The sequence below is a fragment of the Motilimonas eburnea genome (genome assembly GCF_021295345.1).
In the GTDB taxonomy this organism is placed as follows: Bacteria; Pseudomonadota; Gammaproteobacteria; order Enterobacterales; family CBDFNC01; genus Motilimonas; species Motilimonas eburnea.
Genome location: NZ_JAIMJB010000016.1, coordinates 57672 through 115342 on the forward strand (window position 1 = coordinate 57672; position 57671 = coordinate 115342).

The window sequence follows — 57671 nt, forward strand, 5'->3', positions numbered from 1 at the left end:
GAGCTAAACGCCTTGGTCGCTAATACCGGTGGCTGATTTTGGCTAACAGGGAAAGACAGTGTTTGTCCTTGCTGATTACCGGCATCATCTTGAGCAACGAGGTTGATGCTTAACTGGCCCGCCGTAACCGACTTAGGAACCTGATAAGTGATCTCATGCTGGTTACGATCAAAACTTAAATACCAATCTTTTTTGCTGTTGTTGTTTTCTAGCAAGCTAACATGGCTGATACGCGCATTGTCCGTCATCGCCAGGTCGATTTTCAGCTTTTGAGTTGGCACAACCGCAATCCCACCCGCGGGCGACAAGACATCTAGTTCAGGCGCTTGCGTGTCGGCGAGCAACATTTTTTGTTGGTATGGAGTGAGGGGTAATGCCGCTCGATTGTTTGAGCCAGCATCAATGGCGTGGCTAATTTGGGTAAAGCTGTCACCTTGGCTCGCAACGGGTGCCACGCGCATGAAGTTTTGACTTTGACCGTCTTTGGTATAGGTAAACAGCGAACCTGCTTGCAACCAACCTTGACGGCTATTCTGCTGTTTTATGAGAGTGATGAATTGGAACTCGGGATTCAACCCTTGGCGCTGACCATTGTAGTAGTAAGCTTTTACATCGCGGGCACTGGTGTTGTAAATCTCAAAGCCAGTAAAGGTACTGGGCAGACCATCAGAGCTGATGATCTTAACATCAAGTTGAGCAATTTCATGGCTGAGATATTGCGCGAGGTTTAGCTCAGTCACTTGCTCGGTGGTAATCACCTCTGGGGCTTCACCACAAACATAATTAGGATATAAAGTAAGTTGGTAAGCCACTTTTAACGGCTTATTGCTATACCAGCTTAGGGTTTTGAGCTGGCTTGGTCTGGCCATTTGGGTCAAACGCTGTGAGTCCAGCTTCATGTATGCTTGGCCATTTAACCTAAGCTCACCTTGCCAACCGTTAGCCTCAGGGAAATCAAAACTGATGTTGGGTAATAACTTCCCGTCTTGACTGTAACTTTGCCCCAAGGGATTTCGTTTTGTGTCTACAAACAGGCTTGAAGACAAATGCAGTGCCGAGATAGGCTCTTCTTCATCCACAAAGTCATCATTCACTTGTAAAGCCGCATAATAGGCTTGGCCTTTAAGGAGATCCGTGTTGACAGATTCACGTACCAAGGTTAACTGTGGCAATTGATCTTGAGTCAATTTAACAATGTGCTCACTGGTGGTTTTATTGCCGGCTTGGTCAATGGCTTCAAAATCCAATCTCACCACACTGCCTTGCTCTGGCACTGGCGACAGTGCCGCTAAGTCAAGCGCTTCATCTAGGCTAACGGAATTAACATCCAATCCTGTTCCCGACTTAATTAGGTGCTTGGCTTGTTTCTCTGTGGTTAACCAAATTTGATAACTCGCCAGTGATAAATTGTCGCTAATGAGCACATCTAACTGAGCTTTTTGCCCTTCCACTAACTGAGTATCTGGACTATTTACCGCGATACTTGGCGCCTTGTCATCTGCCAGCACATTAACTTTAATGCTTTCAAAGCGCGTCACATTAACGCCTTTATCAGCGACTTCAACCACTAAGGTAAAGGTGTTACCCGCAAGCTGATACTGCTTAGGAATGGTGAGCTGACCGCTAAATTCGGTTCTAAAGCGGCTGCTAACAACCACCGCCCCTAAAGAGCCAGGATTCGCGACTTTGACCTCTTCAACACTGTCATTACGTCTTAGGTTAGTAACAGGAAAATCGACCGATTGACCTTGTTCATCCACCAAGCTAAAGCGAACGCTGTCGACATAATTTTCATCAAAGGCTAATCCCTTAACCCTAAAGCTTTGGCCTGGATAAAGCGACACATCGGTATTTGGTTGCGCCAAATTCAATATCGGCGCCTTAGTATCATCGACCACATCTAACTCAACGACAGCTTCACCGACTTGCCCTCTCCCATCGGTGGCTCGAACCAAGATTTGAGTTTGCTCAGCTTTCGTCGGCACGCGGGTGGAACCGCTTAGGTACTCACCAGACGCCAATACGTCACCGGTAAAGGCCTTGATTAGGGTTTCTTTGCCATTTTCTTGCAGTAAAAATTCGACCTTGGCAAGACGGCGATCATCCGTTGCCAGCGCATGAATGTTGAGCAACTCACCTTCAACGACGCGACTTCCTGCTGCTGGTGAGCGCACACTGACTTGCGGAGAGAGATCTTGGATAACGTCGTAGTGCCACGCATTTTCTTCGCTGATGTTGCCCACGATATCAGTTGCCTTAACCGCAACCCGCACCTTACCACCTTGCCAATCATTTGGGATGGCAATATTGACTGTCCCCTGCCAAGTTCTCGCCTTATCGGCAATGTCAATTTCACGGACAATAGGATCACTTAATCCTTGATAGCTTAGGCTTAACACAACAGAGCGCAAACCACTATCATCGTTCGCTTTGACCTTAAAGCTGGCATCTTCGCCAGCATAAAGCGGCAATTGGCTACTTGGCGATTGAATAGCAACGGCTGGCGCATTCGCATCGGCGACAATAGGTAAGCGGACTTGAGAAGAAGCCGAAACTTGCCCCTTGTCATCCCAAACGCGAGCAGTAAAGATCAGCTCATCACCCGCATCAACGCCCGTTAACTGCTCTAATTTAATGGCAAATTGCGTGATTAAGTTAGCGCTTGGCACTAAGCCTGATGCCACATCTTGTTGCCATGTTGAGAGTGCCTCGGCCCCTTTTTGCGCCGTTAACTCTACCTTTTGAACTTGACGATCATCACGGGCCACCAAACTCACACTGACCTGCTCACTTAAAAATGCGTTAGGTTTACTTATGCCTAGCTCGACTAATTCAGGTGCTAAATCAGGATAAACTGCAATGGCTGCGCTTAAGGTCGAGCTGTTACCAGCATCATCACTCACCTTAATGGTGACTGGATATAAATCATAACCTTGACCGCTGGTATCACTAAATGCAGGCGCGTTGACAAGCTGTAACACAGAGAAAGCGTTAATGCTGCCTGGAAGTTGCTGTAACTTGATATATTCGCCAGCCAGCGGTTGTGAAGTATCTTGAGTTAAGATCAAGCCGGTTCCAGGTAAGTGACGGATCCCCGTTATTTCAACGCTTTTTGCGGCAACATCATCAAAGCCTGTGATCTTAAATGCAAAACTTGAAGACTCTAATACCGCTGCAGCGTCTTGGCCCGCCAAGACACGGTCAAATGCGGGCGCCGCTAAATTAACCACGGGCGGTGTTTTGTCTTGTCCAACCGTGATCGTCACCACTTGGCTCGTGGCTTCAAGGCCTTCACCATCGATCGCCACCGCTTTAATTTGATAATTCGTAGCTTGTTGTAATTCAGGCGTTTGATAAGAAACGGCAAACGGCGCTTTATGATCTGCGCCGACTAACTGTTCATTCACGTAAAAATTGACTTGCTTAACGCTCACATCATCACTGGCATTGGCGCGTAATTCGATATTATTTCCCGCTACCCAATGACTCCCTTCAACCGGGTGACTCAAGGCCACGCTTGGCGGCTGATTCTCAACAACATAAACCTCAATCGATTCAGATAATTGTAGCTCTTGATGGTTATCTGTTATGGCCAGTTGTAATTTAACCTTCTCACCCAACCAATTTGGCTTTGCTTCTATCGCAAACTGAACATCTTTATTGGCAAACACATATGCGCCTTGCTCATGCAACCAATTTGGCTCAAGAAGTTCTGTACTTTCAATCACTTCACCATTTGCCGTTAACACCACTTTAGAACCGGCATACAAGGTATCATCGGCGATCGAGGCAATGAATTGGACTTGCTGCCCTACGGTCCAGTTGTCACCCGTACTGGGTTGCTTGATGGTAACGCTTGGCTTTTTGTTTTCAACAATCCGAATTAGCCGTGCAGGTACTTCGGCAACGGCACCATTGTGGGCATAAATAATGGCAGAATAGCTCTGGCTAGTTTCAGCTAATGCACTGTTTTTAGTGCGTATATCGGCTTGCCATAATTCATACAAGCTCTCGCTTTGATCATGCTGATTGGGGCGGCGCTCAAACACAGGAAAATCAATCTTGGCCACTTGCATCCCATCTGCGAGCACCTCAACGCGGCTGATACCACTGCTTGATTTAAGGGCTGGCGATTTGATGTCACCAAGTAACGAGCTAATACGAAAACGGAAATAGCTCGACTCCACCACAGTTTGACTGTTCACAGGAAATTCAACTTTATAGTCAGGGACATTTTTTGCCTGACTGGCCGCAACCAACACACTGGCTTCTTGTGAAAGGGCTTCTTGACCTAAGCTGTCTGTGGCCTTAGCCGAAATAATTAAACGCTGACCATCCAATTGTTCCGTAATCGGTAAGGTAAGTTGATAGGGTTGGGTCACCTTCTCACCGATCACCTTGCCGTTTAGATGAAACTGTACCTTAGTCAGTTTGTTATCATCACTCGCTTGGGCATCTATCAGTAAGTTTTCCCCTACGGCCACTTGCTTAGGCAATGACAATAAGACTTGCGGTGGCGCATCGTTGGCGGCAAGCTTTAGCTCACCCACTAAGCTACTAAATTGCTTGTGTCTCACCGTGAGCGACAGATTTTGTGTAGCGCTGATCGCCGATTTAGCTAACAACCCCTTATCCAATTGAAATGACACTAGCCCTTCCAGTTCGGATGGGATCACCACTTCAATATCCCGATTGTCAGCCAACTCTTGACGCGATGCATCATCAAAGAGCACCGCTATATCCGGTAACGGTTGCCACTGGTTTAACGCAGGTAACTCATATATTTGACCTTGATTGACCTCTAACCCGGCAAAACTGCGTGATAAGTCAACGGTTACAGGCACTAACACATCACTTGCTTGCGGATAGCTCACTCGGATAGTCACCGGCGTACCCTTGGTCTCTTGCAGGGGAATAACCTGACCTGATTTGGAAACAAACACATAATCTGGATGAGAGCTGGTGTAAGTGACACCCGAGTTAGAGCCTACCAACGGCATATCACCACTAAACTCAAAGGTGGCGATGGGCAGTAATAAGCTATCTTGAAGTAGGTCGGAGAATAATAAACTTTGCGGTTTAACATTTAAATCAAGCAGTTGCTCTGACAAGGATTCACCAAGAAAGCGAATATCAGATGTGGAATGGCTGTTGCCAGCGCTATCGACGACCGTCGCCTGTAAATACACAATACCATTACGTGATATTTCATCAGCAGACAAATTGCTGCTCAGAACCTGAGACACAACAAAACGAGTTTGCGAATCAGATGTTGGAAAAGTTAATAAAGCCTCGTCAGTACTAACAAAGGCTTTATCTTGTGCTGCTTGTAATACCCCCGACACCTGACGCAAATCAGAAGCGCGAAACCCCGTCAGTCGTGTGCTGATGGCTTGAATATCTTGGTCGTCGCTGGCTTTAAGCTCAACATTGAGTTTTTGCCCATCACCATAAGCTTCAATGGACAAGCCGACAATTTCTATCACAGGGGCCGTGGTATCGGGCTGAAATGACTCAACATAATCGCGGGTGGAGCCATCCGCGAGTGCAACATTGATGGAAGGGGAAAAGACGTCACCGGTTTCCAGCACAAAAGGTATCGCACAAGCATGTTCGGGTAATAATTGTGCATCGGCGAAGCTATATAATTGCTCGTTAACTGTCATGCTTTGCAACTGCCGACAATCGGCAAAAGTGGCAACATAACTAGCTTGCGACGCGCTAAAGTCAAGCTTGCCATTTGCTCTAATATCGATGAATTCAGATGCACTCACAGTCAAACTCAGTGCAGACATAAGAACAGAACAAACAATCGCAAACTTCATAATAACCAATCCATGGAAAACATCATCTAAACAAGCGATACAAAAACCAGCCATCTCGCTTGACCGCCCTTGATGAAAAAAGCGTCACAAAAAAACCTGTAAATTCTACATTATTGACCTTTTTTTGCCAGTTTTATTGACTCTTTTTTTGACTTTTAATGATTTTGTACTAGTTGTGATTTAATTTATTTAAATTCAATTAATTAAAGTAAAATCATTCAAAACTATATACATCTTATTTGCTAACCCTCCCCTGAAAAAGGCTTGATAGACACACGTTTTTCACCTGTTATTCTTTCAATATCAACTCACCTCACTGCAAGCCTCAAAGACCACTTTACGGGTCAATATAGTCAACATACTGCTCTTCAATGCCCTCACCTGAGAGCTGAAAAAGTCGAGTGCAAGTGGAAGATAACTAACAAGTAAGGCAGCAAGGCATGAGCACCAACGGCACCGGTCAATTGTTTAATGACGCTGTCATCAAGGGTAGAAAAGAGTGAGCGGCATTCCCGCATGCCGCAAATGTGAGCTCGGCAATAAAATCATCAAAACATAAAACACTAAAAACCATTTTTATTGACAATAAAGTCCATAAAAAATACCATCTCGACGCAATGCGTTGAAATAGCGTTTATATTGCTTTTATCTAAGCCGCAATACATCAAATGCATTTCACATCAAAACATAAATGCTAGGCACGCAAACCCTTAGCAATGCCCAACTCATCTTTCAATCGACTCGCTATCACAAGGTGTGCACCATGGCCGACAACACAGGATTACAATTCACCCTCACTTGTGAAGGCTTGCCTCCCGATTCCTTCGCCGTTACCGAATTCTCTGGCCACGAAGCACTGGGTGCCCCATTTGAATTTACCATTCAACTGGCCAGTCGCCGTGATGACATCGCCCCAACCGAACTCGTCGATGGCAATGCCACCCTCACTTGGTGGCAAGATGGTCAACCCACGCGCTATGTGCACGGCGTGGTTAGCGCGTTTACTCAGCAAGACACAGGTTTTCACCACACCCTATATCAGCTCAGCTTAACCGCCAGTGCCAAACGTCTTGAGCTGCGCCATAATTCGCGAATTTTTCAGCAACTTAGCGTGCCTGAAATTATCAGCATCATCTTGCAGGAAATGGCCATCACGGATTACGCCTTTGCTATCAAGCACCCTTGTCAGCCCCGTGAATACTGTGTGCAATACCGTGAGACCGATTTAGCCTTTATTACCCGCTTAGCCGCAGAAGAAGGCTTGGTGTATTACTTTATTCACCAACAAGACAAGCATGAAATCGTCTTTGCTGATAATACGCAGGCGCTGATTCCCTTAACTCAGGTGTTACCTTATAACGCCATGGCCAGCGGTCATGCCCCCACCCCTTTTGTGAGTGCTTTTAGTTTGCAATCTGAAATCGCCAGCGCCAAGGTGCAGTTAAAGGATTACAGTTTCAAGCAGCCGGCCTATTCGTTTTTACAAAACCAGCAAGGCCAAGGCATTGAATTTCAGCGTGACGATTACGAACATTATGATTACCCCGGGCGTTATAAAGACGACGCCACGGGTGAAAAATTCACTCGCGTGCGCCAGCAATACCTTAACCGTGACAGCGTCACCGCTACAGCCCAAAGTAATCAACCCAGATTATTTGCCGGGGCCAAATTTGACCTTACCGAGCACCTCAACCCCAGCTTTAATGCCCCATGGCAAGTAATAACCATTAAGCATGTTGGCGAGCAGCCCCAAGCCCTTGAAGAGCACGGCGGCAGCGGTCAAACTCGATATTACAACACCCTTAAACTCTTGCCCGAGCAGCGCCAATGGCAGCTGGACATGCAAGCCAAACCCAAGGTAGACGGCCCACAAATCGCCACCGTCACCGGCCCCCAAGGCGAAGAAATATTTTGTGACGAGCATGGCCGCGTTAAAGTGCAATTTCCGTGGGACCGTTATTCCAACAATGACGAAAACGCCAGCTGTTGGCTACGCGTGGCCCAAGGCTGGGCCGGCAGCCAATACGGTGCCATGGCCATTCCCCGCATTGGCCACGAAGTGATAGTCAGCTTTTTAGAAGGCGACCCAGACCAACCCATCATCACCGGGCGCACCTATCACGCCACCAACAAACCGCCTTATGCCCTGCCCGAGCATAAAACCCGCACCGTTATTCGCACCGAAACCCACAAAGGTGACGGCTATAACGAACTGCGTTTTGAAGACGAAATGGGCCAAGAAGAAATCTACCTGCACGCGCAAAAAGACTTCAACAGCCTAGTTGAAAACGACCAAGCCGAGCAAATCAAACGCGACCGCCACAGCGAAGTGGACCGCGACAGTTTTAAACTGATTAAGGGCAATCAACACCACACGGTCGACGGCGAAAGCCGTTTGCACACCAAGTGTGAACAAAGTCTCGTGATCAATGGCAGCTTGCATATTAAAGCCGGCCAAGCTTGGCTATCGGATACCGGCAACGAGCTACACATCAAAGCCGGCTCAAAGGTTGTATTGGAAGCTGGTGCTGAAATTACGGTCAAAGCCGGCAGCAGCTATATCAAGGTCGATCCCGCCGGCGTGCACCTGTCGGGCGCCAATGTGAATCTTAATTCTGGCGGCGCGGCGAGTAAGGGAAGTGGTTATGCAGGAACCCTTGCGCGATTACCAGGGGACGTTGAACAGGCAACGGTACTAACAACTCACTTCACAGATATTACAGCATTACTCAAAAGCGCAAACGCCAATGTTGTCCCCCTTATCATTGAATGTAACAAGGCGGCACAATGATCCAACGCCTAGACTCCTTAATCAATCTACAAGTTGACCCAACTCAGGCACCGTATTTTTACGCTGTCGTGAATGGTGCATCGCCTTCAGGCTCATTGGCATGCATGTATCAGCATTATGAAGTGAAGACCTGCGCATCATTATTTGCGGGAACGCAATTTCAAGGTAATGAAGATGCTGGGCCATGGCTGTTACAGCTTGAATCAATAAGTCCTGATGTTGATTGTCCTTGTCATACTGATTGGGGCTTCTATCTTTACCACGCATTGGATTTCAAGTCATTACTCAAACTACTGCAGTCATACTTAACCGCAGAAACAGATCATCAAACAGTTCTAGTCCGTTGGTGGGATCCACGAATTCTATTTCATCTATTACAAGGTTTAGCGCCAGAAGCAAGGTTTAATCAAGTAATTGGACATGCGTTACTCAATTATCAAAACCTTTGGTACATCAAACCTTGTAATCTAAAAGAGTTTGATTACAGCGATGCCATGGAAAACACGCCTTGGATCTTACAAGACACAGATTTTGCAAGTTACAGGCAAAGTGACTATTACATAAACCAGCTTGCCCTCACAATCTCTGAAAACTGGCTGAGATTTGATGAAGCAACATGGCGCAGTTTTAATTCGACTGCTGAGCCACTCTGTAAACAACTAATCCCCATTATCAAAGCCATTACCTCACATGGTGTAAACGAGTATGAGCACATCGACACGTTTTGCCACATAGCTGTGAAACATCAAAAATCTTCAACTTGGTTATTAGAAAGAGCAACTCACGAGCCAACATCTTGGTTGGCTAAAACGCTCAAGGATGTCACATGAACAACATCGATATTTGCCAACCTTGCTTAGTCAATAAGTGGATCACCATTCGTTTAGTTTGCCCAAATAACACCCCCTATTCGGGTATTGCATATACCCTTAAGGGCAGTTCAGAAACGCGAACGGGTGTGGTCTCCAAAGACGGTATCATTCATGAAACAAACCTAATCGACCAAGCCTATGACCTTATTTTACCCGTATGGGCCATGGTAGAAAGAAAGCGCCGAAAAGCACCCAAAGATCAGTTTCCCGTAGCAGAGTGGCTAGATCAACAATCGGCAATGGGCACCGACTGGTGCTACCAAATCAAACATTACGATGACAGTACCAAGGAAGCGCTGCTAGCTGATATAGAAGATGGTTATATTGACCCTCAAGAAAATAGTCAAATTGTATTCATTAGTAAAACGGCAGAAGAGTACTTTGGCCACCTAAACACCCAAATACTGGCCTTGTCGGTACTCGAGCATCACTGTATTGAAATGGAATCCTTATTGGCTCAGGTGCCCTCCCTAACCTTTCAAAAAGAATATCATTATGTCAACGCCTATAATTTAGCCTTGGCCACATCTTGGATTTATTCCGATTGGGGGTTAAATGAAAAAAAACACGAAGTTGGCTCTTTGAAACAAGTGCTAACATTAATGGCTAGAAATAAACCTCATAACACACTAAATACCACTAATTCTCGTTTTATCACTCAGGAGGTACCTTTCGCCAGCCGAATGTTATTTCCAAGATTAATGGTGGATAAGGATGCAGGTGCCGAAGCACTGGTGGCCTGCCAAGGCAATAAGTTACTTATTTTTGTGCGAGGCACTGAAGCTACTGAATGGGATCAAGATGAAATAACCCCAATATGGAATGAAGAAATTAGTGAAGATAAGCTGCTCTCATCAGGTGCAGGAGTGCTTTATAGATATCTCACATTTCAAAACCAGTCGGAGAAAATAACCAGAACCCTCAACATAGTTCAAAACTCAAACAGTTACAAAGATGCACTGTCAGATATCAATGCTGAGCAAATTCCTTTTGAGCCGTCTCAAGACTGGTTAGATCGGCAACTTGATAACTGGATACCTATAGTGGACAGTAACGTGCCTAGAGTACACAAAGGTTTCGCTATCTTTGCAGGTTCATTATGGAAACTAATATCACCCTATATAGAAATTCATCGTAACCGTATCAGGTGTTATCTACTAGCAGGGCATAGCTTGGGGGGGGGCTGGCGCAACACTACTGGCAGCTTATTTGATGGAGAAAAAAATAACCCAAGCCCCTTTGTTATATACCTACGGTAGCCCTCGAGTCGGCACCCACTCTTTTGTAAATAAATATAAGAATATCCAGCATCACCGACATGTTAACAACCGAGACGGCGTGCCTATGGTGCCATTTCGTTGGATGGACGCCAAATTGTCAGATGTACTTGACGCCATAGAGCGACAAAGGTTGCTAATAAATATTTCTTTGGTATCCATACCTGCGGTTAACATTTGTGCCCTAGGTTTACTTCTAATGGGCTCAGCAGCTAATGCCGCTTTCCAAACATATCAAATGACCGATTTTGATGATGATAATTATACGCATCACGGTAACCTTAGGCAGATATTATCCTTCGGTGACAATCACTTTGTGGTCACGCCAAATAGTATTGCGCTTACTCACGGTGGTTTAGTAAGTATTGCCAATTACCTATCCGCTGAACTTGCCGAAAAAGAAATGATGGAAACAGTGGTAGGTAATACGACTGACGATCTAAAAGTGGATGACGATAATTTATCAGGTGAGGGATTACCTCTCTTATCTGATTTTCTTTCCGATACGCCTGTGATTAAGTGGTATCTTCCACAAGAGTCGGATGCTGTATTAAAAACCACAGGCCAATCGCGCTTTACTACCTTAAATAAAGAAACGTTACAACTTCTAAAAATTGATCCAAAGCAAGAGCTAATCAAATCTGGTACCGACCACTCAGTTGCGACAGGCTATGCTCCTAAGCTGGGGGGGATCCTTAGAAATGCTTTGACCTCCGAAGCAAACCTTCGCCATCAAGCGATATATAACGCCATTGAGGAATTAAGGAAAGCAAAATCTGCCCTTGAAATGATCATTAATAAGATCCGGACCGAGCTAGACAATCGCCTTCAAGCGATTGATTATCATCTTAAGTACGGAAGAATCGCTGACCCTTGGCAACGTGACGAGCTCCAACGCAGTAAACACACCTTAGAACAAGATGCCGAACGAGAAATCGAATATTACAAACAACGTCTTCCGGAAATAGAACATGACTTACAAATCATGGGGAAAATGTCTGCTGTACAGATTGACAGCAAAGAACTCAATATCAAAGGTTTGACCAATGCCGATATCCTTAAACAAATTAATTAACAATACAAAAGTATCCCTTGCTAAGGTCCAGTCCTATTTAACGGAAAAACTAAAAACCAAGCAGGGCAAAATTGTTCTAGGCGTTGTATTAACCGCACTTTACCTATCTTTTAAAATATTTTCCGACGACATTGCTTTTTGGTGGACGAAAGGCATACCTGACTACTACATAAGAATTGGAAATACTTACTTGTCAGACGTATCAACTGAACTCAAAGGAGTTGACCTAGCCAGCAACACCCTCACTTTTCAAGGTGAGAAGCCCAAGGGCTGGCAGGTTAAAGCCGAAATAGAATGGTATTCATTTGGTGAAAAATGCACTACCCGTTCAAGTTGGGCCGAAAATCCGGTTTACATCCCAACCCGTTATAATTCGACTTTTTATGGTATCGATTTAGTTGACCGCTATATTATCACCCTACCACAGACCACCAATTGGCATATCAACCGCTGCGACGATAAAATATATGAACTCTATTTAACTTTTTACAACAAAGAAGCCTATTTACCTGGAACTAGATTACAGTTTTTTGCTCGTAATATACAGATCAGTAAAAAAAAGCATGGTTATATTTCAGATCAACAGTGGTTTATCACAATAAAAGACAATGACACAGGCTTACTCGGACCCTATAGCCTAGATGGATACAAAGTAGGCACCAATGGCAAAGGGCAAATTTATCATGATGAGATAACTGACCACACTATCAACTTAGATATGTATATCGATGGCGAAAACTGGGATGCTGATGACTAGATTTAGCCCTTTAACACTCGCTAAGCTTCAACCCTATTTAACGGAAAAGCAAAAAACCAGCAGTGCAAAAACTGACGTGATGGTCGATGCAATTTTCAATCTCGGCTACTACCGACCCGATATGAAATGATGAAGCATAAGCGCTCATTTCCCCCTCATCCCGAGCAAGGCTATGGCAGCTTGCCCGACCCAAGAGTTAAACCGGATTCTAATTCGGATAAACCAAACTCAGATACGGCTGAGGAGTAATCTAAGACATGGGCAGCAAGGCACTTATTCCATTGACCATCCTACTGCTAGGAGCATTGCTGGCCTTGCCTGCTTCGGCTTTTGAATTTGACTGTAAATTAGAAAAAACCAGCTTGCCCCTTGTCAGCGCCGAGGCCGACGCACTGTTTTTACAAGCGCGAAAACTGGAAAAACAACGTTATCACGATAAAGAGCAAGTGACTGCCTTGTATGAGCAAGCCGCCAAGTTAGACCATTGGAAGGCGCTGCATAATTTAGCCCGTCGCTACCGCCTTGGCCTAGGCACTTATCGCAGCGCCGCTAAAACCCTAGAAACGACTCAGCGTTTAATTGAACTGGGCGCACCTATCGGCTATTACGATTTAGCCGTGATACTCGAGCGCGGCTATGGCGTTAAACACGACATGGAAGGCGCTTGGCTCTACCTGCATAAAGCCGCCAAACTCGGTGAGCCCAACGCCCTAATTCGACTGGGTAATCATTACGGTTATAACTTGCCCCTAGAGCAACAACAAAATGATAAGGCTGGTGCTTACTTTAAATGCGCAGCTAAACAACAGACAACCGAAGCATATTACTACTATGCACAGTGGCTAAAAATCGGCGAGCAAAGATACCCCGAAGCCATGCATTATTATCAATTGGCCGTTGGCAATGGTATGTTGAAAGCAGCTATTGTGTTAAACGCTGTTTTTTCTTTGGGCCAACATGAATATCCGATAAATGAAAGCGTAGTCCAAATTTATGAGCAAATAGCGGATAAAATCGATGCCGACCCTGACTTTCGCATCCCCGATATCACTACCCGCTATCCTTTACCCCCGCATCCCGTGCAAGGCTATGGCAGCTTGCCTGACCCAAGAGTTAAACCGGATTCTAATTCGGATAAACCAGACTCAGATACGGCTCAGGAGTAATCTAAGACATGAGCAGCAAGGCACTTATTCCATTTAATATCATATTGTTAGGGATAAGTCTGGCCTTGCCTGCTTCGGCTTTTGAATTTGACTGTAAATTAGAAAAAACCAGCCTTCCCCCAGTCAGCGCCGAGGCAGATGCGCTGTTTTTACAAGCACGTAAACTGGAGAAGCAGCGTTATCACGATAAAGAGCATGTCACCGCCTTGTATGAGCAAGCCGCCAAGCTAGACCATTGGAAAGCCCTACATAATCTAGCCCGTCGCTACCGCCTTGGCCTAGGCACTTATCGCAGCGCCGCTAAAACCCTTGAGACCACTCAGCGTTTAATTGAACTGGGCGCCCCTATCGGCTATTACGATTTAGCCGTGATACTCGAGCGCGGTTATGGGGTTAAATACGACATGGAAGGCGCATGGCTTTACCTGCATAAAGCCGCCAAACTCGGTGAGCCCAATGCCCTAATTCGACTGGGTAATCATTACGGTTATAACTTGCCGCGCGAGCAACAACAGAATGATAAGGCAGCAGCTTATTTTAAGTGCGCAGCTCAACAACAATCTACCGAGGCTTATTTTGAATATGCCGATTGGTTGAGTGTAGGAGAAGATCGTTACCCTGAATCAATGCATTATTATCAATTGGCCGTTGGTAATGGCATGATGAAAGCGGCTGTCGCATTAAATGCAGTGTTCTCTTTGGGGTACTACAAATATCAGATAGATGAGAGTGTTGCCAAGCTTTATGATCAAATAGCAGATAATATTATAGCCGACCCTGACTTTCGCATCCCCGATATCACGACTCGCTATCCCTTACCCCCGCATCCGGTGCAAGGCTATGGCAGCTTGCCCGACCCAAGAGTTAAACCGGATTCTAATTCGGATAAACCAGACTCAGATACGGCTCAGGAGTAATCTAAGACATGGGCAGCAAGGCACTTATTCCATTGACCATCATATTGTTAGGGCTAAGTCTGGCCTTGCCTGCCTCGGCTTTTGAATTTGAATGTAAATTAGAAAAAACCAGCTTGCCCCCTGTCAGCGCCGAGGCAGATGCACTGTTTTTACAAGCGCGTAAACTGGAAAAGCAGCGTTATCACGATAAAGAGCAAGTTACCGCCTTGTATGAACACGCTGCTAAGTTAGACCATTGGAAGGCCCTACATAATCTAGCCCGTCGCTACCGCCTTGGCCTAGGCTCTTATCGCAGCGCCGCTAAAACCCTTGAAACCACCCAGCGTTTAATTGAGCTGGGCGCGCCCATCGGTTATTACGATTTAGCCGTGATACTCGAGCGCGGCTATGGAGTTAAACATGATATCGAAGGCGCTTGGCTTTACCTGCATAAAGCCGCTAAACTCGGTGAGCCTAATTCCCTAATTCGATTAGGCAATCATTACGGTTATAACTTACCCAAAGAACAGCAGCAAGATGATAAGGCTGGCGCCTATTTTAAATGCGCCGCTCAACAACACACAACCGAAGCGTATTACTATTATGCACAGTGGCTAAAAATCGGCGAGCAAAGATACCCCGAATCCATGCATTATTATCAATTAGCCGTTGGCAATGGCATGGCTAAGGCAGCCATCGTTCTCGCCACCGTTTTTTCTGTCGGACAATATAAGTACCTAATCGATCAAGAACAAACGTTGATTTATGAAGATTTATCAACCAAGATCCGAGCCAATCCTGAACTTCGCATCCCCGATATCACGACTCGCTATCCCTTACCCCCGCATCCGGTGCAAGGCTATGGCAGCTTGCCCGACCCAAGAGTTAAACCGGATTCTAATTCGGAAAAACCAGACTCAGATACGGCTAAGGAGTAATCTAAGACATGGGCAGCAAGGCACTTATTCCATTGACCATCCTACTGCTAGGAGCATTGCTGGCCTTGCCGGCTTCGGCTTTTGAATTTGAATGTAAATTGGAAAAAACCAGCTTGCCCCCTGTTAGCGCCGAGGCAGATGCGCTGTTTTTACAAGCGCGTAAACTGGAGAAGCAGCGTTATCACGATAAAGAGCAAGTGACTGCCTTGTATGAGCAAGCCGCCAAGCTAGACCATTGGAAGGCCCTACATAATCTTGCCCGGCGCTACCGCCTTGGCCTAGGCACTTATCGCAGCGCCGCTAAAACCCTTGAAACCACCCAGCGTTTAATTGAGCTGGGCGCACCTATCGGTTATTACGATTTAGCCGTGATACTCGAGCGCGGCTATGGCGTTAAACACGACATGGAAGGCGCTTGGCTTTACCTGCATAAAGCCGCCAAACTCGGTGAGCCCCACGCGCTAATTCGACTAGGTAATCATTACGGCTATAACTTACCACGCGAGCAACAACAAAATGATAAGGCAGCGGCTTATTTTAATGCGCCGCTCAACAGATTACAGCGGGGTAAGCTCCTCATCGAGTAGCCTATCAAGTAATAATTCCCCCTTTTGATTAACGCGAAACTCGCCATACTTGGCGGCTTCGTAGCGCTCGCCGTGGCCTTCTTGGAAGAAATACCCATTGGTGGCCAATTTGACTTGATGACTGCGAATGCGCACTTGCAGCAAGGTTTCATCGCTGGCAGCATCAGGTCTTTGGTAGATTGACTCTAGTGCAACAAAACTACCGATACGTTGCTCGTTGAGCTTCACCCGCACATAAGCGTTCAGGTTTTCGCCTTCTGCCGCAGCGCGAATATCCGCTAAAATACGGTAGTTCAAGATCATGTAATCGCCTTGCATTAAGGAGCGGGGATCAACAGGGGCGAGTTCCAGCCGCACTATCTTACCCTTTGCCAGCCAAGCTTCGCGTTTGGCAATGTCCCAATTGATAAATGCAAGTAGCGCCAGTGTTAGCCCCAGCACTATCCCTATGCTGATTTTAACTTGTGGGTTCGACTTCATAGGGCCTCCTTAGCATGGGGCTCGCTGGGTGTTGGCAAATAACGACTTAAGGCCCAACGCGCCAAGAGTAACAAGGCTCCTAACGCGGTTAGTAACAGGGATTTTTCTAACAAACTCACGGTTAATGAATAGTAATAGGCGCTGATAAACAGCGGGATGCTAAATATAGCCAGGGCGGTCATTAACTTATCTCGCAACTGTAAGCCTAGCAGGATAAACAACATGGCCGAGCTTAATCCGCTTAAGGGCACGGCTAATAATCCGATGACAACGACGGCGGCAATTGCGCTAAGGGCAACAGGGCTATTAAGCACCATCCCTTGTTGCTGCAATAGGGTTCGCACTATCACTAAACTGGCTAATAAACTTAATGACCAAGGCAGTAGCCAAGCCCAAATAGAAAGGGAGCCAAGGGTTTCGCTAAACAAATCCCAATCTTGCCCACCCAAGCTTAACACCCCTTGTGCTAACAAGGTCCAGCTTACAAAGGCATATGCCAAGGTGACACACCGCGCATAATGCACGCCTTGGCGCACGCGATTAAGGCAAAACAGGATTGCCAATAACAACATAATAAGGGGCATGATAGTGAGCCAATGCCACAGGTATAGCAGCCCAGAAATACAAAAGGCGATGCCTAATCCATTTAAAAACACATTTAAGCGGTTATTGATCAACAAGGTATGTAAGCACAGAACGAGGCCAAAACAGATAAACCAAGCCAACTCATTGCGATAATCAAAGATTTCAGCCAATCCCCAGCCAACCGCCAGTAATCCACTGACACCGAACACAAACGCAAGCTGCTGCACAAACACTTGTTGCTGTTGTTGACGATCCAATGCGACGCCCAAGGCCACAAACACAGCCCCAATCACGACAATGCCTTGATTAATCCGTTCATCAAATAGCAAAGCCAAAAAACTGGCCATAAAACCTAACAAGAACCATGCCGCCACCCAACCGGCAAAGCCTTGCAATATACTTAAATACCAAGGGGGTTGTAACGGCGGTTGCGGGGGCTCCGCTTCAATTGATACACATTGCTCTCGCTGTAATCGTTGCCAAAGCTCGGATTGTTCCCTACTCATCGTTAGCCTCCTGTTCGCCAAGGTCAGCGTTAAAGCGTCCGCGTACTGAGGTTAACCAAACCGAGATCCCCGCCGTGGCAGCCACGATGTAGAAGGTTAAAAAGAAAAAACCGCCTAGCTCATCACCATGATCGAACAACCTTACCCCCAACCAAACGGTGCTCACGCCAATGGCACTAAAACACACCAAGGCCAGTGGTAATAATTGTTTAAACACAAAGCGAGATAAACCAAACACCAGGGCGGCATAGATTAAATAAAAGCTCAGGGAGGGAGACTGGGATGAAGGTATATCTAACGCTTGCCAGCAGCCATACCAAGTCAGCGCCACCAGCGCCAGTAAGATACTCAGAGATTGGCAAATCGGCGCGGTCAGGCGCTGGATTTGGCGCTGCTGAGCAAAATAAAAACCAAGGTAAAGCGCCCCATTAACAAAACTGACGGCAACCAAAACAAACACATAGTTGCCAAATAACCACCAACTCTGTGGCCAAGTATTAAGATAGAGCACTAAGCTTACATTCACCAAGGCCACCAGCTTAAGCCAAAGCAAATCAAACCCCGCCAGCCAAGCCAGCGGTAATAAGCACAGCGACCACATCGCAAATAGCTGCCAAGGATCGGCGCCGGTTTGATAGGTTTGCCCCACCAGTGCCAGTAAAGCCCCAATCATAAAGCTTAAGCCCAGCAAAGCGGCATTGGCCTTGGTTGCCCCCAAACCACGGGGATTATTTTCTCGCTCTTGCCAGCGCAGCCAACCATAAGCCAAAGCACACAGCAATAAGGCGCCTTGCACTAAGGCAAACTTGCCCAATTTGCTTAAATCTTGCCAGTTAAAGGCGAAAAAGATGATCACCCCAGCGCTGACAAATAACACACCAAACCAAAGCAACAACAGGTCAATCACCTCACGCCACGCCACCTCGGGCTCGGCTTGCTCGGCCTGTGCCAGCGCCTTAGGCAACTGCTCGGCCTTAATGTCACCTTGTTGATACCAAGCCCAAACTTGGTCACTCAGATTACTCATCTAACATCCCCTATCCGGCTAGTTATGCCAGTTAACTCACTGATCATATTAGCGCTTATTGATGAGGGATGTAATAGAGATAATATTGGTTTGTCAGATGAACAGAGAGCCTACTTGATACTCAACAAGTATTGTGCATAAAGGACGTCAGCAAAATCCGCTTCGTCAATTTCACGAATGACTAAATCCCGCACCGCATTTGCCAACAATTCATTGTCTTGTGTTAACTCGAAATCATTAAGAGATAAGTATTCTAATGCTACCGCTAGGCCTGTGCGCTTGTTGGCATCGGGGCATGCATGTGACATGGCAATACTAGCTGTGTATTTAGCGGCAATTTCAAAAACATCATCCAAACCTTGATAGACGATTGCGTTATCAATCCGACTTAATGCACCTTGAAGTTTAGGGATATCCACAGCCCCTTTCATTCCCGGTTCAGTCGCAAGGATGATAGCGTTGATTTCGATAACGCGTTCAAACGGGAAGCAAATGATATTCATTACATATCAGCCAACTTTTGGAATGTTTTAGGGTGGGTTCTTAACGCCAACTTGGTTTCTGATTTGACGATCTGCCGCCCAAAGTCACCCGACAGATCCAGCTGCTTTGTCGCCTTAATCTTTGGCCGAACAACCGCGTCAACGCCATAAGCTTCAATTTTTTTATTCATCACATGTCACCTTAACTATTTTCACATTAGTATAGTGCACAGAAAGTGACGCCTGATGCAATAGGCACGCTTTTTAACAACGCGGAATCACAGCCAACTGCTCTCATTTTGCGTCAATATCAGTTAACTACACAATCCGCAGGCGAGCTGTTATCCCTTGGCCAGCGCAGGTCTGGTTTTGTCAGATCCAGCGTAATAAAGTCTAAGCCCTCGCTTATGTTAGCCGGTGGTAAGTCGGTTTATGGTACATGCTTATAAGAGAACCTGATACTGATTGCATTGAAAAATTAGCCTAGCATTGAGACCAAATATCGACTTTCAACACAATCAGAACATCGGCATCAGGTTGCCTAACACTTATAAAACATTTATTAAATTACCTATCAGTGACTTATGTTGTAATAAAACGTTCTATTAAGAACGGGGCTAGCCAAAACTGAAATTTAATTATTCAATGAGTAAGCCTCACATTTGATCTCAATTTACTCACCGTTCAGCAACATGGTTTTATGGTATTTATAATATAGTTTATTTGACTACTCCCTTTCAATAATGGCTGTGCCATTACTATTAACAAAGACAATATATGAATCACCGGCTGTAGCTTTGCTGCACAATGTGATTGGATGTTTATCAAACTTAAGGTCGTCGCAGTTTTCAGTGGAAATATAACTACTTAAAACTCCTTTTTTTACATTGGTTAGAAGGGTCTTCCCATTGTAAACAGCGACATCCTTGTCTGAAAAAACACGGACTGAATACTTACCTAGCAAATTAAGGCGTTCTTTTAAAATCAACTCTATTTTTCTTTTTCCATTATCTACCCAAGATACCAACCAATATCGTTGATTTTTCGCCACCTCTGCTTTCACTGATGTGTTTTTAGTTTTTGTATTGGCATCGGTTATTGAAAAAGTATGCTTAACATCTCCAGTCCAAGATAACTCTTTCGCTTGGTGTGAACTAAAGCGTAAAACACTACCTAATTGGTTATTCAACTTGTACCTTTCATTTTTATTATTCGACGTTGTATGATATAAAATGACATTCTCATCGGTCGAGTTAACGAAAGTAACGCTTGCCCTACTAATCTCCTTTTTTATATCTTCACCACCACAAAGCTCACTACCACCTATACAATGGCTATCACAACCAGCAATAATAAATAAGCACACAACAACCATTAAAACATTAAAGCAAAAACTACAAACCCTATTCACATTTACACCCACCATTTAAAAAATATTTTTCAACAGGTTAATCAAAGCCCACCAGAACACTCCTGAAACACAGCAGGTACACACAAAAGATATAATGAAACGTCTTTCCATATTCCCTCTCCTTTTAGCATCTAGTTTGAACAAATCAATGATAAATTTGAATTGCACATATCTGTAATTGATAGCGTTCACTACCGTGATTTAGAATGAAAAGGTCTAATTTTAATTAGGAACAACACGAGCCATATGGATAATAATTGGAGATTTGATGTTTCAAGTAATTAGGGCCATCACCTTTACCGGTGTGATTGGAATCGGTTTGGTGAACCCGGTAATTGCTCAAGTATGCTACCCACTTATTGCTAAAACAGCACCTTCTTCAAGGTATGCTTTTGAAAACAATAATCCTGATGAGTTAATCATTATTGATAAACAAACCCAACTTCAATGGTATCGATGCCCTATTGGAATGTCTGGTAAGAATTGCGAACACGGAATGGCCCGACACATGTTGTGGGAGGAAGCGCTATCGTATACCAAGATGATTAATATCAAAGGCTACGCGGGTTATCATGATTGGAGGGTGCCTACTATTAAAGAATTGAGCAGTCTTATTGAATATGCTTGTTACAAGCCAGCAATCAACATCAGTTCTTTTCCAAATACTTCACAAGATATTTTTTGGTCATCCTCTGCAGAGCAAAACTCAGGTAGCCATGCTTGGGGCCTCAATTTCTCCAACGGTTTTACCGAATTTACACCTCGTTATCACTATGGTCGAGTAAGACTGGTCAGATAGGCTAGGCTATAAGCAAATCCCACCTGATGCGAGCAGTTGAACAAAAATAGTAACATTTAAGTAAAAAAATTGGCATTTTCCGTAAAATATAGCGCTCCCGCATACCCTTATATTCATTCATATGTATTATTGGTACTGGTAATAATTATTCGGAATTATATTTATGGATAATAACCCTCTTAGGCAATTCATTCTGGACTTAAGTGCATCTAAATCGTTTGAGGATTGTTGGTCCATCTACTGTAATACATTAAAGAAATACGGAATTATCCATGTGGGATATGGAGTACTTCCTGCTTACGAAGCAGATATAAGCCAAACAATTGTTCACACTAACTTCCCTGAAGAAATGGTTAATTATTACATAAAAAATAACGGCTTAGCCCATGACTACTTAATTCGCTCCAATATTATGCTGAATGATACTTTCATTTGGATATCTAATGAAAAAGAGCGAAAAAGATGGCTAGAAAAACACGCAAAGCAATGGGGTGACAGGAGCAATAAAACCCCATTTGATTTGGAAGAATCGAAAAAATTCCAATCATTTTGGCAAGATTTTAATGTAGACAACGGCCTAAGTTTTAGCTTTTCAAGGGATGTGACCTTATCCGGTATAAGCTTAAGTGCGACAAATATGAGTCGAGCTCATTTTAATGATCACGTATTACCTCATCGTCTAGAGCTTAAAATGCTGTCCGAGGTTTTTCATCAATACTCCTCTTCTTTTTCGAGAAATGTGGTGCTCAATAATGCAAATAGCTCTGGTGTTATCCCTTTAACGCAAATGGAGTTAGATACCCTAAGATGGCTGGCCTCTGGTGTCTCATTGCAGGTTATCGCAGATGAGAAAGTTTTCCGTTCGATTGAAAGTGTGAATGGCTATGTCAGGTCAGCTAAAACCAAGCTTAAAGCACAAAGTCGCGACCAGCTTATTGCCAAGGCTCTGTTTCTTGGCATCATTTGATACTCTCTGTTCTGGTCCAATCCCATAGTACCAGGGTGAGAACGCGAACATTTTTCAAGCAATTTTACTCGGTAATCCTCCCAATCTAAAACTGCGTCTTTTTGTAGAATTTAAGCTGCAATCTTCACTGGTGGCAGCAGGCCGCAAACAAGCCCCTAAAGGGCTTGTTTGCAATGGTTATTAGGGAAAAAGCTGACGATATTTTCGTTTCATAAGGCAATGCTGAACTGAGGTCCGACCCAGTGGTCGGGGAAACCATCTCCATTCACATCATTGTTTTGTTCCGCAGAGCTGGCTTTTAATGGGTTGAGCATGTAGTCCTTTTCAAACTTATCATAAATGCCGTCACCATCGGTATCTCGGTTTCCTGCGCTCAGGCAAGCCCGTTGCCCTAGTTCAAGGAAAGGCACAGTGCAGCTTGCCAACTCGTCAATATTGCTGATCCCGTCATCATCAGTATCCAGAGCTGGGACTTCGCTAACATGCCCTCCAGCTATCAGACTGGATACGGGTTCACTGTTGCCCCCACGAATATCCTCTCCCCAGGTAACAACAGAGCCATCTTGGCGCAGCGCGGCAAAGGAATGATTATTGCTGCTAATATGGATAACTGGAATGTCACCATTGAGTTTTTTACTGACGTCGATGCGATTTGAAGTTGCCTGCCCACCACTAAATGGCCCGCCCCAAGTGACCACTGAACCATCTTTGCGCAACGCAGCAAACGCTTCCCAAGTACTGTAAATATATACGACAGGAATGCTGCCATCGAGCTGACTAGACACTGATGGACGCTCAACCCAGTGCGGATTATTCCAATCAGGAGTTGTATTGTAAGAATACGCCTCTAAATTTCCACCTCCCACTTCGCTCCCCCATGTAATAACGGAACCATCTTCGCGCAAAGCAGCAAAGGCGTGGTAGTTGCCAAAAATAGTTACAACCCTGTTTCGCCCATCTAGTTGGTCACTCACATCAACTTCATTTGATGTCATCACTCCTCCCTTCTCGGCCTCTCCCCAGGTAACCACAGAGCCATCTTCACGAAGAGCAGCAAAAGCATTATCATTACCGAATATGGTATCCACTTTGATATCCCCGTTTAGTTCTTCGCTTACATCGACACCATTTGAGCGCATTTCTCCGCCAGTATAATCGTCCCCCCAGCTAACCACGGAGCCATCTTCTCGAACAGCTGCAAAACTAGTCAAATGACTATAAATTTTTGTCACCTTGATATCTCCGTTCAACTGGTTACTTATATCATTGCCATTTGTATTTCGCATGGCGCCGCCAAATACAGGGTCTCCCCATGTCTGCACAGAGCCATCTTTAAACAGCGCAGCATAAGATTTGTGTGTGGTGTAGATATTTACTATTGGATTATCCAACTGGTTTTGAATTTGGGATGAGTCACCGCCATATTGCGCGTCACCCCAGGTAACAACTGAACCGTCCTGGCGTAGGGCAGCAAAGGAGTAATCGTTACTGTAGATATGCAGTACATCTAAGGCAACGCCATCTAACTCTCCGCTGACATCGGCCCCGTTTGACGTCATTGTCCCCCCGGTTGCTGAATCTCCCCAAGTGACAACAGAGCCATCTCGGCGTAAAGCCGCAAAGCTACTAATGCTGCCAAAAATATCTATCACAGGGTTTGAGTCGTCAGTGACTTTGGCGCTGACGTCCTCTCCATCTGAAACTAAGGCGCCCCCCCATGCTTGATACCCCCAAGCCACCACAGAGCCGTCTTTACGAAGCGCTGCAAACGCAAGATTAGTACTGATAAGCTTTTTAACTGGATTGAACCCATTCAGTTGTTCGCTGACATCAACTCCGTTTGAAATCATTGTGCCGCCGTATTTAGGTTCTCCCCAGGTGACCACAGAACCATCCTGACGAAGCGCAGCATACGAGGCTTTATTAGACATCAAGCTGCTTACTGCGTTTTGTTTTTGTCCGTGTGCCTTTTCCACTGACAGAAGAAAGCTCACTTTTTGCATATTACTTTTTCCGGAGTCGGCCTGAATGACAGAAATGACCGAAGTTCCCACTGCCATAAGTGTTACTAAACCATTACTGTCCACAGTGGCAACACTTGTATCACTGGAGACGTATGATAATTCAGCTTTGTTTGCCTCCCCCACTTCCACAGGGAAGGGGTCGTCACCCAAAACTTTATTGACATCAGGAAGCGCCTGAAGCTCACTGGTCATTGCCAAAGCCTGTTGAGGTAAAACCCAATGATCGGGATAACCGTCTTGGTTCACATCTTGACTCCGATCTTTGCTGCTGGCTTTTAGCGGATTAAACATATCACTTTTCTGCTCTAACCCGTCAAATACGCCATCACCATCACTATCTCTGTGTCCGGCGCTAAGGCAAGGTAATTGGCCTATCTGGGTGTAAGGCACGCTACACCCACGTCGCTCATCGATATTACTGATGCCATCTCTATCCGTATCTAAGCTTGTACTCTTGTCTAAATACCCACCCGCAATTTGACTGGCTACAGCAGCACTATCACCGCCCTTGTCTGGGTTGCCCCAAGTTACCACTGAGCCGTCTTGGCGCAACGCTGCAAAAGAATATTGGTTTGAATAAATACTTGTTATTGGGTTACTGCCATCCAGTTTGCTGCTTACCTCAATATCTTTGACCCCACCGTGTTCCGCGTCGCCCCAAGTGACGACTGAGCCATCCTGACGCAAGGCTGCAAATGCCCCGCCATTTTGGGTAATGTAGACGACAGGAATATCCCCGTTTAGCTCAGATATGGCATTTTCATCATAGCCCGATGCGCCTTCTTCTCTAGGAAAGGTCGCAACAGAGCCATCCTCATAAAGCCACGCATAACCGTCACCATTAAAGGTCGACTGTACCATGGGGCTATTTCGCTCGACTTTTTCACTGATGCTTTGCTCCTTTAGCCGCGGCGCTCCTTGCATGGTTTCATCTCCCCAAATAACAACAGAGCCATCTTGGCGCTGGGCCGCAAAGAAGAAGCCATCAAATTGGACAATTTTGCTAATGGGGTTGTCACCTTTTAACCGATCAACATTAGCCAACCCGCTTGAAATAAGTGTGCCGGGCTGAGAAAGTCCCCAGGCCACAGCCACGCCATCTTCGCGCAACGCCGCATAGCCTAGTAAGTTACTCACAACATGGCGAATATTATATAGCTGCTCCCCTGTCTGTTTGGGGTATGGATACAACGTTCCTCCCAAATACTGATGTCCCCATGAGATCACCCGGCCATTCTTAAGTAGCGCAGCAAAACTATTTGCATTGCTATATATATCCAGTATCTCGCTGGACTCAGGCTTGGGCACGTCTTCGACAATTGCCCCCCAAGTGATCACTGAACCATCCAAACGAACAGCTGCAAACGAGCCGCTATAACCATTTGTGTAAATATGCTTAACCGGGTTCTCCCCATTTAATTTGGCAACAACTTCGGTTGGAATTCGTCCACCATGTGCTGGATTCCCCCAGGCAATGACAGACCCATCCCGTCGAAGTGCAGCGAAAGCGCCGTAACTCCCGACAATATCAACGACACCGATATCACCGTTGAGCTCTTGCGTAAGGTCTGGGGACTCATACCAGGTTCGCTCTTCGCCATCAGGAGTCAAGTCGTAACGAACGGGTGCTAAAGTCCCTCCAAACTCGTTTTTTCCCCAAGTAACCACAGAACCATCTTCACGCACAGCGGCAAAGGCGGATTTGTTACTTTGAATACTGATGACAGGGTTTTTGCCATTTAGCTGGGCACTGACATCACTGCCATTGGAGAGCATTTTTCCGCCATGCTCCTCGCTGCCCCAAGCTACAACGGAGCCATCCTGACGCAGTGCAGCATAGGCTTCATGAGCACTGCTAATACTGGTAACTGCGTGCTCACCTTCTTTATCAACAGTAAGGACGAAACTCTCACTTTGAGCCTTATAATTATTGGACGCTGCTTCGGTCACAGTTATGGTAGTCATACCAAGGCCGACCAATGAAACCAATCCATTAGCATCAACACTGGCTATATCCAGGTTGCTAGATGTGTAGGTAATAGTCCCCCCATTTCCTCCAGCAGCGACTGAAAAGCTCTGCTCATCAATATTTTTGACCACATCTTTACCTATATTCAGCGCTTTTCCTGTTCCTTTTTCCACAGTAAGCATAAAGCTGGCGCTTTGTGCCTTATAGTTATCCGACGTCGCTTCTTGAACTGTGATTTTTGCGCTACCGACCCCCACTATGCTTATCATTCCAGTGGCAGCCACTGTGGCAACGTTGGGGTCACTGGATGTATAAGTTATGTCCCCTCCGTTTCCGCCGGAAACGGCTTGTGTAAAGGGTTCATCGCCAAATACCTTGTTAGCCTTCAAACCTGCATCTAAGGCTTCACCCACTGCTTTTTCTACTGTCAGGGTAAAGCTGGCGCTTTGGGCTTTGTAATTATCGGACGCTGCTTCTTGTACCGTGATTTTGGCGCTACCTGCACCCACTATGGTTACCTTACCTTGAGCGTCTACTTTAGCCACTTTTGGATCGCTGGATTGATAGCGAATGACGCCTTTGTTACCGCCGCTTACCGCAACACTAAATGGCTTATCGCCATAACGCTTACTGATAGTGGATTTACTCTTTATCTTAAGCGTTCCACCGGCCGCTTTAGCGATATTCAATGCCACCTTTGCCGTTTGCCCCACGTAGTTTAACGAGTCGGCCTCGGAGACAGTGATTACAGCCTTGCCAGCCCCCACTATGGTTACCTTACCTTGAGCGTCTACTGTTGCCACTTTTGGGTCACTGGATTGATAGCGAATGGCACCTTTGTTACCGCCGCTTACCGCAACATTAAATGGCTTATCGCCATAACGCTTACTAATAGGGGATTTACTCTTTATCTTAAGCGTTCCACCGGCCGCTTTAGCGATATTCAATGCCACCTTTGCCGTTTTCCCCACGTAGTTTAACGAGTCGGCCTCGGTGACAGTGATAACAGCCTTGCCAGCACCCACTATGGTTACCTTGCCTTGAGCGTCTACTGTTGCCACTTTTGGATCACTGGATTGATAGCGAATAGCGCCCTTGTTACCACCGCTTACCGCAACACTAAATGGTGCATCGCCATAACGCTTATTGATAGCGGTTTTACCACTTATCTTAAGCGTTTCACCGGGGGCTTTAGCGATATTCAATGCCACCTTCGCCGTTTGCCCCACGTAATTGGCCGAGTCGGCCTCGGAGACAGTGATTACAGCCTTGCCAGCCCCCACTATGGTTACCTTGCCTTGAGCGTCTACTGTTGCCACTTTTGGGTCACTGGATTGATAGCGAATGGCGCCCTTGTTACCGCCGCTTACCGCAACACTAAATGGTGCATCGCCATAACGCTTATTGATAGCGGTTTTACCACTTATCTTAAGCGTTCCACCGGCCGCTTTAGCGATATTCAATGCCACCTTCGCCGTTTGCCCCACGTAATTGGCCGAGTCAGCCTCGGTCACTGTGATAACGGCCTTGCCTGCACCCACTATGGTTACTTTACCTTGGCTATCCACTGTTGCAATTTTTGGGTCACTGGATTGATAGCGTATGGCTCCTTTGTTACCGCCGCTGACCGCAACATTAAATGGCGCATCGCCATAACGCTTATTTATTAAGGCTTTACCACTTATCTTAAGCGTTTCACCGGGCGCTTTATCGATATTCAATGATACCTTCGCCGTTTGCCCCGCGTAATTGGCCGAGCCAGCCTCGGTGACAGTGATAACGGCCTTGCCTGCACCCACTATGGTGACCTTGCCTTGGCTGTCTACTGTTGCAACTTTTGGGTTACTTGAGAAATAAGTCATCTCACCATCATTTCTATCTGAAATGGTTAGCTTAAAGCTCTCATCACCAAATTTTTTTTGAATAACCTCATCACCATCGATGATAACGACCGTTGTTTTGACGGGCTCAACTACATCTTCTCCCCCCTGATTAGAGGCTAGATCTCCATCACTACATGCTAGCAATGAAATGACGGCAATACTTGAAATGAGCCCCTGAAATAACTTCATTCGTTAAGTTCCTATTTAACCATGTTAAAACATATAAGGTTATATAGGACTAAAAATGGAAATTTCGCGCAATTACACAAATCTGTAATTATGCCTAGGAAACACCTATAGCATTGATTAATTAGGCTAAACCACCACCGATGCGTAGGTTAACTTGCATAGTACGTTAATGGGTAATGCGGTTTGCATTTCTACAAACCGAAAGTCTCAGTTAAATGATGAAACCGCGATTCAAACTCGCTTATCACAACCCACAATCCGCAGGCGAGCTGTTATCCCTTGGCCAGCGCAGGTCTGGTTTTGTCAGATCCAGCGCAATAAAGTCTAAGCCCTCGCTCATGTTAGCCGGTGGCAAGTCGGTTTCAAGCACAACCATGCCCGCGGTGACATTGCCTTTCGTGGCATTCGCACTGGCTTGGGTGGCGGCCAAATCGGAGTAACGCAGGCCAAACATATCAAAGTAAGGCTGCCAGTTTTTGGCCGTAAGGTGACTGAGCGCCACCAGCATAAAATCGTTGCCGGGAATGCCCGAGACATTGCGCCCGCCATAGGTTGCTTCACCCGAGAAAGCAAAGTTGGCAAAACCTAAGCTGGCTTTTTGCGCGTCCCACAGCGCTTGGCTGCGTGCAGCATCGGCAAAGATGCGACTGTATTGATAGAGCAAGGTAAATAGATGAAAACCATTGTCTAATACCGTGCCATTACGCAGGGTGGCTTTATGGTTTTGCAGCGCCAATTGAATATAAAACGCCATACGATAACCGTTGTGGGTGGCATAGGCATTGCTGGCCCAAGGCCCTTCAAAACGATCGCCGCTGTCAAGAGCATGACAACGACTGCTCAATACCACTCGCTCATTTTGGCTATTTTTCAGCGCCAAGGCGTCGGACATAAACACATAAAACAAGTCTTTATGATTCATGTGGCCATCGGTGATCGTGCTGGTTTGCAGATCACGCTGGTAATGGGCGCGCCATTTCACAAAGTAAGGGAAGATATTATTGGAGTTCTCTCCCGCCCGCGAACCATATTGCGACCAATCATTGCGCCCCGCTGCGGCGGCGTATTGCACGTTGAGTTTATTGGTTTGCAGGTTATGGCCAAGCTCGTGATTATCGCCCCAGCCGGTGGGGGAGATATTCCATGCCGCGTCCCAAGGATTGCCGCTACAGCCCGCGCCGCAATGGGCATTTTGGTCATAGTTGGCATGTTGGATTAATTGGCGGGTATGCAAGGCGCTATCAACACAAGCCTCTTCACCAAACAGGCCAGAGCAGCCGGCCAGTACATCGGCGGGCAAAGACTGCGCTAGAGTTTTACCTTGCACCTTAAAGCCTGCCAAGGTGTAAACTGCGCCGATATGATCGTCACGCACCGAGGTGAGTAAGGCAGTCACATCGGGCGTGCTGTCATTGATGCCGCCGATAAATTTATCGCGGCGTAAATGCTGCTCGGCTCCCTCACTGCGCAAATCCACATGGGGCAGCTCGGTGGTTTCAAGTAGTTGATTGAATCGAGCAATTTGCGCCTCATCACTGGCATCTAAAATAGCCGGATGAAAGCCAATTCCTTGGGCCTTCACATTGACCCGATATGGCGCATCGCCATCTTGGATATACAAGTAAATCGGCCCGCCATAGGGGCTGCTAAAGGTTGTGCTGTTGCCGGCAGCTAATGATAAACGCGACTGCGCTAGCTCTAACGGCGAGTAATAATTGGCGCCGCTAAACACCCGATTGGTGTTAGGTCTGTGATAGTTCAGCTTGATCTTAACCTTAGCCAGACTGTTATCTAATCGAGTTAAGGTAATGGTTTGGCCCGGCAGTGCGTACCAGCCTGTGGTAGTCCACTGACCTGAATAAGGCACCTCAATCCACTGGGTTTGCTCGGCGGTGGCGGGATAAGCGTAATGGCTCATACTGCCCTTTTGTACTTGGCTTTTATCCACCACATATTGGCCTAAATCGGGCTGAGCTAAATTGTTAGCGCGGGCATAACTTACCGCCCAATCGGCCAGCATGGCCTTGGCAAAGGCTTGCGGCTCGCTCAAGGTAATCGGGTAATCAATTTGCTGGCGGTATTTGTCGGCCAGTAATAGCCCGGTTTTAAGCAAACGATATTGATTGCTAGAGGCGCCTTTAAACACATCGATGCCCCACGTATCCACGGCGATGGCGCCGGCGCGAAACCAATCCGCCGCCGCTTTAAAGGCGCTCACAAAAGCGCTATCAGAGCAGTTGATGTAGTTAGTGTTACAGCCCAGCACGGCATCTGTGGCGACCGTGCCTTGCTGATATTGACTGAGTAAACGAGCGACACTGGTGAGATCGGCATCTTCTTTCACTAAATCCTCTGGTAAGGCATCGACCACCTGATGCTTAGACCAATAGTTACCACGGGTTTGCAGCGCCATATAGCGATAAAGATCGGCGCTCATGGCACTCGCCTCACGGCGATAGTTAATCACCAGCAGCGGGATCTTGTTGGTTTTAGCAAAGCTGATGGCAGACTCGATCGCCTCATTGCCACGCCCTTCGCGGTCAATATCACTTAAGATGATCAGATCAACGCCTTGCTGGTTAATACAATCCAATAAGGCTTCATAATCACAACTGTTGCTAACATTGATTTGATAGCGCTCGCTCATGTTTAGATCGAGCCAACTGCGGATCCCTTCATTATGAGGAAAGTACCAACTGTCGGCGCGCGAGGACACATGGCTAGTCACTAGCTTAATAGGGTCTTTGCTAACATCGCGCTGGGTTAACCAGCTGAGTAAATTGCGCAGCAACTGGTCGGTTTGGCCATTGGTATTGACCGAAAACAGATTCGCCGCCATGGCGCTGTATCTATGTTGGTTTTGCTCACCAATCGCAATTAACCCAGCTTGTGAGGGCGCGCCGCTGCCCGTTTGATTGGCTCGTAATACGAGAGTGCTTTGGCTAGGGTCAACCACACTAAAGGTGATGCTGTCGTGGCTGGGATACCAAGTCAGCGGCGCATCAATACCACTAAAAAATTGAGTTAAACGGGCCTGTTGGGTTTGTTGTAATTGACTGATTTGCTGCTGAGCAAAGCTGAGTAGCTCGGCTTCAGATGCCAAACTATGATCGCCGCGCGCCAAGGCAAGCTCGGCATTGGCGATAAATTCCACTTGAATAGTACAAGCTTGCGCCGCCGTTACCTGATATTGATTGCCGCTAAGCTCGCCGTCACAGCCTGTTACCTGATGCAATTGATAGCTCGGCTCGGCTTGTATACTAAAGGCTGCCGTGCTGCCTTGGGTGATTTCAACTTGAGTTGGGGTAATTTGACCACCGTTACTGACGCGCGTGGTAATAGCAACTGAAGGTAAGGGCTCAGCCGTTGGCGCATTGCTTGGCGTAATACTCGGTGGAACACTCGGCGTAATACTCGGTGGAACACTCGGTGGAACACTCGGTGGAACACTCGGTGGAACACTCGGTGGAACACTTGGCGCTATGCTAGGAGCCAGCTCTCCACCACCCTCAGTGCCATTATCTGAATCACTGCCACCCGAACCACCGCCACATGCTGTTAGCCCTAATAATGCGATAGAACACGCACTCATTTTTAGCAGATGATTCCAACTCACAACAGCCACCTAATACTTTTGCATTAAAAGCGCGACTATATGTTATTGAGAATAGATTTGTCAGCTAGAGAATAAAAAGCTGCGAGAGACGTCACGGAGAAGGGAAAAAGACAGGAGCCTAGAGCCCTAGGCTCCCTAGGTACAGTTTAGCGGCCGCCCGACGCACAAAAGGCGACAAACTCCCAATCGCCCCAAGGACCAGCATGAAGCGGCTCAGATGCCTGCGTCCACCATTTAGCGCGATATTTACCCGCTTGTGCGATGACTAGCTCGCCACGCTTGTATACTGTCTCAGCCTGCCACGTAGCCACACCATCACAGTTACCCGAGTTATCGCTAGAAGAGGCGTACCAACTGGTGGTCATTTTCGGCCAATTGCCTAAAGAGGCCACGCTTTCATGAGGTAGCGTCACCTTGGCTTTTTCTTCCTCACTCCATTGCCTCGATTGCGCTTGATGACAAGCCTGACAAGTGATGGTGTCTGGCCCCCATTTATGTTGCTTGGATAAAAAGTTCACCGGGTCATCGCTGGGATCGGCATTGTTGTAGAGGGCAAACATCTCATCCATATTATTGATGCGGTAATCCCACGCCTCTTTGCCTAAGTCCCATAAGTCAAAGCCCAGAAACGGCGCATATTTCCAAGATAAAAACATATTCGCAGTGTTAAAATCCCCTAACTTAATCAGGTAATCAATGGCGCCTAAGGTGAAACCAATTTGATTAAAGGACATTCTTGGTCCATCGGGACATGAGCGAAGGCCTGCCACCTCTTGGCAATGAACAAAACCAGCATACCAAGCCTGCCACCCCGCTAATACATGCTCAGGCTCATCAAAATACATTAAGCCAACACTGGCACTGTGAAACGCCGCGTTATGCTCAAGCCAAATATTATGCTCTTGATCTAATGTCTCAACGGCCATGTCATCACCATGTAATTTAGCTAGCCAACGCCTTGCCGGAATCGACCACCCCCCCAAAATCGGTGCTAACCTTAAACGTTGATGATTAATCGGATCCACATTCCAGCGCTGCTCTAAATCCTCGGCCATGTAGAGCGACAAACTGGCAAAGTAGCTACTGAAAATAAAGCCTTGTAAGATTGCAGGATCATCATAATTGGCTTCACCGCCCGCCCAGATATTGGCCGCCGTTAAATACGCTACCGTCATGGCATTGTTGGGCGCAGCAATAAAGTCTGTAAATAGTGAGTCAATCGCCTGATAGCGGTTAGCTTCAACATAGTTGAAGCTAGTAATAAACTCCTCATGAGAAGCTGAGGCTTGAGTGGTAAAAGGGCCTGCCTCGACAACATGATGATGCAGTTTAGCGGCGATAATGGCACGAGCCTGCTCCGCCCACTCAACTTGCTGCTCTGATAACTCCATCACTCGGGACAGATAATATTGCGCTAAAATATTTCGCTTAACCGCCGTAATAGTCAGCTCCTGTTCGTTTAGATACGCAGACAAGTGATACAAGGCCAAATATCGCGTTAATACCAGATCATTCACATTATCTAAGTAAGCGGCTGTTAGGGCTTGCTCAAACTCAGATAAGCCTGCATCAGCTTCATTTGGGAGATTCGCCTCCCACGGCCCGGGCAAGTACTGAGATGCCGGTTGCTCGCCCAGATTTAATCCTTCTAGGTATTGCAGCGTGTTACTAAACTCACGATACGGTATGGTTAATTGACCATTAAAGTGAAAGTCATCATAACTACTTAGTTGCAACGGCTCATCGGCAAAGGCGGTTGAAACAGATAAGGCTAATAAACTGGCAGACAGCGCCATTTTTATACTCATTTTTACATCCTTGATCATACTATTGTGTTTGCTTTTTATATTTCGCCCATCAATATAGGCGATTGTTTTTTATATAACCGAGTAAGTTCAACTTTTTCAGTCACATCAGAATTCGCCACCAAAGGTTATCTCGTGAAAGACTTAGCGATGACCAATTCAAGCCAAAAATGTAACATTTATTTTACATTTAAACCCATTTCAATTTACCTGGCATGTGATGCATTTAGCGTTTTATAACAAGGTGTTATTTGGCAGTGATAGAAGAAGCGTTTGTTGATAAGTTAAGCATCAAAGCAAATCAACTTATCTTTTTTGGCGCTCGGGCTAGCAGCCCGTTCAAGGGAAAGTTAAAGGTTCAAAAAGAGCGTCAGTACCGTGGCTAACGAGAAGAAACTCAAGCCGGGTCTAACCGGGATATGAGCCCCATTTCAAACCAAGCCTGAAGCGCGCTCAGCACTTGCTGCGGCGCTACCTCTGCATCAAAATACGCTAACATTAATTCACATTGCTCGGCAAAGTTGCGCCCTTGGATGAAGCCGATTAATAGCGCGTGTTGATATGGCGCCAAGGAGATAAACTCGGTCAATCGCGTGGCTCCGCGCCATATCAGCCAGTAGCGATGGGCACTGTGATCGGGCTCGGCTGGGGCTTGCTCGGCTTTGATGCTTTGCCACGCTTCTACCGCGTTACTTTGACACACAAAGAGTTGCAAACTGGGATGAAACCTAAGCTGACAATGAGGCCATGCACTCGCAGGCAGGTTTTGTAGATCTGTAAAGCTTAATCTAGGCGCCTCGGGTGCATCAAAGGCATTGAGTAAACGACGCTCAAAAGCGGCGATATCGGCAACAATGGGGTATTGCACAAAAGGCGCTTGTTGACTTAAATAAAGCGGTAAGTCATCGCAGTAATCGCGTAGTGATACTACCTTGGAAGGATGCTGCTCAATATATCCCGCTACCATTTGCTCGAATAAATCATCACCTAAATAAATCCCCAGCACCTCATGGTCGGTTTCTATGGTTTCCCGCAGCCGCACTCGATAAGCATTTCGATAGATGGCCATGCGCGTATCCACGTTGACCAAGCCTTGCTCAACTATATGTGGCTGTAATACCGAAGCGGAGCCCGTATTAAGGTAATCCATAAAGGCGTGTTGTAATTGGCGCAAGGATCCGCTCATAAGCTAGTCTCGGCTGACGTGGTTAAGGTGCGCGTGACTAAGTTAGGAAAATGCTTGGCCGCCAGCCTGGCAGCTTGCTTTAGCTCTTGCTGCAAGGCGGGGAATTCGGGGATATTGCCGTCACGCTCGATCATGGTGCTGACCAAACCTAATCGTTGTAAAGCTTGTTGATACAACTGCCATACCGGCTCTACGACATCTTGATCATGGGTGTCGATAACATAGTCGCCATAGTCACTGTGACCCGCTAGATGAAATTGCTGCACCCTTTTGGGGTCAATTTTATTGAGATATTCAAGAGGATCAAAGCCATGGTTGCGGGCGCTGACATAAATATTGTTAATGTCGAGCAAGATCAGACAATCAGCTTGCTGTGCTAAGGCATTCAAGAAATCCCATTCGTCCATGGTCGAGTCTTGATAGGATAAATAGCTGGACACGTTCTCCAATAAGATGCGCCGACCGAGAAAATCTTGTACTTGGGCGACTCGTTTGGCCACGTGATCTATGGTCTCTTGGGTGTAAGGTAAGGGCAATAAATCATGGCTATTTTGACCGTGTACCGAGGTCCAGCACAAATGGTCGGAGATCCACTTTGGCTCCACCTCGTTGGCCAGTTTTTTTAACGCTTTTAAATAGTCCATATTAAGGGGGTCGGTACCGCCAATCGACATAGACACGCCATGCATCACCAAGGGGTAGCGCTCAGCTATGGCCTGCAAATAGTATTTGGGCTTGCCCCCTGCCACCATGAAGTTCTCTGATAGTACTTCAAACCAATCTACCTTGGGCTGATGCTGCAAAACGTGTTCAAAATGCGCCGTGCGCAAGCCTAAACCAAAGCCGAGAAAGTCCTCAGTGAGCTTGTTATTGATCATATATTTCCTTTGCTAAGGGAATTAGCTTGCCTAGGCGAGTTCACGATAGGCAAGCAAATAAACTAGCTATTGGTTTTGCCACCAATGTCAGTGCATGATTTAGCTGACGTGTTAACAAAACCATGGCCTTTACAGCTGGCTTTACCGGCACAAGCATTGTCGGCCGTTTTACAATCATTATGGCCTTTACACATGTTTACGCCATAACACTGCACTAATTCGGCCTTGTTGACCTCGCCTTTCCAATCATCTTTTATCTCACCGCCAACATCACCACAGGCTTTGCTTGGCATGGCCACAAAACCATGGCCTTTACAACTGGCTTTACCGGCGCAAGCATTGTCCGCGGTTTTACAATCATTATGGCCACCACACATATTGACGCCGTAGCAATGCACCAGATCGGTTGATGTCGCAGATGTGTCAGTGCTACCCGCATGAGCCACTTGCGCCATACCGGCCATCGCCATCGCAAGGGCGGCGCCCGTCAATACATTTTGTGCTGATTTGTTCATGTTATCTTCCTCATTTTCCACACCCGCTTAACCAAGTGTGGCCTTACGCTAAGATCTGATGGCAGGCCTTACCTTTCCTTTAACCAATCAACAAAGCAAAAACCAACCATTTACATTCCTGTAACACACAGGTACAAAGATAGACCTTAGGGAGTGAGAAAAACTTTCCATCTTTATTAAATTAATTATCCAAACACACGTTTCCCTATCGACTAAGTTTAAATAATATCCACTGATTGCTTGCAAGCTATTAACCAAGGAGCCCAGATGGCCAGCCTAACCACGAAAGAAAAACAAGTATTAGCTGGGCTGATTATCCCACCGCAACCCGACACTTTGATGCAATTATTAGCAGAAGCAGATAAGCCTGAGCCCGATATCAACAAAATAGGCAAGCTGATTGCTGCAGATATCGCCATATCCAGTGTGATTTTACAGCTGGTTAATTCAGCCGAAGCCATGCTATGTAACAAGGTGACGTCAGCGCAAAAAGCGGTATTGATTTTAGGTTTAACCCGCACCTTGCCCTTAGTGCGCGCCATCGCGCTGCAAAATGCCTTTGAACCTAGCCCAGCCATGACCCGATTTTGGCAACAAGCCAATCAATTAGGACTAACGTGTATTCGCGTTGCCAAGTTGCTCAACAAGCCTCAATTAACCGAGCAAGCTTATATGTTGGGGCTGTTTCATATGGCGGGGATCCCCATGATGCTGTTGTCGTTTGACAATTATGAGACCGACATGCTGCCAAAGGCAGAGCAAACCGGATGGCAAAGCTTGCTAAATGATGAAAAAGCCTACTACGGTTCCACCCACCCGACTGTCGCCGCGATGCTGGCGAAAAATTGGCAGTTGCCAAGGCCGTTAATTGAATTGATTTTTCACCAATATGACTTAACGGCCCTGCGTGGCAGTCAGTTTGTTAATGAACTCGGCCTCACCTTGCTCGCTATCATCAAGCTAGCAAGACGCGCATGTTTACCCGCCAGCGATACCGAATGGCAAGCCAGCGAAGCTTTTGTGCTAGCGCAGTTAAGCTTAAACCAAGAGCAATTGGACGAGTTATTGATTGAGTTAGCGCCTAACTCATCGCGTTAATCAATTGCTTTAAGGGGGATCAGTTAACCCGAGATCGTCCAGCCAACGCTGCTGATAGCCTTGCAATTTTTGATGGCGCTTGGATGCGAGGTGCTCGTTTTGCTCCTGCTGTGAATGAAACGGCCCCGCTTGGCACAGGTTGCACCTATTCTGCGATGATTCGCGCGGTTGCGGCGGCGTTAATGCTTGTTCTATCGCCGCCGGAAGGGTTTGGGTGTTGTGGACACTGCGCCAAATATAGGTGTAACTGGCGGTATCTTTGACAAACTTGTCGCGGTCAACATTGCGCATTTGATAGCCGGGGAAATCCGTAAAGGCAAAGGGCACCTTGCCAATGCAAGTGAGCTCGGTCGTTAAGTGCAAGCTGTGCTCTATGTCCCATTCACTATAGGGTTTAACATCCTTGGAGCTGATATAAATCAGCCCTGCCCCTTGTGGATCTAACCCATATTTAAGGGCATTTTTTAAAAACTGATGCAATAGACGGCGGTTTCTGAGGTTGCTATCGATGCGGCCATTGCCTTCAAATTCTGCCTTGCTGGTGTAGCCAGGCACCAAGGGGAATTGAAATATAATCACATCAAACTGATTGCAATCCTTTGCCAAAGCCTGCCAAGCTTGCTCCTGAGTAACGTCAAACTGGGTCATCACGGCTACGGGGTGATGCAGGGCAAGGGAAGTCAGTTGACGATAAAATCCATCGCCGTATTTGTCGGTAAGTTGTTCCTGGCTATCGTAAATCGTGGCCAATAATTGTCGCGGTTGATAATTTTTCGCCAAGGCAGCTGAAAACGAAAAATCGCCATCCCCTACAACCATGATGCGCCAATTAGGATCGATAAACATAAGCTTCTCAAAGATTCAAAAAGGCGCATGGTACAAACTGCCAGCCATCACATCAAGCGGCTACACCCGATAATCTTGGCCCAACTGGTTGATGGTGTTGACTATGGTATTAGGTATATCTTGTAAAGCTGCGATGCGAGCCACGCCACCGGCTTCTATCGCAGCTCTTGGCATACCAAAGATCACGCAACTGGCTTCATCTTGAGCTAAGGTAATGCCGCCAGCATGGGCGATGTCGAGCATACCTGTCGCGCCATCTTTGCCCATTCCGGTTAGGATAACCGCGAGAGCGTTTTGCCCCACGGCTTGGGCTACGGAGCCAAACATCACATCTACGGACGGTTTATGGCCGGTGACGCGTTCGCCATCCTGGAGTTTAGCTCGATAATCCGCGCCACTTCTGACCACTAACAAATGCCGGTCACCCGGTGCGATGTAAGCGCACCCCGGCAGTAAGCGCTCGCCGTCTTCGGCTTCTTTCACTCGGATCGCACTATTGGCGTCGAGTCGGTTAGCAAAGGTGTTGGTGAATCCGGGCGGCATATGCTGGGTGATGACCATGGCTGGCGTGTCAACGGGAAGGCTAGACAGCACCACCATCAAGGCTTCTGTGCCACCTGTGCTGGCACCGATGGCAATGATTTTTTCAGAGGTTTTGTATTTAAACTTACAGGCCTTTGCTGGGAGCAATTTTGGCCGCTGCTTATTCACATTGGCTTTAGCGACTTGCTTAATTTTAGCGACTATCTCATGGCGGTATTGCTCAATACCGCTGGCAATGTCTAATTTAGGCTTGGGGAAATAGTCCACTGCGCCCAACTCGAGTGCCTTTAATGTCACTTCGGCTCCTTGTTCGGTCAAACTCGACACCATCAGCACCGGGGTGGGCCTTGCCTTCATTAATCGGTCTAAAAAAGTAAGGCCATCGACCTTGGGCATTTCAACATCTAAGGTGATCACATCGGGATGATATGTGTTCACCATGTCTTTAGCGACGTAAGCGTCAGGGGCCGCGCCCACTAACGCTAGCTCAGGATCTTGGTTAATGATTTCACTTAATAAGCTACGGATCAGTGCAGAATCATCCACCACTAATACTTTTATTGAATCAGTCATCGAATAACTCCACATCGCCGCTTTCCGGCTTGGCTTTGAGTTTTAATCGGTACTCACTTTCACGATCCATGATGGTGCTATTATGAATATTTTTGATTTTTCTCACCATCACCCGCCCCGTATCGGGGAAGAAGTATACCTTTCTCGGATACACATCAAGTAAGTCGCTGGCCAGAATAGGAATGTGCTCAGTTTGTAGATAGTCTTGCACAAACTCGGCATTACGCTCACCCACATTCACCGTCATAAACCCTTTTAGCACATTACCGCCGCCAAATACTTTGGCTTCGAGACGATCACGGTGGGCCCCTAATTTCAGCAAATGGTTGATCAGAATTTCCATCGCATACACACCATAACGGCCAGATTCAGAGAAAATATCATCTGGCTGACTGTTATCCTGCGGCAATAAAAAGTGGTTCATACCCGCAATATTAAGCACAGGATCACGCAAACACACGGCGACACACGAGCCCAATACGGTCACGATCAGGGTATTTTGCTTAGTCGCAAAATATTCGCCCGGTAAGATTTTCACCGCATCACAGTCAAAGTGGCGATCATAATAACGATTAGGCGCTAAGTGTGGGTTATTGATTTCAAATGCAACCATCCTACCTGCCTATGTAATTGGGTTGATAGGTAGTGTTGCCAGCTGGCTTCACTAGATGACTCGCATGGGAAAAGTTTTCCGAGTGCCCCGCTATGTATAAGCCATTTTTCGATAATAATTTGACCATCCGCTCTAGGATGGTGAGCTGGGTTGGTCGGTCAAAATAAATCATCACATTACGGCAGAAAATAATGTCTAACGGCCCTTTTACCGACCAATTAGGAGATAATAAATTTAATTGCCTAAATTCAACCATGGCTCGGAGTTCGGGCACCACTTTGACATAACCGGCTCGCGCCCCCTTACCCTTAAAAAAGAACTGCTTGCAACGCTGCTCGGGCAAGCCTTTAATACGGTCAAAATGATAAATACCCTGCTCGGCCTGCCTTAACACATTACTGTCAATGTCTGAGGCAATGATCTTCACGTGGGTATCAAAGCGGCCAAAGTGCTCCGCCACTATCATGGCGATAGAGTAAGGCTCTTCGCCTGTGCTACTGGCCGCACACCATATCTGACGCGTTTCTGGATGTGCCGTTAAGTAGGCACGTAGCACATCAAAATGGTGGGGCTCACGAAAAAACGAAGTAAGGTTGGTGGTCAGCGCATTGATGAATAACTCTTCTTCTGCAGGATGCGTGTTTAAGTAAGCCAGATAATCGGGAAAGGACGCCTTCTTCAATGCCCGCAGCCGCCGCGCTAAACGGCTGTAGACCATTGAATCCTTGCTATCTGCCAAGCGGATCCCTGTAAGTTGATATAGCAGTGCCCGTACGGCTTCAAAATCTTGCTGGCCGTAGTGAAACTCACGCTGACTTTCACCTACTACACTGCTCATTGCGCCTCCTTGGCAGCTGATTACTCGTGGTTCAGATTAAAAACTTTCCCATTCGTCATCATCGGATCGAGCCGGTTTTACCACAGGTTTAACTTGCGCCGGCTTAACCGCAATCGGTTTAACACCTGCACTGCTAGCTCCGCTGATAGCCCCGCTAACAACGGGCGCCGGGGCGTCCAGCATGGCTTGATGAGACTCATCCAGTTTGAACTTGGTGACATTCCGGGCCATTTGCGCCGCTTGCGATAATAGGCTCTCTGCCGCTGCGGCCGCTTCTTCCACGAGGGCCGCGTTTTGTTGCGTCATTTCATCCATTTGATTCACCGCTTTACCCACTTCATCAAGGCCAGAAGCCTGCTCAGATGATGCCGCGGCTATTTCTGCCATGATGTCGTTTACTCGTTTAATGGAGGTAACGATTTCCTTCATGGTATCGCCCGATTTGCCCACCAGCTCATTACCATTGTTAATCTTGCTGACCGAGTCTGAAATCAAGGACTTAATATCTTTAGCGGCATTGGCAGAGCGCTGCGCGAGGGTACGAACTTCAGACGCAACCACGGCAAAACCGCGACCTTGCTCGCCCGCTCTAGCCGCTTCCACCGCGGCATTCAGGGCAAGAATATTGGTTTGGAATGCAATGCCATCAATCACGCCGATAATGTCAGAGATTTTTTGCGATGATTCATTAATTGACGCCATGGTTTTCACCACTTGTTCGATTAATTCACCACCATTGCCCGCCACCTCAGACGCCTTGGCCGACAGGGTATTGGCCTGTTTAGCATTGTCAGCGTTTTGGCGCACTGTTCCGGTCAGCTCTTCCATGCTGGATGCGGTTTCTTCCAAGCTAGAAGCTTGCTGCTCGGTTCGGCTAGACAGGTCGGTGTTACCTTGTGAAATCTCACTGGCAGCCGTGTTTATGGTTTCAGCTGCTAGGCGAATTTCACCTAGCATTTGCGCTAGGTTTTCTGCGGTTTGGTTACAGCCGTCTTTTAATTCTTCAAAGGAGCCTTGGTACTCGGCTTCAACACGTTCAGTTAAGTCTCCTTGAGCGATGGCCTTAAGCACGCGGTTGATGTCGTTTAAGCCGTTCTCTGTCGTGCGCAGTAACGAATTAAGGCCTTCTGATAACGCAAGGAAAAAACCTTCTTTATTCTCGGTATTAATCAGTCCAGTAAAATCGCCTTGGGCTGCGGCCATCACCACCGAGTTCACTTCACTTTCAACTTGCACTTCTTGGGTGCGATCTAGCCACTCCACCACCGAGCCAAGCCGCTCACCTTCTTTATCAAAAATAGGATTGGCAACTAAACGGAAATGGCGCTTGCCAACCACAATATTTGACGTGTAAGTTTTGGTAAGTTTGGCCAATAAATTCATCTGGTGGGATGGGTTTTTATGGAACACATCCATATTACTGCCCAAGATTTTTTCCACCGAAAAGTGGGGTAATACGGCGCGCAAGTCCGCTTCGGCATCACGCAGCATGGCTTCGACGGATTTATTCATGTAGATAATTTTTCGATCGGCATCGGCTATCATGACATTGGTGGTGGTGGTGTCGAGTGCGCCTAAAATACGACTGAGCTCTTGCTCTGCTGCCACTTCCTTGGTGCGATCTATCCATTCCACTACCGAGCCTAAACGGCCGCCTTGCTCATCAAAGATCGGATTAGCCAGTAAGCGAAAACTGCGCCCTGCCACCACGATGTTACCCACATAGGTTTTTTCCAATGTCGCCAGTAGCTTTCTTTGATGGGAAGGATCTTTATGAAAAATATCCATGTTGCTGCCGAGCAACTGGTCTACATCAAAATGGGGTAGCGCCTTGCGCAAATCAGCTTGCGCGTCACGTAGCATGGCCTCAACCGCTTTGTTCATAAAGATAATGTTACGATCAACATCAGCCACCATCACATTAGAAGAGGTAGCATCAAGGGCCGAAGTGACCCTTAAGGACAGCAGCTCATGGCGTTTTATTTCGGTTAAATCATGCCATTCCACTGACGTGCCTAAGACTTCGCCGTGCTCATTTTTAAGGGGGTTTAAGATAAGTTTAAAACAGCGCCCACCCACTTTAATCTCTGCTCTATGGGTATCATTAAGCTGACTTAGAATGCCTGTTTGGTGCTGTGGTTGGCGGTGAAAAATGTCAATATTACTGCCTACTAAGGTCGCGACCGAAAATTGCGGCAAGTCTTTGCGAATATCGTCTTGTGCCGCTGACAACATATTGATGACAGCTTTGTTGGCATAAACGATGTTTCGCTGCGCATCGGCAATCATGAAACAGGTTGAACTATTGTCTAAGGCTAAGCTCGCGCGACTCAGTGCGAGCTGCTGTTGTGAGTTACCAAACCAAGATGCGATGCCCATAATTATCCCTCCGATGCCATTGTGGTCTCATCAAATAAGCCCAGCTCATGGCTGGAAATCAGTTTTTCGATATTTAGCAATATGATCATGTCGTCATTCACTGGCGCCAGACCAAATAAGTATTCACTATCAAACGCCACTCCAAACTCAGGGGGTGGCTTTATGTCGGTGGATTCCATATTGATAACGTCTGATACGGCATCCACCACGATGCCAACAATCCGATCATTAATGTGTAGCATGATGACAATGGTAAATTCGTTATAGTTGGCATCACCGACATTAAATTTAATTCTGAGATCAACAATCGGCACGATATCACCACGCAAGTTCAGAACCCCTTTAATAAAGGGCGGCGCATTCGCAATCTTAGTCACAGGCTCATACCCTCTTATTTCACGGACTTTCATAATGTCTAAGCCGTAATGCTCGTCACCTAAGGTGAAGGTTAAGTACTCTAAGCGACTGCTATCTTTGCTCTCGACTTCTGTTTGATGTGAATGATTCATCCCATTTCCTTGTTTACAAAAGACGCATCAACCTTTAACGCCAATGATTCTGCATCAATAATCAAGGCAACACTGCCGTCGCCCATAATGGTTGCGCCCGCCACGCCAGGAACGCGACGGTAATGTTGCTCCAGGCTTTTAATCACCACTTGTTGCTGGCCGATCAAGTCATCCACCAGCAAGGCAAAACGGGTTTTGCTGGTTTCAATCAGCACTAAAATGCCATCACTGGGGCGAGGTGAGTTGGGCTCAACCTCCATGACTTTATAAAGCTGAACGATCGGCCAATATGCATCACGCAGCTCTAGCACTTGCTGATTACTGATTTGCTTTAATTGATTCTCACTGGGTTGTACGGATTCGATGATATTCACGAGAGGAATAATGAACATTTGATCGCCCACAGCAATGGACATGCCATCCAATATTGCCAACGTCAGAGGGAGGCGAATTTCAAAGGTGGAGCCGACTCCAGCTTGGGACTCTATTTCAAGGCGGCCACCCATGGATTCAATATTTCGTTTCACCACATCCATCCCCACACCGCGACCAGAAACATCGGTGATCTCGGCAGCGGTAGAAAAACCTGCCGACATAATCAACTGCCAGACTTGTTGATCCGAGGGATTTTCCGGCACATCAATGCCATTTTCGTATGCTTTCGCCAAGATACGATCGCGATTGAGGCCACCCCCGTCATCACTGACAGAAATCAGTATGTTGCCACCCTTTTGCTCGGCTTTAAGGGTGAGCTTGCCGGTTTCTTCTTTGCCCGCAGCAAGGCGCACTTCGGGCTTTTCAATGCCGTGATCTAAACTGTTGCGCACTAAATGGGTCAGGGGATCGACCAAACGTTCAATTAAGCCTTTATCGATTTCGGTTTGCCCCCCCTCTATCACCAGGTCGATTTTTTTATTAAGCTTTTTCGATAAATCCCTGACAACTCGTGGAAAGCGGTTAAACACAAATGACATGGGCAACATCCGAATCGACATGATGCCCTCTTGCAATTCTCGGGTATTTCGCTCTAATTCTGTCAACGCAGAATGCAACCGCTCCGATGAAGGCCCCTGTACATCATCCCCAATCAGATTAAGCATAGACTGGGTAATAACCAATTCACCAACCAAGTTGACTAAGCTGTCAATTTTGGTGATGTCGACTCGAATACTGCTCGCCTCAACACTCTCACTCTTCGCGCTTGGCTCCTTTTTACTGCTCGATGAAGCAACAGGGGCTGACGACTTAGCTGGCTCACTGGGGCGAGAGGCAATGTTTACCGCAGGCTCTTTCGCTTGGCTAGCTGACGGGGCCCCTTGCTGGTCAGGTGGAATATCTTCAGGTGTTGAAGGCGCTTGCAAAGGTGCTTGCAAAGGTGCTTGCAAAGGTTCAAAAAAGCCAAAACCGGCTTCATCATCTTCAGATGTTTCATTGTTTTCAGCTGCTTTCCCCAATGGAGCGAAAAAGCCAAATCCCTCATCATCCGTACTCACCTCAGGTTCGCTGCCAGCCTCACTCTCAGAGCCCTTACCGACTAAAGCCTCTCTCGCTGAGGGCTCACTCGCTGAAGGTTCACTCGTTGAGGACTCACTGGCTAAGGGCCCAAAAAAGCCAAAATCAGACGCTTCTTCCGTTTCAGCTTGCGCTGCTTCAGTGTGACTGTCTGACGGCTGGTTTAGGGGCTGAAAGAAGCCATAGCCTTGCTCAGTCGACTCAATTTGGTTAGACAAAGAAGGATCTAGAATGGCCTCTAGATCAGCTGTGGTTGAATTCACTAAGGCCCAATCAGGCTCGCTGCCTTCGGTATAGCTTTGCAATAAGTTACGCAATGCATCCACCGCAACCAGCAGCCCATCGATGGCTTGTGCATGTAATTGAAATTTTCCTTGTCTGGCTTTATCAAACAAGTTTTCCATGACATGAGTCACGGTGATCAAAGCATCAAAGGCAAACATGCCACTGCCCCCTTTGATGGAGTGAGCGGCACGGAAAATACTGTTTAACTCTTCAGTATCGGGGGCGCTAGGATCGAGAGCCAACAATAGGTGTTCCATCTCGTCTAAGTGCTCATGACTTTCTTCGATAAACACGCCATGAAACTGGCTCATATCCATTGACATAGTGGCCTTCCCAGTTTGCTCTAACCCAGTACCTTAGCGGCAACTTGTAGCAGTTTAGCGGGATCAAATGGCTTCACCATCCAACCCGTTGCGCCCGCTGCACGCCCCTTCGCTTTCATTTCCTCACTGGCCTCCGTGGTCAGTACCACAATCGGCTTAGTGCGGTAACTGGCCAAGCCGCGTAATGACTTAATCAGGGTCAAGCCATCCATACGCGGCATATTTTGATCCGTCAGCACGAAGTCAAAATTATTGGTTTTGCAAAGATCTAACGCCTCTTGGCCATCTTTCGCTAAGGTTACTCGGTAGCTGGCCGATTTTAGGGTCGCTTCGACCATTTGTCTGATTGATGCTGAGTCATCAACGATAAGCACATTTTTACTCATATTATTTAGTTCCACCTAAGACCACCCGCGCGGCATTACCGGGGGGGATAATTTCAAGGGAGTCAGCGAGGTGCTCGATTAAGGTTAAGCCCCTGCCATAGCTTTTAGTTAAATCAGCAGGCTTCATATCACCATGAAAAAAGCCGGGCCCGCTATCTTTGATATAGATCTCTAAGCACTGAATATGACTTTGCCACTGTACTTTCAGCACGATTTTGTCTTTACCCCTTAGGTTTTTAATGCGTTGCTCCTTTTGTTCGTAGAAAACAAGGAAGCCGTTCTCTTGCTCTTTAATCTCACTGCTCAGCCCGAGCACTCCGTGTTCAAATGCATTCATGTATAGCTCGGTCAATATGGTGAAAGTTTTTTGCACCAAAGGGAGAGGCAACTGCTTGGTTAACAAATCAGAAAAGTGCGTTGGAATATCGAGTAGATCGAGCGAAGATCCGTGCAAGGTATGCTCAATTAAAAAGGCACTCTCGCCTGCATATACAGCCACCTTATCACTTGGCTGTATGTCAGCCAGCAACTGATTGGTATCAATTTGCACGATGGAAATATCATCCCCTGCAGGGGGACAATTCACATTGAAATATTTTTTTATCTCCGCGAGGGGCTCCTCGCTCTTAAGCAGCGGGACTAACTCTGCTTCGGTGAGTAACTCACCCTCATGGGAAGGGCTTTCGATGACGCCATCGCTGAACATAACAACCTGCTGGTTAGGCTCAAGAGGGAGCCTCACTGGATGCACATTAAACAGGGTATCGGGTAAGATCCCTAACGCCATGTTGCCTGATTCGACTTGGTTAATAATCTGTTGCTGCTGATCAACCACCAACACCGGAGGCATGGCACCGTTCCACACATCAATCACTCTTCGGTTAGGTTGAATATGCAGTAGGATCACGGCCACAAAACGATCTTCTGGCAACATGTGCGTGAGCTTATTGTTCAATTCAAACACGATGTTGGAGATGGGCAGGGCCTTTTCCGACATGGCTTTAAAAATCTGCACCAAGGGCATCAAGGAAACTGCGGCGGCAAGCCCGTGGCCCATGGCATCAGCCAGCAACACATAGTCACTGCCATCCTCCCCACAGCAATGGATCACACTATCTCCACTGAACTGAGAGGAAGGCTTAACCCAGTGATGGATCCCTGGATGGTCCGTATGAATTTTTGCAAACATGGCCCCCAGTAGGTGCTTGGCTAAGGCTTGCTCTTGCAGCTCCGCATCGCGCCATTGGTTCAGGGCTTCTCGCTGCTCATTGTTGAGCTTTTCCAATCGGCGTTGGTGTACCGATTTCTTCATTTTTAGCCAAAGCAGATCCATATTGACCGGCTTTAATGCATAGTCATCGATACCTTGACTGAAGGCTTGTAAGAAAAAATCCGCATCATCATTGGCGCTGACCATGATCACGGCCGCCATCTTTAGCCGTTCCTTAAGCAAGGGTAACAAGGTCACACCTTGACCGTCCGTTAAGTGATTATCCAATAGCACTACGTCAAAATGGTGCTCTTTTGCCAGCACTTCCCGCGCAGATTCAAGGGAGGGGCAGATAGTCATTTTGACGCCTTTTTCATTGAAAAAGTGCTGATATAGCAAGGTAAAAACCGTGCTATCTTCCACCACTAGCACTGTGTAGGGTGGGCTAATATGATGTGAAGACTCAGTAAAAGGCATACAATTTCGCCATGTTGGCCATTTCTAAAATATCCAGCGCACTGCCATGTGCGCCTCTTATTACTAACTTGGCTTGATGACGCTTTTCATTTTTTTTTGAAAGCAACACCAACATGCCAAGGGCAGAACTATCTAGGTACTGAACTTGCGAAAAATCTAACTCGATAAGATCAACTTTTTCGCTCTGTAGAAGCTTTTCAATTTCTTGGTTAAACGTTTTGTGGTAGTGAAAATCAAACCGATTGGGTAATCGAATACTGTATTGCGCCACATCCCCTCCTAACTATGATAGATGGCGGTAGATTAAAAGAGATCCACGTCGCCGCTGGCCATAGAGCTCGCCGAAACCGGGTTAGAGCGAGTCGCTTTAAATTCATTGATATTTTCAATATAGTTCTTCAGTTTCTGAGGGTTGGTTAAATTTTCTGATTCTGTTATCTGGCGCAGTTGCTGTTGCAGTAGATCCAATTGAGCCGCCATGTAATTAAGGTGTTGATGGTTGATATCGCCAAATTGCAGCCCACGCATCGCATCATACAAAGACTGCTGCAGTAACTGGTTATGCTCCTCTAACGCACTGGCGTGCTCTTTGTTTTGGTTGGCATTGGTCATCAGTAATTCGATGGCATTGTGTACATTTTTTTTCGCCTCCATCACGTAAGTCACATCTTGAGAAGCCACCTCGCCGATATCCGTAGTCAAGGCTTCAATGCGCTGCGCCATGTGCTGCAGCTTTTCTTGGATCTGATTACTAAAGCCTGCTGAGCGGGTTGACAGTGAGCGAACCTCATCAGCGACCACAGCAAAGCCCCGACCGGCTTCACCGGCCCGCGCCGCCTCTATCGCCGCATTAAGAGCAAGTAAATTGGTTTGCGAGGCGATTTGGTCGATGTCTTTCATGGCTTGCACCACATCGGGTACCAAGGCATTAATCTTGTTCACCTTTTCCACTAAATCCATGGATGCCGCTGACATATGCACCGTGGTTTCGACAAATTGCTCTAAGGTGGTACTGGTTTCTTTTGCAAACGTCGCCATCCATGAGTCGCCCTGCTCATCTAACTCTGAAGCCAACAGGTGTGCGACCCTATCCCGCTGAAGTTCGGCCAGCTCTTTAAGTTGCGTAAATGCATTCGATAAGGTCGTCACGGCATCCGATTGGGTGCTATTGACATCATCAACGCCCAGCTTACACTCGGCAATCATCTCGGAAGCTTCTGCGAGTATTTGCTGCTGTAAACGTTGCGCTTCATCACTGCTACTCGTTATGTTTGACTCGCCCTTGGCTGAAACTTGGGTTTGCGGCATGCCATACCAGCAAAACGCAGCGCAGATAAAGACACACAGCGCAATCACCCCAAATACAGGCAATATAGGCGCGAGTAACAAGCCTGATAGCAATGCAACGACGACTCCCGCAATAACATGCCAGTTAGGTTTCGCCATATTCCCTCTCCTTTTGATTCGCTGCTTGCTTTCTTATCACCACTGACTCCACAAGGCTCATCTGACCAAAATACAAACGCCAGCCAAGTTGCCAAAAGCGGATCTCGTGTTGCCACTGTTTTTTAGTCTAGTCACGATTTATTGATATGATGACTATTTCATCAACTATTTTGTTTGCTTAATCCCATTTTTTTACTTAAATCATGTTTATCGTAGGGTTATTCCTTGCACCGCTAAAAAACTCAATGAATCCGGCTCCTTATCGCTATGCTAAGAGATGAACCAAGGCTAACGAACGATTTATTCTGCTTTAACTATGCGGAGCAAAGAAGAGTCCGATGCTCGCTCTAGCCGCCGGTCAAGATAAACAACGCTAAGAGGTAACCTGATGCACACGGTGATTGACCCAAGCCTGTTTCATGCCCTGTTCAATCAGGCAGCACAACCTTGGTCAATTCAATTAAAAAAGCAGCGCTTTATTTGCAGTGAAACACTGGCCACCAGCCTAGGCCTGCATTCCGTTAATATTTCTCTGACGGAGCTTTTTGCGTTGCTTGATGAGGCCAACGTATTTCGGTGTAAAGAAGCCATTAAGCGCGCCAGTGAAACAGGTAAGACCCAACAAAGAAAGTTGGTTGTGCAAGTCGCTAACACCCCTTATTTGATTGACCTCAAGATTAATCAAGGGCAAATAGGCGCAATAAGCTTACATGGCACCATGCAAATTTTGGTGCAATTTCTCAAACCTGAACAAGAATTATACTTACTCAAAAAGCTGTTTCATGAATCGAAGAATGGCTTAATGGTGGCCGACACCAATCATTATGTGTTAATGGCCAATCAAGAATTCTGCTATGAAACCGGGTATCAAGGCGATGAGCTCATTGGAGTACATGCCAGTGCGATTAAAAGTAACCACTACGATCAAGACTTTTATCAAAAACTCTGGGATAACATTAACCGCCATGGCTATTGGGAAGGCGAGCTATTAGCGAAAACCAAGTCCGGTCAAGATTATGCTCATGAAGCCCTTATCAAATGCATTGAAATTGATGGCAAAAATTTTTATGCCACCACCACTCGTAAACTCGATGCCTCATTAGCGAGCTTAGCCCAACAGAAAGCACATCAGCCCGCGATCACCTTACCCAATAAGGCTGATTTTGAAGCACAACTCGAACAACTTTACCTAGGCTTACGCAGCGATAGAACACTGGTGTGCATGGCCTTTAACGCTGCGATGAGCGGCACTATTAGCCCAGAAATGCAAGCCTGGCTCATTTCTCAACGCTTTGACTCGATGAATGTTGATGGCTACTTAGCCCAGCTCAGCCCATCCATGTTTGGTTTGTTTTGGCAAAGTGAAAAAAAGGTCGATAAAATCAATGCTGTCCTTTGGTCAATCATGCGCCGCTTATCGGGTACCCGTAAAGACGATGCCCTTAAACTTGCACCGGTATTGACGGTGGGGTGCTCGGTTTTGGCCATCGATGCAACCAGTCCCAAACAACTGTTGGCCCACGCCATTCAAGCCCTGATTGCAAACCAGCAACAAAGTAGCCCGACCCTGTATTACTTTGATCGCCGCCTAAGCAAACGCTTTGACCGCGTAGCAAAATTGACCAAGCTACTCGATCAAGCGCTGCAAGCCGATAAGATCGAAGTGTATTACCAGCCCATTGTCCGCTTACCCGAGCTCACCATCTGCAAGTTTGAGGCATTATTTCGCACCAATCTAGAAACGGACATTGAATACAACACCCAAGAGCTGATCCAAATCGCAGAAAAAAACGGCTGGATTGACCGTATCGATGCGACTGTCGCACGTCTCGCTATGCGTGATTTACCCATATTGCAGCAGCATTTCAATGATAACAACATCGGCATATCCATTAATCGTTCCTTGCAAAGTGATTTATTAAACGTGAGTTGCTTAGAGGAAACCGTGCAAATTCTCAGTAATGCCAATACAAACCTTGAACAAGTGACACTGGAGCTAACCGAATCGGCGTTTTTTCAAGATTTATCAAGACAAAAAGTGTGGATAGATAAACTGCGCAGTATCGGGGTACAACTGGCAATCGATGACTTTGGCACCGGTTACTCATCATTTTCTTACCTACTGAACTTGCCCGTCAGCATCATCAAAATCGATAAGCTATTTATTGATAATATCAAACCCGCTAGCGCAGAAATGGCGATGATAGACATGTTAACCACGCTGAGCCACAAAATGGGCGGCAAGGTGATTGTTGAAGGCGTGGAATCCGCCCCCCAACTAACACTATTAAGCCAACTTAACGTGGATATGTTACAAGGGTATTTATTCAGCCAACCCAAAAGCTTAGCAGAAATCTTAAATGATAAAGGAAAGGCACACTATGGCCACTTAGCCCATCACCTATATCATGCTCCACCACAAACGGCAGCCGAGGTCATGACAACAACGTTTATTTCTCTCGGCATTGATGACAGATTGAGTAAGGCGAAAGCCTTATTTGATCACCACGATATTCAACATTTAGTCGTCATCGAAAACAGTCAATGTCGAGGGATTTTAACGCGCAGCCAGTTGATGGCTGAATTAAGCCCTTATTTAGACACCAAAAGTGAGCAACAAAGGGATAAGCTGACCCTAAACAAACGCATTCATCAAGTGATGAATAAAAACCCAAAAACCTTACCTTCAAACACGCCCATTGCCTTATGCCATCAATGGCTGCAAGCACATTGGCATGATGTGATTGTAGTACATGGCAGTGTCAATGTATGCCTTGGCGTGATCACCGCTAAAGAATTACTGAGCTTGTGCTGCAACCGTTTATTAGGCCAAAAAAAACAGCCACCCGAAGGTGGCTGCTAAACAATCTATTTGAAAAAGTAATTACTTCCCTTCTGGGATCACTTCACCAAATTCATCGGTTGCTCGTACATTAAAGACATCTTCAACACACATCTCGTAATCACCCTTATTCCAAGCGCTGTAAGCCGTTTGGTAAGGCGCTAATTTACACTTGAAGCTGTGATTTCCTGGTGTGTCGGCATTCCAACCCCAGTCTTTATCCCAGTTAATCATGAGTGCACCAGCACCATCGGTGTTAAACGCTTTCATATCAGCACAATCAAGTTTCTCACCCGTGATATCTAGATTTAGATAGGCGGTGATTCTTTGGTAGTAATCGATACGGTTACGAGCTTGGTAAGTTGTTGAGCCTTTACCACATTCAAATGCACCATTGATGATTTGAATCGTTGAGCCAAAGCCGTGTTCAATACCGTTCGCTTTATCCGCCGCATTTGGCTGCCAAGTGCCGTCAATGACATGCAACATACTTGGCTTAGGTGGTTGCGGGTATAGGTAGAAGAATACTGCTGAGGCTAGGTTTAACCAAGTATCAGCCACTAATTCAGGATTCTTCAGCAGCACCATCTTGTCACCAAACATGGCCTCAGAGAATGGACCATAGTTGTAGTTCCAGCTTAGCTGCTTAGCGCCACGGCCAAAGTAGCTCTTACCTTGACATGGCCAACGCTCGCCTTGCCAGCCTGAACATGCATTGTATGGACCCGTAGTATCCGTTTCTTGCTTATGCATTTCACGCACATAGTAGAGACCTTGACGCCATACAGGGTTGCCTTGAGCCCCTTCCCAGTTTGGCGCATTTGCCCCTGTTTCTTGGATAAAGTGGGCAAACATGGTTGCTAATGAACGCTTACAGATTTCATCTGAATTACGACCGTCTTCATAAGTACGACAGAAAGCAGGGAACTTAGCAATGGCTTGTAAGAAGCGTTGGTAGGTATAGTTTTCATGACGAATTGGGAATAAGAAGTCCCAATCAGCCTCGCTCACAATGGTTTCAGCACGACGCACGTTTTCAGGATTGTCAGCACGCAGTGGCACCACAGCTTCAACCGACGCGTTATCTAAAGTTTGCGTATCTGCACGGACTAAATCAAATTGCTCAGAAGACGTTAGCGCTGCTTCACGCGCCTCTAGCTGACTACGTGGGATCAAGTATCCACCTTGTCCATCTGGAATCACAGTGAGTTCATTCGGATCAACCGATGGCACTGGCGTTGGCTCAGCCGTTGGTGGCGGCGTAGGCTCTGCTGTTGGATCGATTGTTGGTTCGATTGTTGGTTGCGGCGTTGGCAATGGTAAGTTGTATTTTTGTGCTGCCCATAGCTCAACATCGTAAGCCGACTGAGAGTTGTTTAAAGTTTCTAAATCTTGACCATTGTCGATACACGCTTGGGTACCTAATACGGTGCCACATAACTTAGCTTCATTTGCTGGGCCACAGTAAGCAAAATGATAACCATGGAACCAGTTGTCGGCACAAATATCGGGCTCACCTGTCGGTTCAATAGTGGGTGCTACGGTCGGCTCTACCGTTGGCTCAACAGTCGCGGGAGGCGCATCAGGACAACTCACTTCATCCCAGAACCAACTACCACTGCGTGGGCTTTCCCACGTACCTGGACTATTCTTCGCGATGTAACAGCTTTGGTTAAAGCTCACCATGTCGCCGTTGCTTACCTTAGTTTTACCCGGCACCCAAGGCGTCACATTGCTCGGTGGAAGGCTTGGATCGGGCGTCACTTCAGGTGTCGGCTCTAATGTAGGTGTCGGCGTGGGCGCTGGCGTCGGTTTAGGGGTTGGGGCTAAGGTCGGCTCTAGCGTAGGCGTTGTATCACCACAGTTTGTTGGCGTCCAAAACCAGCTTGAAGCAGCTGAAGGGGTTTCCCATGAACCGGGGTTGTTTTTTGCGACATAACAGGCTTCTTTGTAGACAACCAGGTCACCATTACTTACTTTGGTTTTACCTGGCTCCCAGGTAATCGGCGTGGCGGCATTGGCTTGGGCAGACGCACCCATAACCAGCGCTGCAATCAGGCTGAGTTTTACGTTCATTGCTATCATCCTTGAACAGGTTAAGTTGTAAAGGCAAAAACTATTGCCATCACAAATAGTAGCAATTGCTCACGCAAGATAGTTTGAACTAGCTCTATTTATCCTTACAAAGTCTGTGTAATTAATGCTATTTACTTAGCTATATTAAGTGCTTAAGCTAATAATACTTTACATAAATCCTACAAACCAACAACATCGTTTCAAGCCAGACATCAGCCCTAGAAAATCAACCACGTCGCAGGATTTGTGATCATAAATCCTCACTCATGCCACAAGCCACCGCCGATGCCCAAGCCCATTGAAAATTAAAGCCCCCTAGCCAGCCGGTCACGTCCATAACTTCGCCAATAAAATAAAGGCCGGGGACGTGTTTAGCCGACATGTCTTTAGAGGATAATTCATTGGTATCCACCCCGCCTAAGGTGACCTCAGCGGTGCGATACCCTTCGGTGCCATTCATCAGAAGCGGCCAACAACCTAATGTTTGGCTTAAGCGGCTCCATTCACTGTGGCTGATTTGGTTAAGAGGACAATCGTTGAATTTTTGATGAGCCAACCAAGCTTCAACAAAGCGCTTGACCAGCAAGCGGCTGAGGGCGTTTTTCAGGCTCATTTTTGGCTGCTGCTCGCGTAACTCATTGAGTGACTCGACAATGTTCAGCTCGGGCAACAAGTTGATATAGATAGGCTCGCCGGGCTGCCAATAAGAGGAAACTTGCAGCATTACCGGGCCAGATAAACCGCGATGCGTGATCAGCATGTCTTCTTTAAATTCAACCCCAGATACCGAGCGCACGGCCACCGGCATGCTGATACCAGATAATGGCTCAAATAAGGTTTTCTCACTTTGGTGCCAAGTAAAGGGCACGAGGCCAGCGGTGGTGGGTAATACCTTTAGGCCAAACTGTTTTGCGATTTGATAACCAAACGGCGTTGCCCCCAGCTTTGGCATCGACAAGCCGCCCGTTGCCACCACCAAGGAGTCACAGCAAAATGTTCCCGAGTTGGTTTGCAACACAAAGCCCGTATCGTTTTTTTCGATTGAGATAATCTCGGTTTTTAGCTTGATGTCAACGCCTGCCCAATCACATTCGGTCAGCAGTACATCCAAAATATCTTTAGCCGAGTTAAGGGCAAATAGTTGGCCGTGCTTGCGCTCTTCATAATCAACGCCGTGGCGTTCAATTAATTCTATAAACTGCGACGAGGGATAGCGTGCTAAGGCAGATTTGACAAAATGTGGATTTTGACAAAGGTAGTGACGTGGCTCGACCTTAAGGTTGGTAAAATTACATTTTCCTCCCCCACTGATCAGGATCTTTCGGCCTGCTTTTTTTGCATTATCTAGCACTAATACTTGCTTGCCACGATAGCCCGCCGTGGCGGCGCACATCAGCCCCGCCGCACCAGCGCCGATAATAATCACATCTACTTTTTGCACGTTTACCCCGTTACCCAATCCAGCCTAGCTTACAGGTGGGATTTTACTTGGCTTAGGCGCAGAGTGCGAGGGCTAACTTAGTTAGCCCAAGGCTGTATTTGATCAACTAAGGCTATCACGCGATTTGCCATTTTCTGATGGTCATTTAAATCGGGATGCCATTGGCAGCCGTTTAGGCCAAGCTCCCCCCAATCTAGATAATGGATGCGTTTATTACCTTGTTGTTGTAACTGCGTCACTAAGGCTTGCGCTAACGGCCTAAAACGATCATCCGGCCAAAGGTAATTGGCGGCGATGATGATATGAGCATCAGAATACTTTGCTTGCTGCTGGGTAATAAACTCAAGGTACGCTTGGCGATAATGCTCGGCGAGTTGCTCTTGCGTCCACTTTTCCCCTTGCGCAACTGGCTGAGAAAAATCATTGGTGCCGAGGGCGATCACTATCACCTGAGGTTGCCAAGGGTTAGTAGACTGTTCAGCCCCAGCATTTGCCTTGGCCTGCGTTTGCAGCAATCTTGGATAGTATTGGCGAAAGTCCGTATGAGGCAAATTGCCCCCCCAATTGCGCACCATGCCCATGCCAGACATGGCATTGAGCTGCCAAGCCGCCTGATAATGACTCGCCACTAAGGCAGCAAAGCTGCGACTGGCATCGGAAGTGGCCCGGATTTGCTCTGGCGAACATTCGCGTTGAGTGCTTTCATTAGCTAACGCTGCACTCCAAGAGTCACCAATAAACTCAATCATTTTGGTAGCAGGAGTTGTAGGCAGGGATTGCTCAACCATAAAGCCATAGAGTCTGCCGGCATAATCGGGGGATTCGCTGCGTTTAACCAAGGTGATGCTATGTTCGCCTGCGGTTAGCTCAAACCAAATCGTGCGTTTACCTAAGGCTGGTTGAATCGGTTTTTGGCGTTCACCATCTATGATGACTTGGTAATAGTTGACGCTATCGTCGAGTACCACTCCAACTTTCGATCCACTAAACCGGCTAGTCAGGCTCACTCCCGGCCAAGTAACCAACCAATGCTCGTCTTGCAATAGCGCTCTACCTTGTAGTTGTCCCAAAACAAGTTCGGGTTGTTGGCTGTATGCCAACTTAGCAAATGCACAACTACAGCAAAACAGTACCATTGCGGCAAAGCAAGAATGACGTCCTTGTATCATCTTGATGCCTTTTCGATTTACTTAGATTCTTCTGGGGGGCTAAGGGCCTTGATAGCTTCACGGATCAAGCCAACACCTTCCTTAATAATGATGGCGCCTAATGCCACCAGTTTCACACAGGCATAAATGAACACCACCACAACCACAACCTTAATACAGGCTTGGAAGATCTGATAAAACTCGATGTTGATCTGATTGGAAAGCTGCTCTGAGCCCGCCATTAACCAATTAAACATTTCGTTCATAAAAGGGACTTTTGCCGGCATAGAAATGATGGCAAGGGCGCTAGGTAGCACATAGAAGATAATAAGGGCACCAAGGGCGATAAGCACTGCACCAACAGCGGTGCTTAACATTAGCCCCAATTTCTGATTATTTGTTTGCATAACGAACTCGAAAGATCTCATTTTTTTAAAAAAGTGAGGTCAAAGTATCCACATCGCGACAGGAATTAAAAGCAGTAAACCGTAAAAATCAGATCGCCATGTCGGCAATGAACATTTTTTGCTCTTTTAGCAGAGGAAAGGACAATATAAAGCGGCGAAAAAGTCAGCTTATCACGTCATTACAGGCTTGTTCATCCACCCACTAACCACCAT

42 protein-coding genes and 1 pseudogene (1 of these 43 only partly in view) are annotated in these 57671 nt (G+C 46.7%); 15 read left to right on the forward strand and 28 right to left on the reverse strand.

Translation table 11 applies throughout. The features are described from left to right. Positions 1–5825, reverse strand: the 5' portion of a protein-coding gene (locus tag K6Y21_RS15305) for an Ig-like domain-containing protein (protein WP_233072749.1). It extends 39262 nt beyond the left edge of the window; only the first 5825 of its 45087 coding nucleotides appear in the window; its start codon is at positions 5823–5825; its stop codon lies off the left edge, out of view. Between the two features lie 763 nt (positions 5826–6588). Here K6Y21_RS15305 and K6Y21_RS15310 point away from each other — a divergent pair. The 11 genes and pseudogenes from K6Y21_RS15310 (at position 6589) to K6Y21_RS15350 (ending at position 16184) form a co-directional block, all read left to right on the forward strand. Continuing rightward, entirely contained in the window at positions 6589–8616 is a 2028-nt protein-coding gene (locus tag K6Y21_RS15310) for a type VI secretion system Vgr family protein (RefSeq protein ID WP_233072750.1), read from the forward strand. Next, the gene (locus tag K6Y21_RS15315; protein ID WP_233072751.1) at positions 8613–9446 is read left to right on the forward strand and encodes a DUF4123 domain-containing protein; all 834 of its coding nucleotides are present in this window, start codon (positions 8613–8615) and stop codon (positions 9444–9446) included. The genes K6Y21_RS15310 and K6Y21_RS15315 overlap by 4 nt, the downstream gene beginning before the upstream one ends. Continuing rightward, positions 9443–10747: an alpha/beta hydrolase family protein gene (locus K6Y21_RS15320; protein ID WP_233072752.1), complete on the forward strand. Its 1305-nt coding sequence runs from the start codon at positions 9443–9445 to the stop codon at positions 10745–10747. The genes K6Y21_RS15315 and K6Y21_RS15320 overlap by 4 nt, the downstream gene beginning before the upstream one ends. Beyond that, a pseudogene (locus K6Y21_RS21480) lies at positions 10713–10784 on the forward strand (hypothetical protein); the annotation flags it as partial. The gene K6Y21_RS15320 and the pseudogene K6Y21_RS21480, both read left to right, overlap by 35 nt. A 78-nt stretch (positions 10785–10862) precedes the next feature. After that, a complete protein-coding gene (locus K6Y21_RS15325) occupies positions 10863–11840 on the forward strand; it encodes a hypothetical protein (RefSeq protein WP_233072753.1) in 978 nt (325 codons plus the stop codon). After that, a complete protein-coding gene (locus K6Y21_RS15330) occupies positions 11812–12597 on the forward strand; it encodes a hypothetical protein (protein WP_233072754.1) in 786 nt (261 codons plus the stop codon). The genes K6Y21_RS15325 and K6Y21_RS15330 overlap by 29 nt, the downstream gene beginning before the upstream one ends. 126 nt (positions 12598–12723) lie before the next feature. Further along, the gene (locus K6Y21_RS21310; protein WP_285229753.1) at positions 12724–12846 is read left to right on the forward strand and encodes a hypothetical protein; all 123 of its coding nucleotides are present in this window, start codon (positions 12724–12726) and stop codon (positions 12844–12846) included. Between the two features lie 8 nt (positions 12847–12854). Beyond that, positions 12855–13763, forward strand: coding sequence for a tetratricopeptide repeat protein (locus K6Y21_RS15335; RefSeq protein WP_233072755.1), 909 nt, complete (start codon positions 12855–12857; stop codon positions 13761–13763). Between the two features lie 8 nt (positions 13764–13771). After that, entirely contained in the window at positions 13772–14680 is a 909-nt protein-coding gene (locus K6Y21_RS15340) for a tetratricopeptide repeat protein (RefSeq protein WP_233072756.1), read from the forward strand. Positions 14681–14688: 8 nt separating this feature from the next. Then, entirely contained in the window at positions 14689–15597 is a 909-nt protein-coding gene (locus K6Y21_RS15345) for a tetratricopeptide repeat protein (protein WP_233072757.1), read from the forward strand. Positions 15598–15605: 8 nt separating this feature from the next. After that, positions 15606–16184, forward strand: coding sequence for a tetratricopeptide repeat protein (locus tag K6Y21_RS15350; protein ID WP_233072758.1), 579 nt, complete (start codon positions 15606–15608; stop codon positions 16182–16184). On the opposite strand, the gene K6Y21_RS15355 is transcribed toward K6Y21_RS15350, so the two are convergent. From K6Y21_RS15355 to K6Y21_RS15380, 6 genes are all read right to left on the reverse strand, one after another. Next, positions 16155–16664 (reverse strand): GDYXXLXY domain-containing protein, encoded by a 510-nt coding sequence (locus tag K6Y21_RS15355; RefSeq protein WP_233072759.1) that lies wholly within the window; start codon positions 16662–16664, stop codon positions 16155–16157. The two genes, K6Y21_RS15350 and K6Y21_RS15355, sit on opposite strands and share 30 nt — an antisense overlap. Next, positions 16661–17755, reverse strand: coding sequence for a DUF4401 domain-containing protein (locus tag K6Y21_RS15360; protein WP_233072760.1), 1095 nt, complete (start codon positions 17753–17755; stop codon positions 16661–16663). Before K6Y21_RS15360 ends, K6Y21_RS15355 begins: the two co-directional genes overlap by 4 nt. Continuing rightward, the gene (locus K6Y21_RS15365; RefSeq protein ID WP_233072761.1) at positions 17748–18782 is read right to left on the reverse strand and encodes a DUF2157 domain-containing protein; all 1035 of its coding nucleotides are present in this window, start codon (positions 18780–18782) and stop codon (positions 17748–17750) included. Before K6Y21_RS15365 ends, K6Y21_RS15360 begins: the two co-directional genes overlap by 8 nt. 110 nt (positions 18783–18892) lie before the next feature. Further along, on the reverse strand, positions 18893–19285 hold the full coding sequence (locus K6Y21_RS15370) for a type II toxin-antitoxin system death-on-curing family toxin (RefSeq protein WP_233072762.1): 393 nt from the start codon (positions 19283–19285) through the stop codon (positions 18893–18895). Then, complete coding sequence (locus tag K6Y21_RS15375) at positions 19285–19455, reverse strand: acetyltransferase (RefSeq protein ID WP_233072763.1); 171 nt, start codon at positions 19453–19455, stop codon at positions 19285–19287. Before K6Y21_RS15375 ends, K6Y21_RS15370 begins: the two co-directional genes overlap by 1 nt. Positions 19456–19991: 536 nt before the next feature. Continuing rightward, a complete protein-coding gene (locus K6Y21_RS15380) occupies positions 19992–20675 on the reverse strand; it encodes a hypothetical protein (protein WP_233072764.1) in 684 nt (227 codons plus the stop codon). 268 nt (positions 20676–20943) lie between these two features. On the opposite strand from K6Y21_RS15380, the gene K6Y21_RS15385 reads away from it, so the two are divergent. Then, positions 20944–21474 (forward strand): Lcl C-terminal domain-containing protein, encoded by a 531-nt coding sequence (locus K6Y21_RS15385; RefSeq protein ID WP_233072765.1) that lies wholly within the window; start codon positions 20944–20946, stop codon positions 21472–21474. A 163-nt stretch (positions 21475–21637) separates the two neighbouring features. After that, entirely contained in the window at positions 21638–22441 is an 804-nt protein-coding gene (locus K6Y21_RS15390) for a helix-turn-helix transcriptional regulator (RefSeq protein WP_233072766.1), read from the forward strand. Between the two features lie 209 nt (positions 22442–22650). Here the strand turns inward: K6Y21_RS15390 and K6Y21_RS15395 are convergent, their stop codons facing one another. The 6 genes from K6Y21_RS15395 to bufA2 form a co-directional block, all read right to left on the reverse strand. Next, the gene (locus K6Y21_RS15395; RefSeq protein WP_233072767.1) at positions 22651–28506 is read right to left on the reverse strand and encodes an immunoglobulin-like domain-containing protein; all 5856 of its coding nucleotides are present in this window, start codon (positions 28504–28506) and stop codon (positions 22651–22653) included. A gap of 244 nt (positions 28507–28750) precedes the next feature. Beyond that, positions 28751–32122, reverse strand: coding sequence for an ImpA family metalloprotease (locus K6Y21_RS15400; protein ID WP_233072768.1), 3372 nt, complete (start codon positions 32120–32122; stop codon positions 28751–28753). 146 nt (positions 32123–32268) lie between these two features. Beyond that, the gene (locus K6Y21_RS15405) at positions 32269–33930 is read right to left on the reverse strand and encodes a carbohydrate-binding protein (RefSeq protein ID WP_233072769.1); all 1662 of its coding nucleotides are present in this window, start codon (positions 33928–33930) and stop codon (positions 32269–32271) included. Positions 33931–34324: 394 nt separating this feature from the next. Beyond that, positions 34325–35113, reverse strand: a complete 789-nt coding sequence (locus tag K6Y21_RS15410) for an HvfC/BufC N-terminal domain-containing protein (RefSeq protein WP_233072770.1) — start codon at positions 35111–35113, stop codon at positions 34325–34327. Then, positions 35110–35991 (reverse strand): MNIO family bufferin maturase, encoded by an 882-nt coding sequence (gene bufB, locus K6Y21_RS15415; RefSeq protein ID WP_233072771.1) that lies wholly within the window; start codon positions 35989–35991, stop codon positions 35110–35112. The genes K6Y21_RS15410 and bufB overlap by 4 nt, the downstream gene beginning before the upstream one ends. Before the next feature lie 62 nt (positions 35992–36053). After that, positions 36054–36506, reverse strand: a complete 453-nt coding sequence (gene bufA2, locus K6Y21_RS15420) for a BufA2 family periplasmic bufferin-type metallophore (protein WP_233072772.1) — start codon at positions 36504–36506, stop codon at positions 36054–36056. Positions 36507–36773: 267 nt separating this feature from the next. Between bufA2 and K6Y21_RS15425 the strand changes: the two genes are divergently transcribed. Beyond that, on the forward strand, positions 36774–37604 hold the full coding sequence (locus K6Y21_RS15425; RefSeq protein WP_233072773.1) for an HDOD domain-containing protein: 831 nt from the start codon (positions 36774–36776) through the stop codon (positions 37602–37604). 9 nt (positions 37605–37613) lie between these two features. Here the strand turns inward: K6Y21_RS15425 and K6Y21_RS15430 are convergent, their stop codons facing one another. Genes K6Y21_RS15430 through K6Y21_RS15485 form a run of 11 tightly spaced genes read right to left on the reverse strand, consistent with a single transcriptional unit; the run spans position 37614 to position 49544 of the window. Continuing rightward, positions 37614–38450: a class I SAM-dependent methyltransferase gene (locus tag K6Y21_RS15430; RefSeq protein WP_233072774.1), complete on the reverse strand. Its 837-nt coding sequence runs from the start codon at positions 38448–38450 to the stop codon at positions 37614–37616. A 60-nt stretch (positions 38451–38510) separates the two neighbouring features. Beyond that, a complete protein-coding gene (locus tag K6Y21_RS15435; protein WP_233072775.1) occupies positions 38511–39566 on the reverse strand; it encodes a protein-glutamate methylesterase/protein-glutamine glutaminase in 1056 nt (351 codons plus the stop codon). Continuing rightward, positions 39559–40179 (reverse strand): chemoreceptor glutamine deamidase CheD, encoded by a 621-nt coding sequence (cheD, locus tag K6Y21_RS15440; protein WP_233072776.1) that lies wholly within the window; start codon positions 40177–40179, stop codon positions 39559–39561. The genes K6Y21_RS15435 and cheD overlap by 8 nt, the downstream gene beginning before the upstream one ends. 1 nt (position 40180) lies before the next feature. Further along, a complete protein-coding gene (locus K6Y21_RS15445; RefSeq protein WP_233072777.1) occupies positions 40181–41017 on the reverse strand; it encodes a CheR family methyltransferase in 837 nt (278 codons plus the stop codon). Positions 41018–41053: 36 nt separating this feature from the next. Beyond that, a complete protein-coding gene (locus K6Y21_RS15450; protein ID WP_285229754.1) occupies positions 41054–43396 on the reverse strand; it encodes a methyl-accepting chemotaxis protein in 2343 nt (780 codons plus the stop codon). 2 nt (positions 43397–43398) lie between these two features. After that, a complete protein-coding gene (locus K6Y21_RS15460; RefSeq protein WP_233072778.1) occupies positions 43399–43905 on the reverse strand; it encodes a chemotaxis protein CheW in 507 nt (168 codons plus the stop codon). Further along, the gene (locus tag K6Y21_RS15465; RefSeq protein ID WP_233072780.1) at positions 43902–46025 is read right to left on the reverse strand and encodes a chemotaxis protein CheA; all 2124 of its coding nucleotides are present in this window, start codon (positions 46023–46025) and stop codon (positions 43902–43904) included. The genes K6Y21_RS15460 and K6Y21_RS15465 overlap by 4 nt, the downstream gene beginning before the upstream one ends. Before the next feature lie 20 nt (positions 46026–46045). Continuing rightward, positions 46046–46411, reverse strand: a complete 366-nt coding sequence (locus K6Y21_RS15470; RefSeq protein ID WP_233072781.1) for a response regulator — start codon at positions 46409–46411, stop codon at positions 46046–46048. Between the two features lies 1 nt (position 46412). Next, entirely contained in the window at positions 46413–48098 is a 1686-nt protein-coding gene (locus K6Y21_RS15475; RefSeq protein ID WP_233072782.1) for a fused response regulator/phosphatase, read from the reverse strand. After that, positions 48085–48369, reverse strand: coding sequence for an STAS domain-containing protein (locus K6Y21_RS15480; protein ID WP_233072784.1), 285 nt, complete (start codon positions 48367–48369; stop codon positions 48085–48087). Before K6Y21_RS15480 ends, K6Y21_RS15475 begins: the two co-directional genes overlap by 14 nt. A gap of 32 nt (positions 48370–48401) precedes the next feature. Beyond that, positions 48402–49544 carry a methyl-accepting chemotaxis protein gene (locus K6Y21_RS15485; RefSeq protein WP_233072785.1) on the reverse strand — a complete coding sequence of 381 codons (1143 nt, stop codon included), beginning with the start codon at positions 49542–49544 and terminating at the stop codon, positions 48402–48404. 388 nt (positions 49545–49932) lie between these two features. Here K6Y21_RS15485 and K6Y21_RS15490 point away from each other — a divergent pair, with 388 nt between their 5' ends. Continuing rightward, positions 49933–52407, forward strand: coding sequence for an EAL domain-containing protein (locus K6Y21_RS15490; protein ID WP_233072787.1), 2475 nt, complete (start codon positions 49933–49935; stop codon positions 52405–52407). Positions 52408–52428: 21 nt separating this feature from the next. On the opposite strand, the gene K6Y21_RS15495 is transcribed toward K6Y21_RS15490, so the two are convergent. The 4 genes from K6Y21_RS15495 to K6Y21_RS15510 all read right to left on the reverse strand — a co-directional run bounded on the left by K6Y21_RS15495 (position 52429) and on the right by K6Y21_RS15510 (position 57458). Beyond that, entirely contained in the window at positions 52429–54462 is a 2034-nt protein-coding gene (locus K6Y21_RS15495; RefSeq protein WP_233072789.1) for a glycoside hydrolase family 19 protein, read from the reverse strand. A 250-nt stretch (positions 54463–54712) separates the two neighbouring features. Next, positions 54713–55903: a BaiN/RdsA family NAD(P)/FAD-dependent oxidoreductase gene (locus tag K6Y21_RS15500; RefSeq protein WP_233072790.1), complete on the reverse strand. Its 1191-nt coding sequence runs from the start codon at positions 55901–55903 to the stop codon at positions 54713–54715. Positions 55904–55980: 77 nt separating this feature from the next. Next, positions 55981–57072, reverse strand: a complete 1092-nt coding sequence (locus K6Y21_RS15505; RefSeq protein WP_233072792.1) for an SGNH/GDSL hydrolase family protein — start codon at positions 57070–57072, stop codon at positions 55981–55983. Positions 57073–57089: 17 nt separating this feature from the next. Beyond that, positions 57090–57458, reverse strand: a complete 369-nt coding sequence (locus K6Y21_RS15510; RefSeq protein ID WP_233072793.1) for a hypothetical protein — start codon at positions 57456–57458, stop codon at positions 57090–57092. Positions 57459–57671 lie beyond the last annotated feature (213 nt).

Coding starts and splice junctions, on each gene's coding strand:
- K6Y21_RS15375 (WP_233072763.1), bottom strand. CDS start 19,455: ATGAATAAAAAAATTGAAGCTTATGGCGTTGACGCGGTTGTTCGGCCA.
- K6Y21_RS15330 (WP_233072754.1), top strand. CDS start 11,812: ATGCCGATATCCTTAAACAAATTAATTAACAATACAAAAGTATCCCTT.
- K6Y21_RS15510 (WP_233072793.1), bottom strand. CDS start 57,458: ATGCAAACAAATAATCAGAAATTGGGGCTAATGTTAAGCACCGCTGTT.
- K6Y21_RS15335 (WP_233072755.1), top strand. CDS start 12,855: ATGGGCAGCAAGGCACTTATTCCATTGACCATCCTACTGCTAGGAGCA.
- K6Y21_RS15320 (WP_233072752.1), top strand. CDS start 9,443: ATGAACAACATCGATATTTGCCAACCTTGCTTAGTCAATAAGTGGATC.
- K6Y21_RS15430 (WP_233072774.1), bottom strand. CDS start 38,450: ATGTTTATCGATCCTAATTGGCGCATCATGGTTGTAGGGGATGGCGAT.
- K6Y21_RS15405 (WP_233072769.1), bottom strand. CDS start 33,930: ATGAGTATAAAAATGGCGCTGTCTGCCAGTTTATTAGCCTTATCTGTT.
- K6Y21_RS15485 (WP_233072785.1), bottom strand. CDS start 49,544: ATGGCGAAACCTAACTGGCATGTTATTGCGGGAGTCGTCGTTGCATTG.
- K6Y21_RS15490 (WP_233072787.1), top strand. CDS start 49,933: ATGCACACGGTGATTGACCCAAGCCTGTTTCATGCCCTGTTCAATCAG.
- K6Y21_RS15310 (WP_233072750.1), top strand. CDS start 6,589: ATGGCCGACAACACAGGATTACAATTCACCCTCACTTGTGAAGGCTTG.
- K6Y21_RS15395 (WP_233072767.1), bottom strand. CDS start 28,506: ATGAAGTTATTTCAGGGGCTCATTTCAAGTATTGCCGTCATTTCATTG.
- bufB (WP_233072771.1), bottom strand. CDS start 35,991: ATGATCAATAACAAGCTCACTGAGGACTTTCTCGGCTTTGGTTTAGGC.
- K6Y21_RS15460 (WP_233072778.1), bottom strand. CDS start 43,905: ATGAATCATTCACATCAAACAGAAGTCGAGAGCAAAGATAGCAGTCGC.
- K6Y21_RS15425 (WP_233072773.1), top strand. CDS start 36,774: ATGGCCAGCCTAACCACGAAAGAAAAACAAGTATTAGCTGGGCTGATT.
- K6Y21_RS15345 (WP_233072757.1), top strand. CDS start 14,689: ATGGGCAGCAAGGCACTTATTCCATTGACCATCATATTGTTAGGGCTA.
- K6Y21_RS15465 (WP_233072780.1), bottom strand. CDS start 46,025: ATGTCAATGGATATGAGCCAGTTTCATGGCGTGTTTATCGAAGAAAGT.
- K6Y21_RS15475 (WP_233072782.1), bottom strand. CDS start 48,098: ATGCCTTTTACTGAGTCTTCACATCATATTAGCCCACCCTACACAGTG.
- K6Y21_RS15390 (WP_233072766.1), top strand. CDS start 21,638: ATGGATAATAACCCTCTTAGGCAATTCATTCTGGACTTAAGTGCATCT.
- K6Y21_RS15350 (WP_233072758.1), top strand. CDS start 15,606: ATGGGCAGCAAGGCACTTATTCCATTGACCATCCTACTGCTAGGAGCA.
- K6Y21_RS15435 (WP_233072775.1), bottom strand. CDS start 39,566: ATGACTGATTCAATAAAAGTATTAGTGGTGGATGATTCTGCACTGATC.
- K6Y21_RS15355 (WP_233072759.1), bottom strand. CDS start 16,664: ATGAAGTCGAACCCACAAGTTAAAATCAGCATAGGGATAGTGCTGGGG.
- K6Y21_RS15385 (WP_233072765.1), top strand. CDS start 20,944: ATGTTTCAAGTAATTAGGGCCATCACCTTTACCGGTGTGATTGGAATC.
- K6Y21_RS15470 (WP_233072781.1), bottom strand. CDS start 46,411: ATGAGTAAAAATGTGCTTATCGTTGATGACTCAGCATCAATCAGACAA.
- K6Y21_RS15360 (WP_233072760.1), bottom strand. CDS start 17,755: ATGAGTAGGGAACAATCCGAGCTTTGGCAACGATTACAGCGAGAGCAA.
- bufA2 (WP_233072772.1), bottom strand. CDS start 36,506: ATGAACAAATCAGCACAAAATGTATTGACGGGCGCCGCCCTTGCGATG.
- K6Y21_RS15315 (WP_233072751.1), top strand. CDS start 8,613: ATGATCCAACGCCTAGACTCCTTAATCAATCTACAAGTTGACCCAACT.
- K6Y21_RS15445 (WP_233072777.1), bottom strand. CDS start 41,017: ATGAGCAGTGTAGTAGGTGAAAGTCAGCGTGAGTTTCACTACGGCCAG.
- K6Y21_RS15370 (WP_233072762.1), bottom strand. CDS start 19,285: ATGAATATCATTTGCTTCCCGTTTGAACGCGTTATCGAAATCAACGCT.
- K6Y21_RS21310 (WP_285229753.1), top strand. CDS start 12,724: ATGATGAAGCATAAGCGCTCATTTCCCCCTCATCCCGAGCAAGGCTAT.
- K6Y21_RS15340 (WP_233072756.1), top strand. CDS start 13,772: ATGAGCAGCAAGGCACTTATTCCATTTAATATCATATTGTTAGGGATA.
- K6Y21_RS15495 (WP_233072789.1), bottom strand. CDS start 54,462: ATGAACGTAAAACTCAGCCTGATTGCAGCGCTGGTTATGGGTGCGTCT.
- K6Y21_RS15505 (WP_233072792.1), bottom strand. CDS start 57,072: ATGATACAAGGACGTCATTCTTGCTTTGCCGCAATGGTACTGTTTTGC.
- K6Y21_RS15450 (WP_285229754.1), bottom strand. CDS start 43,396: ATGGGCATCGCATCTTGGTTTGGTAACTCACAACAGCAGCTCGCACTG.
- cheD (WP_233072776.1), bottom strand. CDS start 40,179: ATGGTTGCATTTGAAATCAATAACCCACACTTAGCGCCTAATCGTTAT.
- K6Y21_RS15410 (WP_233072770.1), bottom strand. CDS start 35,113: ATGAGCGGATCCTTGCGCCAATTACAACACGCCTTTATGGATTACCTT.
- K6Y21_RS15365 (WP_233072761.1), bottom strand. CDS start 18,782: ATGAGTAATCTGAGTGACCAAGTTTGGGCTTGGTATCAACAAGGTGAC.